The 57,671-nt window shown below is 48.3% G+C and carries 56 protein-coding genes (1 of these 56 only partly in view); 23 read left to right on the forward strand and 33 right to left on the reverse strand.

Annotation, left to right across the window (positions count from 1 at the left end; all coding sequences use genetic code 11):
• The 3 genes in view from BST85_RS09070 to BST85_RS09080 are tightly spaced (at most 51 nt apart) and all read left to right on the forward strand, a layout consistent with a single transcriptional unit that may run on beyond the window.
• Positions 1-1,333, forward strand: the 3' portion of a protein-coding gene (locus BST85_RS09070) for a urocanate hydratase (RefSeq protein WP_104812954.1). 647 nt of this gene lie to the left of the window's left edge; 1,333 of the gene's 1,980 nt are visible here — the last part of the coding sequence; the start codon falls outside the window, past its left edge; the stop codon is at positions 1,331-1,333.
• 51 nt (positions 1,334-1,384) lie between these two features.
• Positions 1,385-1,933, forward strand: a complete 549-nt coding sequence (locus BST85_RS09075) for a DUF4136 domain-containing protein (protein ID WP_104812955.1) — start codon at positions 1,385-1,387, stop codon at positions 1,931-1,933.
• A gap of 42 nt (positions 1,934-1,975) precedes the next feature.
• On the forward strand, positions 1,976-3,103 hold the full coding sequence (locus BST85_RS09080) for an outer membrane beta-barrel protein (protein WP_104812956.1): 1,128 nt from the start codon (positions 1,976-1,978) through the stop codon (positions 3,101-3,103).
• Between the two features lie 34 nt (positions 3,104-3,137).
• Here BST85_RS09080 and BST85_RS09085 read toward each other — a convergent pair whose 3' ends face one another.
• From BST85_RS09085 to BST85_RS09165, 17 genes are all read right to left on the reverse strand, one after another.
• The gene (locus BST85_RS09085) at positions 3,138-5,132 is read right to left on the reverse strand and encodes an alpha-ketoacid dehydrogenase subunit alpha/beta (protein ID WP_104813965.1); all 1,995 of its coding nucleotides are present in this window, start codon (positions 5,130-5,132) and stop codon (positions 3,138-3,140) included.
• A gap of 94 nt (positions 5,133-5,226) precedes the next feature.
• Entirely contained in the window at positions 5,227-6,291 is a 1,065-nt protein-coding gene (locus BST85_RS09090; protein WP_104812957.1) for a branched-chain amino acid aminotransferase, read from the reverse strand.
• A 5-nt stretch (positions 6,292-6,296) separates the two neighbouring features.
• Positions 6,297-7,577: a dihydrolipoamide acetyltransferase family protein gene (locus BST85_RS09095; protein WP_104812958.1), complete on the reverse strand. Its 1,281-nt coding sequence runs from the start codon at positions 7,575-7,577 to the stop codon at positions 6,297-6,299.
• Complete coding sequence (locus BST85_RS09100; RefSeq protein ID WP_104812959.1) at positions 7,570-8,172, reverse strand: acyltransferase; 603 nt, start codon at positions 8,170-8,172, stop codon at positions 7,570-7,572. The genes BST85_RS09095 and BST85_RS09100 overlap by 8 nt, the downstream gene beginning before the upstream one ends.
• A complete protein-coding gene (locus BST85_RS09105) occupies positions 8,169-8,921 on the reverse strand; it encodes an enoyl-CoA hydratase/isomerase family protein (protein ID WP_104812960.1) in 753 nt (250 codons plus the stop codon). Before BST85_RS09105 ends, BST85_RS09100 begins: the two co-directional genes overlap by 4 nt.
• 4 nt (positions 8,922-8,925) lie before the next feature.
• Positions 8,926-11,421, reverse strand: a complete 2,496-nt coding sequence (paaZ, locus tag BST85_RS09110) for a phenylacetic acid degradation bifunctional protein PaaZ (RefSeq protein ID WP_104812961.1) — start codon at positions 11,419-11,421, stop codon at positions 8,926-8,928.
• A gap of 13 nt (positions 11,422-11,434) precedes the next feature.
• Positions 11,435-12,037 carry a short chain dehydrogenase gene (locus tag BST85_RS09115; RefSeq protein WP_104812962.1) on the reverse strand — a complete coding sequence of 201 codons (603 nt, stop codon included), beginning with the start codon at positions 12,035-12,037 and terminating at the stop codon, positions 11,435-11,437.
• Positions 12,034-13,245 carry a 3-oxoadipyl-CoA thiolase gene (gene pcaF / locus BST85_RS09120; protein WP_104812963.1) on the reverse strand — a complete coding sequence of 404 codons (1,212 nt, stop codon included), beginning with the start codon at positions 13,243-13,245 and terminating at the stop codon, positions 12,034-12,036. Before pcaF ends, BST85_RS09115 begins: the two co-directional genes overlap by 4 nt.
• Before the next feature lies 1 nt (position 13,246).
• The gene (locus BST85_RS09125) at positions 13,247-13,651 is read right to left on the reverse strand and encodes a PaaI family thioesterase (protein ID WP_104813966.1); all 405 of its coding nucleotides are present in this window, start codon (positions 13,649-13,651) and stop codon (positions 13,247-13,249) included.
• A complete protein-coding gene (locus BST85_RS09130) occupies positions 13,651-14,814 on the reverse strand; it encodes a 3-hydroxyacyl-CoA dehydrogenase NAD-binding domain-containing protein (RefSeq protein WP_104812964.1) in 1,164 nt (387 codons plus the stop codon). The genes BST85_RS09125 and BST85_RS09130 overlap by 1 nt, the downstream gene beginning before the upstream one ends.
• Positions 14,811-15,593, reverse strand: coding sequence for an enoyl-CoA hydratase-related protein (locus BST85_RS09135; protein ID WP_104812965.1), 783 nt, complete (start codon positions 15,591-15,593; stop codon positions 14,811-14,813). The genes BST85_RS09130 and BST85_RS09135 overlap by 4 nt, the downstream gene beginning before the upstream one ends.
• 16 nt (positions 15,594-15,609) lie before the next feature.
• Entirely contained in the window at positions 15,610-16,110 is a 501-nt protein-coding gene (gene paaD, locus BST85_RS09140; protein WP_104812966.1) for a 1,2-phenylacetyl-CoA epoxidase subunit PaaD, read from the reverse strand.
• Between the two features lie 2 nt (positions 16,111-16,112).
• Positions 16,113-16,874 (reverse strand): 1,2-phenylacetyl-CoA epoxidase subunit PaaC, encoded by a 762-nt coding sequence (gene paaC / locus BST85_RS09145; protein WP_104812967.1) that lies wholly within the window; start codon positions 16,872-16,874, stop codon positions 16,113-16,115.
• A gap of 1 nt (position 16,875) precedes the next feature.
• Positions 16,876-17,160, reverse strand: coding sequence for a 1,2-phenylacetyl-CoA epoxidase subunit PaaB (paaB, locus tag BST85_RS09150; protein WP_104812968.1), 285 nt, complete (start codon positions 17,158-17,160; stop codon positions 16,876-16,878).
• 11 nt (positions 17,161-17,171) lie between these two features.
• Complete coding sequence (paaA, locus tag BST85_RS09155; protein ID WP_104812969.1) at positions 17,172-18,128, reverse strand: 1,2-phenylacetyl-CoA epoxidase subunit PaaA; 957 nt, start codon at positions 18,126-18,128, stop codon at positions 17,172-17,174.
• Between the two features lie 11 nt (positions 18,129-18,139).
• On the reverse strand, positions 18,140-19,210 hold the full coding sequence (locus BST85_RS09160; protein WP_104812970.1) for a 2Fe-2S iron-sulfur cluster-binding protein: 1,071 nt from the start codon (positions 19,208-19,210) through the stop codon (positions 18,140-18,142).
• A 60-nt stretch (positions 19,211-19,270) separates the two neighbouring features.
• Entirely contained in the window at positions 19,271-19,840 is a 570-nt protein-coding gene (locus tag BST85_RS09165) for a TetR/AcrR family transcriptional regulator (RefSeq protein ID WP_104812971.1), read from the reverse strand.
• Positions 19,841-19,935: 95 nt separating this feature from the next.
• On the opposite strand from BST85_RS09165, the gene BST85_RS09170 reads away from it, so the two are divergent.
• Complete coding sequence (locus tag BST85_RS09170) at positions 19,936-21,681, forward strand: aromatic amino acid hydroxylase (RefSeq protein ID WP_104812972.1); 1,746 nt, start codon at positions 19,936-19,938, stop codon at positions 21,679-21,681.
• 15 nt (positions 21,682-21,696) lie between these two features.
• On the opposite strand, the gene BST85_RS09175 is transcribed toward BST85_RS09170, so the two are convergent.
• From BST85_RS09175 to BST85_RS09210, 8 genes are all read right to left on the reverse strand, one after another.
• Positions 21,697-22,926, reverse strand: a complete 1,230-nt coding sequence (locus BST85_RS09175; protein ID WP_104812973.1) for a S41 family peptidase — start codon at positions 22,924-22,926, stop codon at positions 21,697-21,699.
• Positions 22,923-23,264, reverse strand: a complete 342-nt coding sequence (locus BST85_RS09180) for a hypothetical protein (RefSeq protein ID WP_181039996.1) — start codon at positions 23,262-23,264, stop codon at positions 22,923-22,925. Before BST85_RS09180 ends, BST85_RS09175 begins: the two co-directional genes overlap by 4 nt.
• 37 nt (positions 23,265-23,301) lie before the next feature.
• A complete protein-coding gene (locus BST85_RS09185; protein WP_104812975.1) occupies positions 23,302-24,009 on the reverse strand; it encodes an alpha/beta fold hydrolase in 708 nt (235 codons plus the stop codon).
• A 23-nt stretch (positions 24,010-24,032) separates the two neighbouring features.
• A complete protein-coding gene (locus BST85_RS09190; RefSeq protein WP_104812976.1) occupies positions 24,033-25,481 on the reverse strand; it encodes a serine hydrolase domain-containing protein in 1,449 nt (482 codons plus the stop codon).
• 79 nt (positions 25,482-25,560) lie between these two features.
• A complete protein-coding gene (locus tag BST85_RS09195; protein ID WP_104812977.1) occupies positions 25,561-26,598 on the reverse strand; it encodes a serine hydrolase domain-containing protein in 1,038 nt (345 codons plus the stop codon).
• Between the two features lie 260 nt (positions 26,599-26,858).
• Complete coding sequence (locus BST85_RS09200) at positions 26,859-29,585, reverse strand: TonB-dependent receptor (protein ID WP_104812978.1); 2,727 nt, start codon at positions 29,583-29,585, stop codon at positions 26,859-26,861.
• Between the two features lie 21 nt (positions 29,586-29,606).
• Positions 29,607-30,491, reverse strand: coding sequence for a GLPGLI family protein (locus tag BST85_RS09205; protein ID WP_104812979.1), 885 nt, complete (start codon positions 30,489-30,491; stop codon positions 29,607-29,609).
• A 99-nt stretch (positions 30,492-30,590) separates the two neighbouring features.
• Positions 30,591-31,430 carry a GLPGLI family protein gene (locus tag BST85_RS09210; protein ID WP_104812980.1) on the reverse strand — a complete coding sequence of 280 codons (840 nt, stop codon included), beginning with the start codon at positions 31,428-31,430 and terminating at the stop codon, positions 30,591-30,593.
• 147 nt (positions 31,431-31,577) lie between these two features.
• Between BST85_RS09210 and BST85_RS09215 the strand changes: the two genes are divergently transcribed.
• From BST85_RS09215 to BST85_RS09245, 7 genes are all read left to right on the forward strand, one after another.
• Positions 31,578-32,261: a DUF5041 domain-containing protein gene (locus tag BST85_RS09215; RefSeq protein WP_104812981.1), complete on the forward strand. Its 684-nt coding sequence runs from the start codon at positions 31,578-31,580 to the stop codon at positions 32,259-32,261.
• 9 nt (positions 32,262-32,270) lie between these two features.
• Entirely contained in the window at positions 32,271-33,053 is a 783-nt protein-coding gene (locus BST85_RS09220; protein ID WP_146090696.1) for a hypothetical protein, read from the forward strand.
• Positions 33,050-33,772: a sensor histidine kinase gene (locus BST85_RS09225; protein ID WP_104812983.1), complete on the forward strand. Its 723-nt coding sequence runs from the start codon at positions 33,050-33,052 to the stop codon at positions 33,770-33,772. The genes BST85_RS09220 and BST85_RS09225 overlap by 4 nt, the downstream gene beginning before the upstream one ends.
• Positions 33,765-34,448, forward strand: coding sequence for a response regulator transcription factor (locus BST85_RS09230; RefSeq protein ID WP_104812984.1), 684 nt, complete (start codon positions 33,765-33,767; stop codon positions 34,446-34,448). Before BST85_RS09225 ends, BST85_RS09230 begins: the two co-directional genes overlap by 8 nt.
• 30 nt (positions 34,449-34,478) lie before the next feature.
• On the forward strand, positions 34,479-35,252 hold the full coding sequence (locus BST85_RS09235; protein WP_104812985.1) for a hypothetical protein: 774 nt from the start codon (positions 34,479-34,481) through the stop codon (positions 35,250-35,252).
• Between the two features lie 9 nt (positions 35,253-35,261).
• Complete coding sequence (locus BST85_RS09240; RefSeq protein WP_104812986.1) at positions 35,262-35,882, forward strand: deoxynucleoside kinase; 621 nt, start codon at positions 35,262-35,264, stop codon at positions 35,880-35,882.
• 91 nt (positions 35,883-35,973) lie between these two features.
• Positions 35,974-36,504, forward strand: a complete 531-nt coding sequence (locus BST85_RS09245) for a hypothetical protein (protein ID WP_104812987.1) — start codon at positions 35,974-35,976, stop codon at positions 36,502-36,504.
• A gap of 50 nt (positions 36,505-36,554) precedes the next feature.
• Here the strand turns inward: BST85_RS09245 and BST85_RS09250 are convergent, their stop codons facing one another.
• The 4 genes from BST85_RS09250 to BST85_RS09265 all read right to left on the reverse strand — a co-directional run bounded on the left by BST85_RS09250 (position 36,555) and on the right by BST85_RS09265 (position 43,314).
• Entirely contained in the window at positions 36,555-39,041 is a 2,487-nt protein-coding gene (locus BST85_RS09250; protein ID WP_104812988.1) for a sodium-translocating pyrophosphatase, read from the reverse strand.
• A 111-nt stretch (positions 39,042-39,152) separates the two neighbouring features.
• Entirely contained in the window at positions 39,153-39,680 is a 528-nt protein-coding gene (locus tag BST85_RS09255; RefSeq protein ID WP_104812989.1) for an inorganic diphosphatase, read from the reverse strand.
• A gap of 99 nt (positions 39,681-39,779) precedes the next feature.
• A complete protein-coding gene (locus BST85_RS09260) occupies positions 39,780-42,269 on the reverse strand; it encodes a DUF5686 and carboxypeptidase-like regulatory domain-containing protein (RefSeq protein ID WP_104812990.1) in 2,490 nt (829 codons plus the stop codon).
• A gap of 67 nt (positions 42,270-42,336) precedes the next feature.
• Positions 42,337-43,314 (reverse strand): pyruvate dehydrogenase complex E1 component subunit beta, encoded by a 978-nt coding sequence (locus tag BST85_RS09265; RefSeq protein ID WP_104812991.1) that lies wholly within the window; start codon positions 43,312-43,314, stop codon positions 42,337-42,339.
• Between the two features lie 205 nt (positions 43,315-43,519).
• Between BST85_RS09265 and BST85_RS09270 the strand changes: the two genes are divergently transcribed.
• The 4 genes from BST85_RS09270 to BST85_RS09285 all read left to right on the forward strand — a co-directional run bounded on the left by BST85_RS09270 (position 43,520) and on the right by BST85_RS09285 (position 47,643).
• Positions 43,520-44,260, forward strand: coding sequence for an electron transfer flavoprotein subunit beta/FixA family protein (locus BST85_RS09270; RefSeq protein ID WP_104812992.1), 741 nt, complete (start codon positions 43,520-43,522; stop codon positions 44,258-44,260).
• Positions 44,261-44,270: 10 nt separating this feature from the next.
• Positions 44,271-45,233, forward strand: coding sequence for an electron transfer flavoprotein subunit alpha/FixB family protein (locus tag BST85_RS09275; protein WP_104812993.1), 963 nt, complete (start codon positions 44,271-44,273; stop codon positions 45,231-45,233).
• Between the two features lie 73 nt (positions 45,234-45,306).
• Positions 45,307-45,924, forward strand: coding sequence for a bifunctional nuclease family protein (locus BST85_RS09280; protein ID WP_104812994.1), 618 nt, complete (start codon positions 45,307-45,309; stop codon positions 45,922-45,924).
• 48 nt (positions 45,925-45,972) lie between these two features.
• The gene (locus BST85_RS09285) at positions 45,973-47,643 is read left to right on the forward strand and encodes a NupC/NupG family nucleoside CNT transporter (RefSeq protein WP_245917664.1); all 1,671 of its coding nucleotides are present in this window, start codon (positions 45,973-45,975) and stop codon (positions 47,641-47,643) included.
• Here the strand turns inward: BST85_RS09285 and BST85_RS09290 are convergent.
• On the reverse strand, positions 47,605-48,000 hold the full coding sequence (locus tag BST85_RS09290; RefSeq protein ID WP_104812996.1) for a thymidylate synthase: 396 nt from the start codon (positions 47,998-48,000) through the stop codon (positions 47,605-47,607). The two genes, BST85_RS09285 and BST85_RS09290, sit on opposite strands and share 39 nt — an antisense overlap.
• A 133-nt stretch (positions 48,001-48,133) precedes the next feature.
• Between BST85_RS09290 and BST85_RS09295 the strand changes: the two genes are divergently transcribed.
• The 5 genes from BST85_RS09295 to BST85_RS09315 are packed head-to-tail and all read left to right on the forward strand — an operon-like array spanning position 48,134 to position 51,920.
• Positions 48,134-48,958 carry a thymidylate synthase gene (locus tag BST85_RS09295; RefSeq protein WP_104812997.1) on the forward strand — a complete coding sequence of 275 codons (825 nt, stop codon included), beginning with the start codon at positions 48,134-48,136 and terminating at the stop codon, positions 48,956-48,958.
• Positions 48,959-48,976: 18 nt separating this feature from the next.
• On the forward strand, positions 48,977-49,411 hold the full coding sequence (locus BST85_RS09300; RefSeq protein WP_245917665.1) for an energy transducer TonB: 435 nt from the start codon (positions 48,977-48,979) through the stop codon (positions 49,409-49,411).
• A 59-nt stretch (positions 49,412-49,470) separates the two neighbouring features.
• Positions 49,471-50,634 (forward strand): ergothioneine biosynthesis protein EgtB, encoded by a 1,164-nt coding sequence (egtB, locus tag BST85_RS09305; protein WP_104812999.1) that lies wholly within the window; start codon positions 49,471-49,473, stop codon positions 50,632-50,634.
• Positions 50,635-50,647: 13 nt separating this feature from the next.
• Positions 50,648-51,616 (forward strand): L-histidine N(alpha)-methyltransferase, encoded by a 969-nt coding sequence (locus BST85_RS09310; RefSeq protein WP_104813000.1) that lies wholly within the window; start codon positions 50,648-50,650, stop codon positions 51,614-51,616.
• Between the two features lie 19 nt (positions 51,617-51,635).
• Positions 51,636-51,920, forward strand: coding sequence for a DUF427 domain-containing protein (locus BST85_RS09315; RefSeq protein WP_104813001.1), 285 nt, complete (start codon positions 51,636-51,638; stop codon positions 51,918-51,920).
• Here the strand turns inward: BST85_RS09315 and BST85_RS09320 are convergent.
• Positions 51,917-53,005: an aminotransferase class V-fold PLP-dependent enzyme gene (locus BST85_RS09320; protein WP_104813002.1), complete on the reverse strand. Its 1,089-nt coding sequence runs from the start codon at positions 53,003-53,005 to the stop codon at positions 51,917-51,919. The genes BST85_RS09315 and BST85_RS09320 overlap by 4 nt on opposite strands.
• 45 nt (positions 53,006-53,050) lie before the next feature.
• Between BST85_RS09320 and BST85_RS09325 the strand changes: the two genes are divergently transcribed.
• From BST85_RS09325 to fabD, 3 genes are read left to right on the forward strand one after another with little or no spacing between them, the layout of a single operon-like run.
• A complete protein-coding gene (locus tag BST85_RS09325; protein ID WP_245917666.1) occupies positions 53,051-53,563 on the forward strand; it encodes a dihydrofolate reductase in 513 nt (170 codons plus the stop codon).
• Between the two features lies 1 nt (position 53,564).
• Entirely contained in the window at positions 53,565-54,404 is an 840-nt protein-coding gene (locus BST85_RS09330; RefSeq protein WP_245917667.1) for a fructosamine kinase family protein, read from the forward strand.
• A gap of 35 nt (positions 54,405-54,439) precedes the next feature.
• The gene (gene fabD / locus BST85_RS09335; protein ID WP_104813004.1) at positions 54,440-55,321 is read left to right on the forward strand and encodes an ACP S-malonyltransferase; all 882 of its coding nucleotides are present in this window, start codon (positions 54,440-54,442) and stop codon (positions 55,319-55,321) included.
• Positions 55,322-55,385: 64 nt separating this feature from the next.
• Here fabD and galE read toward each other — a convergent pair whose 3' ends face one another.
• Together galE and BST85_RS09345 are read right to left on the reverse strand one after the other, a co-directional pair.
• Entirely contained in the window at positions 55,386-56,411 is a 1,026-nt protein-coding gene (gene galE / locus BST85_RS09340; protein ID WP_104813005.1) for a UDP-glucose 4-epimerase GalE, read from the reverse strand.
• Complete coding sequence (locus tag BST85_RS09345) at positions 56,408-57,568, reverse strand: DegT/DnrJ/EryC1/StrS family aminotransferase (protein ID WP_104813006.1); 1,161 nt, start codon at positions 57,566-57,568, stop codon at positions 56,408-56,410. The genes galE and BST85_RS09345 overlap by 4 nt, the downstream gene beginning before the upstream one ends.
• Positions 57,569-57,671: the final 103 nt, after the last annotated feature.

Below are 57,671 nucleotides of genomic sequence, written 5' to 3' on the forward strand. Positions count from 1 at the left end.
CATCGTTCATGGAACGACCATCACGGTATTGAATGGCTTTCGAAAAATTAAAAAACCAACTACCAGCGGACTATTCCTGACTTCTGGTCTTGGAGGAATGAGTGGAGCCCAACCAAAAGCAGGTAATATTGCCGGTTGCGTGACCGTTTGTGCGGAAGTCAATCCCAAGGCCACACGAACCAGGCACAAGCAGGGATGGGTAGACGAGGTCATCGAGGACCTGAACCAATTGACTAAGCGCGTCCGGGCTGCCTGTGAAGCGGGCGAGACTTTGTCCATAGCATACCAAGGCAATGTAGTGGATGTATGGGAACATTTTGACCGGGAGGGCATCCGTGTTGACCTGGGAAGTGATCAGACTTCCCTGCACAACCCTTGGGCTGGCGGATATTATCCCGTTGGTCTTAGTTATGAGGAGTCCAATCAACTGATGGCAGAAGACCCCGCCTCCTTCAAGCAACACGTGCAGGAGAGTTTAAGACGTCAAGCAGCGGCTATCAATAAGCATACGGCCAAGGGCACCTACTTCTTCGATTATGGGAACGCCTTTTTGCTGGAAGCCTCTCGGGCCGGAGCGGATATCATGAACGCAAATGACGATGGATTTCGTTATTCCAGTTATGTACAGGATATAATGGGGCCTATGTGTTTTGATTACGGATTTGGCCCGTTTCGATGGGTATGTACTTCTGGCAAAGAATCCGACCTGGACCGGACCGATGCGCTTGCCCTGGAAGTTCTGCAGCGATTGATGGAAGATTCTCCAGAAGAGATCCGCCAGCAGATGGCAGACAACATACAGTGGATCGAAGGTGCTAGGGAGAACAAGCTTGTTGTTGGTTCTCAGGCCAGGATACTTTACGCTGATGCACAAGGACGTATGGAAATTGCTACCGCTTTCAATAAAGCTATAGCGGAGGGTGAGATAGGGCCGGTAGTTTTAGGACGTGATCATCACGATGTATCGGGGACGGATTCACCCTACAGGGAAACTTCCAATATTTATGACGGTAGCAGCTTTACAGCTGATATGGCTATCCACAATGTGATAGGTGATAGTTTTAGAGGAGCCAGTTGGGTGAGCATTCACAATGGCGGTGGAGTAGGCTGGGGTGAGGTCATCAACGGTGGTTTCGGTATGGTTCTTGATGGTTCTAAACAAGCACAAAGACGTCTGGAGTCCATGCTACACTGGGATGTAAACAACGGCATCGCACGCAGGAGCTGGGCTCGAAACGAGGAAGCAATCTTTGCAATTAAACGGGCTATGGCTCAGGAGCCCTTGCTAAAGGTTACTCTTCCTAACTTAGTAGACGATAGTTTGATGGAATAGATAAAATTCTGGAATGCAAACCAAGTGACTATTCATTAAAAGATTGCCTCTATGAAAAAAGTACTTCTTCTACTCGCTGTGATCGCCTTGACGATGACCTCTTGTTCTTCCGTACGCGTAGTGACCGACTACGACAAAGAAGCTCCTTTTGGTCAATACCAAACCTATGCTTTTTACAAGCCGGGAATTGACCAGGCCAAGATCTCCGATCTGGACAAAAAGCGCATTCTCAGAAATATTGACGCCCAGTTGACTTCAAAGGGGATGATCAAATCAGAGAAAGCGGATCTGCTGGTCAGTATTTTTACTCAGGAAAGAGACCGGGTAGATGTTTACAACAATGCCGGCTGGGGCTGGGGATGGGGATATCCGTATGGCTGGGGCGGTTACTGGGGCGGCTATTGGGGCCCAACCGTTACCACCTCGACAGAAGGAACACTTTATATTGACCTGATCGACGCCAAGACCAATCAGTTGGTCTGGCAGGGAATAGGAACGGGCGACCTGGTTATGCGCAGCATGGAGAAAAGGGAGCAGCGTATCCAGGAAATGGTGACCAGGATCCTACAAGGATACCCTCCTGGAGCATCATCCAAATAAGCAAAATTTCATTTACTTTATTACTTAATTAAATCAATTGCCATGAAAAGAAACATGCTATTGCTACTGCTAACTGTAATTTGTGGTAGCCTTGTTCAGGCCCAGTCCTTTTATTCTGGGAGTTTAGAATTATCCAACGGCACTACAATGGAAGGGAGGCTTTACCTAGATCAGCAAAACGAAGCGGTCCGTTTCAAGGGTGGTGGAGACGAGGACTCCTTCGCCTTTAGTTCTGTTCGATCAGTTCAGATCAAAAAGAGAACCTATACTCCTCTCTCGGCAGGTAGTCAAACCTGGATGGCCGCTTCATTGGATGCCGGAAAAGCAACCTTATATCATTTAGGAGGAAGAAATTTTTTGGTCTCCAGTCCAAACGGCGCTCAAATGGTTGAGGCCGGAAATGCAGGACAAGGCGGTGGAAGTCAGAAGATACGAGGTGTCTTGTCCGTGATCTACCAGGATTGCAACAGCATCCGAGAGACCATTAATAACCTGATAGACTTCCGTGAGAGCAACCTTGTCAATTTGAACCAAGCATACAATAGCTGTGAATACGGAGACTATGCCCCCACAGACCGGGAAGTTCAGAAAGCGGAAAAGTTCAATACTGACATTTTCAGATTCTACCTGGGGGCAGGAATAGGTTTGAACAGCGTGAAGTTCTTTGATACAGGCAGTAGCGAGTCCCTGGTATCTCCGCGTTTAAACGCTGGGGTCACCGTTTCCCCTGCTTTCAACAACAATTTACGTGGAGCCTTGTTCTTTTATTTTAACGGAGCAGTCAATCTTCCTAGTGAGAACGACTTTGGTAACTCCCCTTCACCCACCACCATCAAGATAACCAGCTGGCAATTTGACCTCGGAACAGAGTATTTGTTCAATTCCAAAGGAAAAGTCAAGCCCTTGATCGGTATTGGAATAGGGTTTGCCGCAGATCGATTTAAAGGAAATGTAGCCGGAGAAGGCTTTAATATCGGTGGAGGAAATGTCTTCTTTACGCCAAGGGCAGGAGTCCAATTTGCCTTGAATAATGGGGGACATCTGGGATTGATCGCCAATTTCATCCCACGATACGACAACGACTTGACTTTCCCCAGAAATGGTCAGATCATTCCGCTTATCGTAAACAGCCAGTGGACCAACTTTACCTTGGTCTACTACTTCAAATAATTAATCAGTCCAATCAAAGTGGGCGCTTGTGGGTTCAATAATCCAGAAGCGCCTTTATTTTTTCCATGACCTTCTCTACGGAGGGGATCATGGTCTGTTCCAGGGTAGAATTAAGTGGGATAGCCGGCATATTCTCGCTTCCGATCAACATGACAGGGGCATCCAAAGATTGGAAACACTCCTCCTGTATACGACCTTGTAAAGCTCGTGAAAAGCTATTCTCCGAGGGTTCCTCGGTCACTACCAGGGCCTTGCCACATTTCCGGACACTGTCAAATATAGTCTTGTAATCAATTGGATGTAAGGTCCGTAGATCCACGATCTCTATTCGGTCTTGTAGACCCAGACGTTCTGCCGCATTAACAGCCCAATGGACACCCATGCCATATGTAATTATACTGAGGGTCTCCTGCTCTTCCTGTTTCCAGATCTCCTGCAATACCCAAGCTTTGCCAAAGGGTAACATGTAGTCTTCTGCAGGCTCCAGGGAAGTTGCCCCCTTGGTTCCCGGAACTTTACTCCAATAAAGTCCTTTATGTTCAAAAATGACCACCGGATTCGGGTCATAATATGCAGCCTTAAGCAAGCCCTTCAGATCCGCACCGTTGGATGGGTAGGCGATCTTGATCCCACGTATATTGGAAACCACACTTTCAACTGAAGAAGAGTGATAAGGTCCTCCACTTCCGTAGGCCCCAATGGGAACTCGTAAGATCATGGAGACCGGCCACTTTCCATTAGATAAATAACAGCTTCGGCTTACCTCGGTAAATAACTGATTGAGCCCCGGCCAGATGTAATCGGCAAATTGAACCTCAACAATAGGTTTGAGCCCAACGGCACTCATCCCGACGGTAGAGCCTACAATAAATGCTTCCTGTATGGGTGTATTGAACACTCGGTTGTCTCCAAATTTCTGGGCTAAGGTTGCCGCTTCTCTAAAGACACCTCCTAACCGGCCACCCACATCCTGCCCATACAGCAGGCACTCTTTGTGTTTGGCCATCAACTCTTCAATGGCAAAGAGGGCGCAATCCACCATAACGACCCTTTCTGCTCCTACTGGTTCGCGCTCACCTGACTCCTCGGTTATTGGAGTGGGTGCAAAATCGTGGGTGACCAGATCTTCAGGTTTAGGATCTTCAGCGGCAAGTGCCAGCTCATATTCCGCACGGACCTTCTCAATACATTCATCCTCTATGGCATGAATCTCATCAAAACTCAGACCGTATTCTTCCTCTAGCAATCGCTGGAATTTTGGGTATGGATCCCTTGTCCTGGCCTCTTCCAGGTCATCCCTATACCATTCCATTCGCACTCCACTTGTATGATGATTTAGCAACGGAACCCTGGCATGAACCAGGAAGGGTCGTCTTTCTTCCCGCATGGTCTTAAAGACCTGCTTAATGGTTCGATAGCTCTCCTGAAAATCGGTTCCATCTATGGATATTGCTTCCAGACCATTGAATCCTCTGGCATAATGAACTGCGTCCTGGGCTCTGGTCTCTTCCGCATTGGCAGAGATATCCCATCCGTTATCCTGTACCAGGTATAATATGGGTAGTTTCTTAAGTACAGCCATTTGCATGGCCTCGGCGATCTCCCCTTCGGTCATGGATGCATCTCCCAGAGAACAAACCACTATGGGCAAGTCTTCCTCTTGGGAAAGACCTTCGGCCTCCTTATACCAAAAACCCATAGCAACCCCGGTGGCTGGGATGGCCTGCATACCCGTTGCTGAGCTTTGGTGAGGAATCTTGGGTTTGTCATCATCTCTCAAACTGGGATGAGAATAATAGGTGCGGCCTCCGGAGAAAGGATCGTCTCGTTTAGCTAGAACTTGCAGCATTAACTGATAAGGCGTCATCCCTAATGCCAAGAGCATGGAATCGTCCCGGTAATAGGGAAAGACATAATCCTGAGGCAGGAGTTGCATGCCAACTGCCGTCTGAATAGCCTCATGACCTCTGGAGGTTGCATGTACATACTTGGAGACCACCTTGAAGTTCTCCTCGTACAAGAAGGCCATGGCCTTAGCGGTACACAAATTGGCGAATGCCGCTTTGACCAACTCTATATCTATGCGATTCTTTTCTGACACTTTACTCACCCAATACAATACTTTATTGACATTTGACCACCCAATTAAAACGATCGGGTAATTGTCCGTTCTTGATCTTGTTCAATTCCATGTTGACGCGCTCTCCCAGTGGGTGGGAGTCAGATACTGGAATGATCTCCTCTCCCCAGCCGATCTCCTTGATGTAAGCAATGCCAACAGCAGTACCTGTTCCAAAGGCTTCTTGCAGTGTACCATCTATTGCGGCCTGATGTACTTCCTCTATGGTAACAGCACGTTGTGCGACCTCGTATCCGAAATCTACCAGCAATTCGATTACTGACCTGCGTGTAACACCGTCCAAAATGGCTCCATCCAGGGCTGGGGTGACGATCTTCCCATCGATCATGAAAAAGATGTTCATAGTACCTACCTCCTGAATAAATCGATGCTCGTGGGCATCCAACCAAAGCACTTGGTCAAACCCTTTATCCTTTGCGATCTCCGTAGGGCGAATGGCGGCGGCATAATTTCCTGCTGCTTTAGCCTGACCTGTACCTCCTTCCGCTGCACGTATATACTTCTTTTCGGCCCAAAGACGAATGGGACGGCTAAAGAAAGGCCCTGAAGGGCTGGCAATGATTAGGAATTTATAGGAAGTTGCGGCGCGCATTCCAATAAAGGCTTCGTCTGCGTACATAAAAGGTCTCAGATAAAGTGCACTCCCTTCCTTCTTTGGTATCCAGTTCTGTTCCAGTTTGACCAAGGCCTTCAAACCCTCTACGAAGAGATCTTCAGGAAAATCCGGCATACCCAGTCGACGCGCACTAAAGTTCAAACGGGCCGCATTCATTTCCGGTCGAAATAAACGAGGGATACCATCAGCTCCAACCGTAGCTTTCATCCCTTCAAAGATGGCCTGACCATAGTGCAAGGCCATGGCAGCAGGATGCGTTGGAATGAGTCCCATGGGTTGAATTTGTGGATTCTGCCACTGACCGTCGGTATAGTCACAGACGAACATATGGTCCGTAAATGCTGTTCCCAACGGGATATTATCAAAATCCAATTGGTACACTCTGGATTGCTGAACCTGTTTGATGGAAATATTGGTATTGGTCTCTGTCATCTCCGTTAAAAAGTTTGGGAAGTATCATAGCCTTCCATTTCGTCTGCTATCCGTCTCAAGAAAGACCCCGCAAGGTATCCGTCCACGATCCGGTGATCGAAAGACAGGGATAGCATCATCATCTGTCTGATCTCAATGCTGTCTCCTTCTGGTCGTTCCATGACCTCGGCTCGTTTCTTGATGATACCCGTGGCCAGAATGGCCGCCTCAGGCTGGTTAATGATAGGGGTCCCCATCAGACTTCCAAAGGTCCCTACATTGCTAATGGTGAAAGTACTGCCGGAAGTATCATCTGCACTTAGCTTGCCATCCCTGGCCTTAGAGGCCAATTCGTTGGTTTTTGCGGCGAGCTGATCCAGGCTTAGTTCGTTTGCCTTTCTTACGACCGGTACGATCAGGTTACCGCTGGGCAAGGCAGTTGCCATACCTATGTTAATGTTCTCCTTCACAATGATCTTATCTCCGTCCAAAGAGGAATTGATCATTGGAAATGCCGCTATCGCCTTGCTGATGCACTGGATGAATAAGGGCGTAAAGGTCAGTTTTTGATCGTATTTCTTTTGGAATCCCTCTTTGTTGACGTTTCGCCAATTGACCATTTCGGTCAGGTCAGCTTCCACATAGGCTGTAACATGAGGCGAGGTATGCTTACTAAAGACCATATGGTCAGCGATCATCTGCCGCATCCGATCCATTTCTACTACTCTACCTGTCCCTTTGTCAAATTGAAGATCCGGCACCTGAAACCCGTTACTGGCTGCCGGTTGGGCAAATTGGAAAGGCCTACCATCATCCAGGTATTGCATCACATCACTCTTACGCAGTCTCCCGTCCTTTCCTGTCGCAGGGATGCGGGCCAATTCCTCGTAAGAAATATGATGAGTTCTGGCGATCTGATCTACCAGCGGACTAACAAATAAATTCTCGTTTACGGACACAGCCGAAGCCATCGCCCGTTTGGCCTGTTTTTTTTGAGGCCTGGATTCGGTTTTGGTCTCTTTTTTAGTTGGCTTAGATGCCGATTTCACCTCCAAAGGAACCTCACCATCGGTATCCAATCGCGCAATTACATCGCCTATACCCACTACCTCGTTGGGTTGGAATAAGATCTCGGTAATTGTACCACTTACCGTGGCCGGAACTTCAGAATCCACTTTGTCCGTGGCAACTTCCAATAAGATCTCATCTATTTCGATATAATCACCAACACTTTTGTGCCATTGTATGATGGCAGCTTCGGTTATGCTCTCGCCCAAACGGGGCATTTTAAATTCGTAATTAGCCATGATCTCGCTGATACGATTTCAGGGTTTGATAAAAATCTTTCTGTTCAGGCCTGTTCTCGGGCAGCTCGGTCAAGGGTTCTACCTCCTTCAGGCTTTGGTGGCAGTCCGCCGGAAGTTGCTGATACAATCGTGTTCCTGCCGTCTTCCAGGCGATCATCTCATCGGACACCTCCTTGATCTTCTTAGCGGGATTACCTACGATCAGGCTCCTGGCCTCAAAGCTGGATTCCGCCTTGACAAAACTCATAGCGCCTACTATGCATTCGTCCCCAATCTGGGCATCGTCCATGATGACCGAATTCATACCGATCAGGCAATTGGCTCCCAGGTTGGCTCCGTGAATCACGGCTCCATGACCCACATGAGCCCCGGATTTCAACCGGATGGATTTTCCCGGAAACATATGGACCGTACAATTCTCCTGCACATTGACTCCGTCTTCCAATACGATCTCTCCCCAATCTCCTCGGATCGCTGCACCGGGTCCGATATAGCAATCCTTACCAATGATCACGTTACCGGTAACCGCTGCCAGCGGATGAACAAAGCTGGAGGGGTGAACTACGGGTATATGTCCTTGGAAGGAGTAGATCATTTAAAGCGTTTTAAGGTTTCGCGGGTGAAGTCACTGAGCACCAACCGGCCACTGATGGTGGCTCGCTCGGCAAGTAACTCATCCCAATGCCCGGTTCCTTCCCAGAATATCTTTTTCATTTCCCTCATGGCCTCTGGATTGTATCCACACAGTTTGGTCGCCATTTCCTGAACGGCGGCATCCAGTTCTTCTGTGCTCTCGTAAACTTGGGCAAACAGCCCTTTTTGACGAGCCCACTCGGCCGGGTAAAAGAAATTGGCATCGATGGCGATCTGGGACATACCGGACAGACCTAATTTACGCTCAACGGCAGGTCCGACTACAAAGGGTCCTATCCCTACGTTGAGCTCACTTAGCTTGATAGCTGCGAATTTGGTGGCCATACAGAAGTCTGTTGCCGAAGCTAATCCTACACCTCCGCCCACGGTCTTCCCCTGGATTCGTCCAATGATGAACTTGGGGCATTTCCGCATGGCATTGATTACATTGGCAAAACCGCTAAAGAATATCTTTCCCTGGGCCTCGTCCTGGATGTTGACCAATTCCTTAAAGCTGGCGCCGGCACAAAAGGTACGGTCACCACCACTCTTTAAGATTACAACTTTTACCTCGGGATCATCTCCTGCCTCAGTAATGGCTTCGGCCAGTAAGGCGAGTATATCTCCCGGTAAGCTGTTATGTGCCGGGTGAAAGAATTCGATGGTTGCAATGCCATCAGTTTTATCCGTTTTGACGTAGGGTGCTGTCATAGGTTTAGATCAATCCAAATTGTTCAAAATGATGATTCAGGTGTTTGCGCTCCAGCAAATACCACTCAAAGCGATTCAGTTCACCAAAGACCACATTCTTTGTTCGGGCCTCGGGATTCTCTTTAAAATATTCCAGGTAGGCATCTCTTGCCTCAAACATCTTTACTTTGGCGGTATCCAGATCAGCATGCTTCACCTCTTTGATCTTAGATCGTGCTGCCAGGGGGAAATCGTATCCCTGAGGCATCTTCTCGTAATTATACAAGGTGGCGTGAACCTTTTCCAGGATCTTTTCCGGGGTAGCGATCTCGAAATCCTGGATCTCTCCCGCAGCTATTCGGTAGGTGTATTCTAAATGTTCCACCATCTCCTGGGCGGTCATATAACCCCAAGTAGCTTTGGTATCCTCTTTGAGGGTTGCTAAACACGCATTGATCTTTTCCTCTGTCATTTCCACCAAAGTAGTCTGCTTCTTTTGCACCAGGGTCAGAACGGTCACGATGGCGACCAGTTCGTCCTCGGCATCAAAGACCTCTCCATACCACTTTACGATCCCTGCAGGAAGCTCGGCCCCACGCTGATCCCGGTCGATCTTCTGCTTACATGTCAACCGTACATAGATGGTGTCGTTGTGGTACAAAGGCCTTAGAAAGCGGCAATCCTCTAATCCGTAGTTAGCCGCAACCGGCCCCTTATTAGGATGAACAAACAATCCGGCAGCCGCTCCCAGGATAAAATATCCATGAGCCGTTCTTTTTTCAAAGATGCTGCCATCCAAGGAAGTGATATCGGTATGAGCATAGAAATGATCCCAGGTCAGGTTGGCAAAGTTGATGATGTCACTGTCGGTTATCGTCCTTCGATGGGTCTCCATAGACATCCCTACCTCTACATCTTCCCAGTGGTATTTAAAAGGATGCTGTTCTGACTCTTTGTAAGCTCCTTTAGGTTGATAGATACCGGTAACTTCGGTTAGGGTGGTCGGCGTCCCTTGGACGGCGCAACGCTGCATATAGTGCTTGATGCCGCGCATTCCTCCCATTTCTTCTCCGCCTCCGGCTCTTCCTGGACCACCGTGAATCAGATTGGGCAGTGGAGAACCATGTCCAGTACTTTGTTGGGCATTTTCCCGATTCAGGACGAGAATGCGGCCATGATGAGAAGCGGCATTCACTACGTAGTCTCGGGCAATATTATCGTCAAATGTACAGATGGAAGATACCAGGGACCCTTTGCCCATCTGGGCCAGATGAACCGCCTCGTCCAGGTCCGAATATGGCATCAAGGTTGATACAGGCCCAAAGGCCTCCGTTATGTGAGCAGCTTGATTGTTCAGCGGATCGTCTTCCCGCATGAGTATTGGTTTCATAAATGCACCCTTGGAAGCATCGGCTCCTAGGGTATTCACTTCATCCAGGCTACCATAGACCATTTGGGCAGTCTCCCCTATTTTCTTGACTTGCTCCCTCACAGCGTCACGTTGGTCATTGCTTACTAAAGCTCCCATACGCACCTCTTTTAAGCGAGGATCACCGATGGTTACTTTGTCCAAGGCCTGGCCTAAAGCGATCTGTACGTCTTCCATACGATCCTCAGGCACGATGATGCGACGGATGGCCGTACATTTTTGCCCAGCCTTGACCGTCATCTCCTTACGCACCTCTTTAACAAAGAGGTCAAATTCAGGACTGCCGGGTTTAGCGTCAAGCCCAAGCACCGAAGCGTTCAGACTATCCGCCTCCATGGTAAAGGGAACTGACTCTTCTATCAAGCGCGGGTGATTTTTTAAAATTCTTCCTGTAGATGCCGAACCAGTGAAGGTAACCACATCCTGAGATTGAACCGTGTCCAGGATATCCCTGGCTGTACCGCTGATCAGCTGAATAGAGCCTTCCGGTAAGATCCCGGAAGCAACGATCTCTCTAACCACGGCCTCTGCCAGGTAGGCGGTTTGAGGAGCGGGCAATACCACTGCGGGCATCCCAGCCATCCAGTTGACGGCACATTTTTCCAGCATCCCCCAAACCGGGAAATTAAAGGCATTGATATGGACGGCAACACCTTCTCGAGGCACCATGATGTGGTGGGCCATAAAGCGACCTCCCCTGGAGAGGTCGATCGGATCTCCCTCTACATGATACCACTGGTTAGGGAATAATTTCCTCAGGCTGGCATTGGCAAAAAGATTGCCAAAACCTCCTTCTATATCGATCCAGGAATCCAACTTGGTAGCCCCCGTCCTGTAGCTGAGCTCGTAGAACTGCTCCTTTCGTTTATTGAGGTAAAGGGCCAGTTTCTTGATAGCATTGCCCCTTTCCTGGAAGGTCATTCTTCTTAAGGTTCGACCGTGCTCTCTTCCGTACTGCAGAATAGCCGGCACATCCAGGCCTTGGACGGTGACATTGGTGAAATGTTCTCCGGTTACCGAATCCAGGATAGGTGTTCCATCTCCGGAACCATCCAACCATTGTCCCTGAACGTAATGTTGTGTCTTACTCATGAGTCGATTATTTTCAGGCCATCACCCGGACTACCTGTCCGGTGATTTGACCATCTACACATTTTACATATCCATTGGCCACCTTTTCCATAGGTACGGGGTCGTGACCAGGGAAATAGGGCTTATATTTTTCAAAGGCATCCGCGACCAATCCGGCTGATACCGCATTGACCCGTATATCGGGCCTATCCAGAACTACGGCTCTCACAAAACTGTGAATTGCTCCATTGACCATGGCAGCTGAGGTGGTTAGCAGCACCGGGTCATCTGCAAGGATTCCCGTTGTCAGGGTGATGGAGCCACCGGGTTTCAAATACTCCTTTCCAATGCGAACCAAATTGACCTGTCCCATCATTTTGGAGCGTATCCCAATGTAATAATCTTCCTCGCTCAAATTGTCAAAGTGATCCCATTTGGCCTCGCCTGAGACATTGACCACGGCATCTACCTGGCCAGCCTCACGGAACATGGCTTCAATGGATTGGCTATCCGCTATATCCACACGAATATCCCCCGAATTCCTTCCGGCAACAATGACTTCATGGTCTTCCTTCAGCCTGGCTGTGACCACCTTACCGATGGTCCCTGCTCCTCCTATGACGATGACCTTTTTCACAGATGAGCGTTTTCTATGACCATGGCATAACCCTGCCCAACACCAATACACATGGTGACCAGGGCATATCGTTTGGCCGTTTGTTGTAATTCGCGGGCTGCGGATAGGGCTATCCTGGCTCCGGTCATCCCCAGTGGATGTCCGATGGCTATAGCCCCTCCATTTGGGTTGATTCTGGGGTCGTCATCGGCCAACCCCCAGGCACGGATACAGGCCAGGGATTGAGCAGCAAAAGCCTCGTTCAGCTCGATGATGTCCATATCCTCCATGGTCAGACCTGCTTTTTCCAAAGCTTTGTTGGAAGCCTCTACCGGACCTATCCCCATAATGCGAGGTTCTACACCCACCACTGCAGAACTTACTATTCTTGCTAAGGGGTTTAAATTGTATTTTTTAACGGCATCTTCAGAGGCGATCAGGTTGACTGCGGCGCCGTCGTTGAGACCAGAACTGTTCCCTGCAGTCACGCTCCCGTCCTTTCTAAAGGCCGACCTCAGTTTGGCCAGTACCTCAGGGGTACTACCGGGTTTGATAAATTCGTCTTCTTCGAAGATCAATGGATCTTGTTTTCGCCTTGGGATCTCCACGGCCACTATCTCCATTCCCAAACGTCCGTTTTGAGTTGCTGCAGCTGCCTTTTGCTGACTCTTGCTGGCAAAAGCATCCTGGTCCTCCCGGCTGATGTTGTATTTATCCACCAGGTTCTCGGCCGTATTACCCATGGCATCCGTACCATAGGCTGCCTCCATTTTTGGGTTTACAAAGCGCCAGCCAAAACTGGAATCATACATACGAGCGTCATTCCCAAAGGCCGATGAGGGCTTGGCTACTACGTAAGGTCCGCGGGTCATATGTTCTACCCCGCCGGCTATAAAAAGATTACCATCCCCGGCCTTGATGGCCCGGTTGGCATGTATCATGGCTGATAGCCCACTACTACACAAACGATTGACTGTCTCTCCGGGAACCGTCATGGGAAGACCGGCCAAAAGCAAGGCCATACGTGCTACATTGCGGTTATCTTCCCCAGCCTGATTGGCACAGCCTAGGATCACATCATCATAAGCCTCGGTGGGCACATTGGGATTGCGTTCTACCAATTCCTTAATGACCAGGGCAGCCAGGTCATCTGTTCTGACCGGACTTAATGTCCCTTTGTATTTCCCGATAGGCGTCCTGATCCCATCAACTATATAGGCTTCTTTCATATTATTCCCATTGTTTTTGCGTGCGATACACCACCCCTTTAAAAAGGGCAACGACCTCATCGCCTCTTCGGACCTCAACTATGTTGAATCCCAATTTATTCTTGGTTACGTCGATAATGGCCTCAGCAACCAAATAATCGCCCTGGTGTATGGCTTCGATATGATTGATGGAGGTCTCTATAGATACAGCATATCGTCCATGGGTGTTGCTGGCAAACCCAAAGGCGGTATCGGCCAGAGAATAGGATATCCCTCCATGTGCATATCCCATACTATTGAGCATCTCCTCCCTTACGGTCATTGCCAACCTACAATAGCCTGTTCTGACCTCCAGGATCTCTATCCCCATCCATTGACTAAAAGGGTCCAGGGACAACATTTTATGCGGTATGCGAGTTCCTTCTATCACAGATAAAATGTCTCTTGGTTCTTCTGCATGCGTCTCAGCAAGGGCGAGCAGCGGTAACGATCTTCATGATACTCGGCATATAAGTCATCCATGCGACTAACGCACCAGTCGATGGTCTTTTCGTCCGCCCAAGCCAATAGGCCCTTGGGATAGTTAACCCCGCAGGTCATAGCCAGATCGATGTCCGTTGCGGAAGCAATGTTCAGGTGAAGGGCATCGGCGGCTTCGTTGATCAACATCACCAGGATTCGATCAAAGATGCGGTGGGCCAGGGCTACGTCCTCTGCGATGACCTTTTCCGGAGCATCCTCTCCGTAATCGTAATATCCTTTCCCGCTTTTTCGTCCAAGGTAACCTGCCTCACTCAGTCTTTTCTGTGTAAAAGAAGGTTTGTACCGGGGATCGTAATAGAAGGATTTAAATACGGTCTCCGTTACTTTATAGTTGACATCATTACCGATAAAATCCATCAATTCGAATGGTCCCATCCTGAAACCACCAATGGACTTAACTGCCCAATCGATGGTCGCAAAATTCGCTATGCCCTCGTCATAGATCCTGAGCGCCTCTCCATAGAATGGCCTGGCCACCCGGTTGACGATAAAGCCAGGTGTATCTTTTGCAATGGCAACCACCTTGCCCCACTGTTTAATGGTCTCTTCTACTAGTTGCTGCGTCTTATTTGAGGTTTGCACGGCTGGAATGACCTCCACCAATTTCATCAAGGGTGCTGGATTAAAGAAATGGATACCTATGCAGCGTTTCGGGCGGTTGAGTGCCGCAGCAATTGACGCAATGGACAAAGATGATGTATTCGATGCCAGTATGGTCTTTTTTCCGACAATCGCTTCCAGCTCCCGGAATACACTTTGCTTGACTGACAGGTCTTCAACTATTGCCTCGATCACAAGATCAGAACCAGAGAGTGACACCATTTGGTCACTCATGGTGATTCGACTCCAAATCGCATCTCGCTCTTCACGTTGAATACGCCTTTTTGCCACCAGTCTGTCCAAAATATTTTGCAAGGATTGTTCTGCCCGGGTAAGAGCATCCTGATTCGTATCATATAATACGACCTGGTGTCCAGCAGTAGCCGCCACTTGGGCAATCCCGGCACCCATGGTACCAGAACCGATTATTCCCACTTTTTCGATCATCTTCCGGAAAAATTAGGTTTGCGTTTTTCAATGAAGGCGGCCACACCCTCACTGTAGTCTTCACTTTGGGCAGAGGCTATCTGTAATCGCGATTCTTCCTTCAATTGGGCACTTAGGTCATTGGTCAAACTCTGGTTGAGCAATTCTTTGGTATAGGCCAAGGCCTGGGTCGGCATCTGTGACAATTTCTGAGCCAATTGAAGGGCAGTTGCCTCAAATTCTTCGGCGGGAACTACTTTATAGATCATTCCAATTTGTTCTGCTTCCTGGGCAGAAACTTTATCTCCCAGCATCATCAGGGCCGAGGCCTTCTGCCAGCCGATCAATCTGGGTAAGAAAAAGGTCCCTCCACTATCGGGCACTAGTCCGATCTTGCTAAAAGCCTGGATAAAACTGGCGTGCTCTGAGGCGATCACCACATCGCAAGCCAATGCGATGTTGGCCCCGGCTCCTGCCGCAACACCATTGACGGCGGCAACTACTGGCTTGCTCAGACCCCGTATCTGGCGGACAATGGGATTGTAATGCTCTTCCAAGATCTTCTTGAATCCGGGATTGAGTTCTGGTGTGGTAACTTCTTTGAGGTCCTGACCCGCGCAAAATGCTTTTCCTCTTCCAGAGATCAGCACCCCCCGAATTTGGTCATCATCCTGGCATTGCTTGAGTTTATACTGCAGATCCAGCGCCATTTCCCGATTGAAGCTATTGAACACAGCCGGGCGGTTCAGCCAGATCTGGGCCAAATTACCGCTAACTGTCATTTCGATGGATGGGTTCATGGGGTTGATAGGTTATCTATTTTAAGCATTTGAAATAGTCGAAGGGTTCCTGACAGTCGTCGCATTGAAACAGTGCCTTACAGGCCGTCGAACCAAACTGGCTGATCATACGCGTACTTTTTGAGCCACAATTGGTACAGGGCACAATAGCAGCTTCTCCCAGCAGAGCAGCCTTATCTGCAGAGGCTTCCAATGGCGGGGCAATACCATAGGCCTCCATCTTTTGTTTCCCAGCTTCACTTAACCAATCCGTAGACCAAGCTGGTGATAACACCAACTTCACAACTGCCTTTAGCTGGTGTTTAGCCAGGGCGGCCTTTAGGTCGTCCGCGATAACGTCCATGGCCGGGCAACCCGAATAGGTGGGAGTGAGTTTGATATGAACCTCATCTCCCTCTTTTACAGCCTCTCGGATGACCCCTAGATCCAAAACCGTCAATACCGGTATCTCCGGATCGCTAACTTGCTCCAGAATAGGGATCAAATCCCTGTCTATTCGGGCCTGGGCTGTATTCATGACTACCAATTCATCTGCGGATAAGTGCGTTGCATATATTGCATATCGGTCAGGATATAACCCATATGCTCGGAATGAATACCCTGTTTACCACCAGATTTGAAATACAGTTCTTCCGGCATGTCCAAGGTAGCTTCTTCCAGGTGCTCTTGCACGATTTCCTGATACTGCTCGTACAACGATCCCAGATTTACACCCACTCCAGCCTCAAAGGCCTTGGTATCGGCTTCAGTCATCTCAAACAGCTCCCGAGTATAGGGTAGAAGGTCGTTCATGGCCTCCTGCATCTTGTGTTGACTCTCTTCGGTCCCATCTCCCAAACGCTTGAGCCAATCTCCGGAGAATCGCTGGTGATAACTCACCTCCTTAATTCCTTTTGCGGCAATGGCTCTCAAGGTCTCATCATTGCTCTTGACCAATTCCTTCAGCATGAGTAGGTGAAAGACGTCAAACAGGAACTGCCTTCCGATCACATAACCAAAATGGGTGTTGGGTTGCTCCACCAACAAGGCATTTAAATATTCGCGTTCCCTGCGAAGAAAGGCTACATCATCTTCCGACTTATTTTCACCGACAAGTTGAGCAGCGTACTGATAATAGGACCGCACCTGACCAAAAAGATCCAAGGCAATATTGGTTAGGGCAATGTCCGTCTCCAGATTGGGACCATGCCCGCAAAGCTCACCAAGGCGCTGCCCGAGGATCAACATATTGTCCGCGATCCCGATCACATAGGTGTATCGATCTTTATCTGTAAACTCCATGCTACATGTGTTTTACTTCGTCCGGAAGGTCGTAGAAGGTAGGATGTCTGTAAACCTTGTCCATTGCAGGCTCGAACAGCTCTCCGTTGTTCTCAGGGTTAGAGGCCGTGATGTGCTTGCTCTCCACTACCCAAATACTCACTCCTTCATTCCTGCGGGTGTAAACGTCCCGTGCATTCTCCAGTGCCATTTCAGCGTCGGCAGCACGAAGGCTTCCAAAGTGCCTGTGCTCCAATCCATTCTTGGATCGGACAAATACTTCCCATATGGGCCAATTGTTCTTCATCTGAATTCCGATTATCCGGCTTTCGCCATCGTTTTGTTCTTGTTCTTTTCGGCATGTGCCATGGCTGCATCACGAACCCAGGCACCACGTTCCCAGGCGCCAACACGGGCTTCCATGCGCTCCTTGTTGCACGGGCCGTGACCCTTGACTACTTGCCAGAATTCTTTCCAATCGATCTCGCCAAAATCGTAATGACCGGTCTCTGGGTTGAACTTCAGATCAGGATCGGGCACACTCAATCCAAGGATATCAGCCTGAGGAACGGTCTGGTCTATAAACTGCTGTCGCAATTCGTCGTTGGTCTTTCTTTTCAGTTTCCACTTCATGGATTGAGCCGTGTGGGTAGAGGCTTCGTCCCTTGGCCCAAACATCATCAGACTGGGCCACCACCACCGGTTCAGAGCATCTTGTGCCATAGCTTTCTGCTCCTCGGTTCCTCGGCTCAGTGTTAACATGATCTCGTATCCCTGACGTTGATGAAAACTTTCCTCCTTACAGATACGAACCATGGCCCGAGCATAAGGACCATAGGACGTATTACAGAGGGCAACCTGATTGATGATGGCTGCGCCGTCTACCAACCATCCAATAGCTCCGATATCGGCCCAGGTAATGGTAGGATAATTAAAGATGGAAGAGTATTTCGCCTTACCGCTGTGCAGTTGCTCATACATCTCCTCTCTTGTAATTCCAAGGGTCTCACAAGCTGAATACAAATACAGGCCGTGTCCGGCTTCGTCTTGTACCTTGGCCAGCAAAGCTGCCTTTCGCCTTAGGGAAGGCGCTCGGGTGATCCAGTTGCCTTCCGGTAACATGCCCACAATTTCAGAATGGGCGTGCTGGGATATTTGTCGGATATGGGTCTGTCGGTACTTCTCCGGCATCCAATCTTTGGGCTCTATTCTTTCGTCCCGCTCAATGCGAGCGTCAAAAATGGCCTCCAGGTTCTTTACTTCTCGTTCACTCATAGCTATTCGTTTTAAACGTCGAAATCGACCTTTACTTGATCACTCACAGGCACTGCCTGGCAGCTCAGTACAAAATTCTGATCCAGTTCGTCCTGCTCTAGTGCGTAATTTATTTTCATCTCGACCTCTCCACTGATCACCTTGCACTTGCAGGTGCTGCATACACCACCCTTACAAGCAAAGGGAAGGTCCGCACCCGCTCCTAGGGCAGCATCCAGGATATTGTCGTAGTCATCGGTCATGATATAGTGGAACTCCTTCCCGCCATCGACTATGGTCACATCCACGCCCTCCAAAGATCGGGCAGCGAGACGCTCTACTCTTGCCTTATCCTCGGCAGTCAGACCGCTGACAAATAATTCGTAATGTATCTTTTCCGGATCGAGGCCGGCTTGTTGCAATTGGTCCCTGATCAGGAAGATCATTTCCTCGGGGCCACAAAGAAAGACCTCGTCAACCGATTCCAAATCGGTAAGGCTACCGAAGATACGCCCAAGTTTCTCCGGGGTAAACCGTCCGTTGAACAGTTCGATATCGCGTCTTTCCTTGGTCAGGAAATAGAAGATCTCCAACCTTCCGAAGAATTTGTTCCTCAGCTGTTCGATCTCCTCTTTAAAGATAATCGATTTGGCTGTCCTGTTCAAGTAAAACAACTGGAATCTGGACTCGGGTTCCCGCTCCAAATGCGCTTTGATCATGGATAACACAGGGGTTATTCCACTACCTGCAACAAAGGCTACATAATGCTTGGAACCCTGACCCGTTTCGACCCCAAAATGTCCGGTTGGCGGCATAACCTCCAATATATCTCCGGTCCTCAGCTCTTCATTCACATAGGTCGAAAAAATCCCACCAGGGATCTGCTTGACAGCAACCTTCCACTGATCTTCCAGTGGACTGGAACAGAGGCTGTAGGATCGGCGAACATCCTCACCGTTAAGATCCTTACGCAAAGTCAGGTGTTGTCCCTGTCGGAAGCGAAAGATCTCCCGCAGTTCTGACGGCACATCGAAGGTGATCACCGTACAATCTGCAGTGGTCTTTACTGCATCGGCAACACGTAATTCATGAAAATCGGTCAAAACAGTTCAAATTTGACACAAAACTAACGTTTGTTAGTCTTACATCCAAGTTAAAATATGCTAAACTATCCCTTGTATCAGGACCGCAACCATATCCTTTTTCAGCACGTTAACGTCCAATTTACCTCGTTTCTGATACCACAAATAAAGGGTCCTCAGTGTAGACAGTATTGAAAAGAGAATAACCTCGGGGTGCAGATTTCGAATCTCTCCTTCTTGTATTCCTTTGTGAATGACCTGACGAAAATTCTCCTCATAGTCCTCTCGCATCCGGACAAATTCCACTCGGTCTTCTTCTCCCAAATGCATCCAATCATTGTTCAAGGCAGCAAGTGCTTCAGACCGACTTACGGTGATGTCAATATGCATCTCTATGACTGCCCGTATCTTTTCCAATGGAGTTTCCGACCGCTGTCTGATCTCCCGCATACCCTCGGTAAATTCCCGGGCAAGCTCCATGATGAGCAGCGCAAGAATTTCTTGTTTACTGTCGATGTGATTGTAGAGGCTGGCCGCCTTGATACCCATTACCTGGGCAATATCCCTGACCGAAACGGCGCTGTAACCTTTCTCCTTGAAGAGTTTGGAGGCCTCGACTACAATCTCCTCTTTTCGTGTTCCGGTTCTCATACCCCCGAAGATACGATTTTAGAACCTGAGCCACATATAATTTCGAGCCGGAATACCCCTAAAATCTGAGGTTTGTTCTTATTTTTGAGCTTCTTATGGAAAAGGGATACGAAAGCAACGAACTTATAGATCGGTTACCACCGCATCTGAAGCAATACATCAAGCCTCAGAATTACGATCACTATACACCTATCAACCAAGCGGTTTGGCGCTATGTGATGCGTAAGAATGTGGACTACCTAGGCAAGGTTGCTCACGAAAGTTATTTGGACGGTTTAAGACAGACAGGAATCTCTATAGAAGAGATCCCCTCTATGTATGGGATGAATCGTATCCTGAAGGAAATTGGTTGGGCTGCTGTAGCTGTTGATGGTTTTATCCCTCCCAATGCCTTTATGGAATTTCAGGCGTATAAGATACTGGTGATCGCCAGTGAGATCCGTCAACTGGAGAATATGGAGTACACTCCAGCTCCGGACATCATACACGAAGGAGCCGGACACGCGCCCATCATTGCCAGCCCGGACTATGCAGAATACCTGAGGCGTTTTGGAGAGATCGGTGCCAAGGCCATCCTATCCGCCCACGACCAGGACATGTACGAGGCTGTCAGGGAATTGTCCATACTTAAGGAAGCTGAGGGTATACCTCAGTCGGACATCGATGCAGCCGAAGAACGGGTCAACGCGCTACAAGCCAAAAAGGTGGAGCCGTCCGAAATGGCCCTGATCCGAAACCTGCACTGGTGGACCGTGGAATACGGTATGGTTGGTACCGTGGAAGACCCTAAGATCTACGGAGCCGGATTGCTATCCTCCATAGGGGAAAGCGAGTGGTGCATGAAAGCAGAAGTGGAGAAGATCCCTTATTCCATAGATGCGGCCTACCAGGATTTTGATATCACCAAACCTCAGCCGCAATTGTTCGTAACTCCGGATTTTGCCTATTTACAAGAGGTACTGGAGGAATTTGCCAATACCATGGCTGTGCGAAAAGGAGGATGGCGCGGTTTGAAAAAACTGATCGATTCCAAGCAGGTCGGAACCATAGAACTGAGTACCGGGCTGCAGATCACAGGTGTATTTACCCGGATGATACAGAACGAGGATAACGAGGTGGTCTTCTTCAAGACAGAAGGACCAACCGCCCTGGCTTATCGGGAAAAAGAAGTGATCGGTCATGGAATCAGCCGGCACGCGCATGGGTTTAGCTCTCCGCTGGGTAAACTTAAAAAGATCAACCTGGCCATCGAAAATATGGGGCCCCGGGACCTGCAGGCTTACAATTTTTATGATGGTAAGCCAATCTCCTTCGAGTTTGAAAGCGGTATCACCGTAGAGGGGCTTAACGTCACTGGGATGAGAAACCTTAGAGGAGAATTGATGCTGATCCAGTTTACAGACTGTACTGTTACTTACCAGGGCGAAGTATTGTTCAAACCGGAATGGGGGGAATTCGACATGGCGGTTGGAAAAGAGGTCGTATCGGCCTTTGCCGGGACGGCAGACTACCTTTCGTTTACCCAGATGACCCATAAACCAAGTGACACCCCGACCATTATGCCGGAAATGTCCCAAGCGGATAAGACTCTCAATGGACTTTATCAGGAGGTAAGAGATATCAGACAGTCCGGTACAAGTTCAAGCGACAGGATGTACGAGATTCTTATGCAACTGGAACAAGAGTTTCCAAGCGATTGGCTCTTGTCACTCGAAATTCATGAATGGGGAGTGGCTAATGATTCCAGATGGCGTGAGCAAAGTCAGAACCACCTCTTGGAGCTTCAGAAAACCCGCCCGGAAGTGGCGCATTTGATCCAAGGTGGTCTGGATCTTTTGTAGTTAAATGACATTGGATTAGTCTGTCACTTTCCGTATTAACTCTATTCCTTTTTCCAAAGTTTCATCTTTGTCCAAGGTGGACTGCTTAACATAGTGCTCTGGTACATATTCCTCACGCAGCGTTCCATTCACGTGATAGAGCTTTTCAAGGATGATCTTAAAGCGGAAATCCTGGTGTTTAAAGGTGAAATCAAAATCGGAACCAGCCAGTCGCTTCATTTCTGTACCCACAACAGGCGCCCGCTTCATGGCATCAAAGCCTACGGCCATACCTTCTCCCATACTGCCAGTCCATCGGCCAACCAAGACCACCACAGGTTTGGTGTACTGTTTCCCCCTGGGTCTAACCAGTTCGTACCAGCTGCGCACAATGGCAGGCTGATTGTCGTACATCTCAGTGTATTCATGCTTTTGATAAGGCAGCTCTCGGTCTATGAACCGACTCATGATTCCCTTGGCCACGTAAGTATTGCCGCCGGTATTGGTGTTTCTCAGATCTAGAATCAAGCCTTTTGTGTCCATAAGGCCGTCCAAAACCCGGTCAAATTCGGAGATCAATTGGTTATTTCCCAGGGAATTATTCAGACGGACAATGGCAATGCCGGCTTTTATCTCTGTAGTGACCAGACCACTGTCTTCCTTGAACCTCAGCGCATCCATGTCAAACTGGACCTGCCTTCCATCTTTCAGTTTCAAGCCCAGTACCCTTGGCTCACTGTACTTGCCCGCCACCACCTTGTTTGCGATCCACTTAAGTACCTCATCCGAATTCTTGTCATTGCAAAGTGATGGGAAGTCGTCTATCGTTTGATCAAAACTGACCCCATTGAAACTAGCTATCTCAGCTCCCAAAATATCTTGTTCCAGATTGGCAAGTTGGGTTTGCCATACATTCTTGATGATAGCCTTACCGTTTTTGAGTTCTATGAAGATGGGTGACCAGAGCCGGTAAGACTCCCTGAGATTGGTACTTAAGGAGATATGACTGTCGTAGAATTCGTTCAGCACATATTCGAAAAAGAGGATGACATCTGAACGGTTTTGTAGGGACGGAATCATCGCACTGTACTTCTCCCGAATGCAGTCCATGTCCACTTGCTTGTCGGCATAATAGACATAGCGGGTGCTATAGTAACCTAATAAGTCATTTAAATCTTCTTGGATTTGAGCCGGGTTCACTTGGTTTTGGGAAAATCCCAAGAAGCCGAATAAGGCTATCCCCAGATTGATGAATTGTCTTTTCATTTTTCGCTTCTTATCAGTCCAAATTCGTGAGTTCCGTGCATATTTTTCAAGGTTCCTATCATGGTATCGCGATTCTCAGAAAGCTTGTAGTCAATTACAATGGGATCTATCGTATCCCGCGGCTTACCCTCAGAATCCCAAAATATCTTTGGATAATCGACCATTATCTTCGAAGAAGTTGCTCCCCAATCAACTCTTCTAAAAGGGTCCTCTGTTATGACCAGGCTATCCGGATAAAACTGCCAGACGATCTGCTCATTCTCTGTTTCTACCCAACGCCCTAGGAGGTTTTCCTCTGCAGAGTTTAAGCCACAACCGATCAATATTATACTCATCATCAAACCGATAATACAAGACCGATTTATCGAGATTGGATCAACCATTTTCATCTGATTCTAGAATAAAACTACTTATCATGTTGGTTAAAATTGCTGGATCATTCTTCTCGATGGGGTGCTTATATCGGTCTAAAACTTTTAATTCTCCGTTTTTCAAAGTGGCTGCTGTATTCTCCGATTCTCCCAAGCTGACCATATTGTCTTCTGACCCTATCCCAATTAATACGGGCTGATCAATTTTTGATAAAGTCGATGGCGTCAATGGTGGATTCTCTCCGAGAGCCAGCATCATTTTTGCAGTCTTAGACAATACATCTTTCCAATTTGTTCCCTGGTGAACAGTGTCAAGATGAGCTGCAAAGTGGGGCACTTTTGCCTGGATCAGATCAGGGTCCAACATTTTCACTTCTTTGGCTGCGGTCTCGGGTCTCCAATCGAATTTGGTTCCATAGGTGACTATTCTTTTCACCCGATCGGGATCCTGTCTGGCAAGGTTTAGAGCCACATAGCCTCCCATGCTATATCCGAATATTGAGACACTACCTAAGTTGTGCTCATCCAGAAAGGACACTACATTTTCGGTAAAATGCTCCATGCGGAAATCACGATCAGAAGGCTTATCCCCATGACCTTCAAAATCCATTGAATGGACCTCGTAATGTGGATCAAGTTCTTTTTTAATTCCAGCCAATTGGGCTTTGCTTCCCAGGGCGCCGTGTAATAATAGTAAAGGCTGTAACTTCATTTATCAAAAGGCATTGATCACCGCTAATCCTTGGATTGATAATCCTGTGGAAACGCCTTAAGCACCTCTCTGGTCACATCCCATCGGTCAAATCCTTGTCTGCCGTAATCCAGACCTCTTCTAACAATGACCAGATCATGGGACGGCACCACGATCACATATTGCCCTCTGTTTCCCGCGGTCGAGTATGCGTCTTTGGGCACATCTGTCCGATCATCTGGAACTAACCACCATTGGCCACCGTAAAAATTGCCGCGTTCTACGGTGGAAGGCGCGGGGGTTCTAACAAAGTCTATCCACTCCTCGGAAATTAATCGCTCCCCATTCCAAATACCGTTTTGCTGGTAAAGCATGCCAAACCGGGCCAGGTCCCTGGCATTAGTATAGACCTGACTACTGAATATAAAATCCCCGAATCGGTCAGTACTGGGAAAGGTATTTCTCATCCCAATCTTATCAAACAGGGCTTTTCTTGGAAATTCTCTATAAGTCTGCTCATCGCCCAGTGCATTTTTCATGGCCAAGACCGCCAAGAGCGTATCGTAATTCTCATAATCCCAATAGGATCCTGGCGCCCTGATCAGCCCCCTATTTCTTGCCCCATTCACAGAACTTGCTCCTGCCCAATAGGAAAGTCCTGATCCCGTCGCATACTCCATCCTTCTATTATCTACCGTGTAAAGACCACTAGACATATTTAGAACATGCCTCAGGGTAATGGCCGATCGTGGATCATTTTCTGAGGTGTGTTCTTCAGGCAGCCATTCGATCCCCAATGGTTGGTCCAAACTCATTTTCCCCTGGTCCACCAACATACCGATCAAAGTAGTTGCAACACTCTTAGCCGTAGACCAGGTGCGTGTTTTGGTGTACATATCCACCCCTTCGGCATACTTTTCCAATATGATCTGCCCCTTGTGAACTACCAGCAAACTTAGGGTGACTTGTTCCTGAGAATCCCGCTGAAATGACCAATTGGAGGCCTCGACCAAGCGACCGGAATCTATGTAATCAGGCAGTGTCTGTTTCTTAACCAGATCGCCTTCAGGCCAGGCAATAGTAGTTGGATCTCCCGAAAGCGGAGGAAGACTTTGGACAGGAAGATCATCAATAACGTCAAAGGTTTGATCGGGTGCCAGGATGACGCATCCGATCCCTGTTCTGAAAGCGGCTCGCATGATAGGACCGTTCTCTTCAGAACCGATGGTGACCGTTTTTCTGTCCCAATCGATCTCATAATCTCCTCCAGTTGCAGTACCTACGGGCTCTTTCAAGTACTTGAGTTCCTGATCGTAGACTTGCTCCAGGGTTCGGTGGGAAGTAAACAGCCCGTTGCAGCAGAGCACCGCCTGAACACCGTGTTGGATCATTTTCCTGTTGGAACCGGCATAATCGTAGGATTCTGACTGTTGCGCGTAGGCAGCAGAGACCGCCAGTATCAATATGGTAATAAGTAGTGTATTTCTTCTCATTAATTACAGTATCATATGGAGCCTTAACATTTTACTATCAATCCGGCAGTAACATTATATGGATGTTAAGAACGGTTTGCTACAAGTCTTTATTCCTTTCCAGTATTTTGGCAAAGCGGTTGTTGATGATCTCGGACAAGTTCCAGTTGTACAGTTTTGGATCTGTGGTGCTGTAGAAAGCAACAATGACCGCATCGGTATCCTCTTCATAATTGGCGAAACTCTGGTATCCGGGCACCCAACCACCATGTTCAAATTCATAGATGGAGGCGTAGATCTCCTGTTCTCCCGGTTCGAATATTGAGCCGTCATTCAATGCTCTAAGGAAAGTGCCCACATCCTCTGCAGTGGCATGCATGCCGAAATCGTTGGTTTTCAGGTCGTCTGGATAACCCACATGATAACCGCTCATCACATCGTCAATATTGACCTCATTTAGGGAACTGTAGGTGTTGTTCAGGCTTAAGGGTGATAGGATCTCTTCCTGGATGAATTGAAAGTTACCGTAACCCAATTCGTCGTCCATGATCTTATTGATCAGCAAGTAGTTCGTATTGCAATACTCATAGTCTTCTCCTGGTTCAAAGTTGGCTGGTTTGTCCAGGATCAAGGCCAGACTCTCTTCGTAGGTCTCTGTTGGTGCCGCCCAGAAATTGGGAGTATCGGTGAAATTTGGGATGCCGCTTCGGTGTTGTATCATCATCCTTAGGGTGATCTTATCAGCGTTTTCAATTCGTCCTTCCAACTCAGGTAAATAGTCGGCTACCATTTTATCCAAAGATAGCCGCCCGTCACCGACCAGTTTAGTCACGGCCACAGCGTCAAACAGCTTACTGATACTGGCAATCTTAAAAAAGGAATCAGCCCTGGCCGGGATCTTCAATTCCCTGTCGTGCCAACCTGCAGCAGCATACTGAGTCGATTCGCCGGCTTGGTCTACATAGACGATCACTCCTTCGAACCCATGACCCACGGCTTCATCTGCTTGTTCCTGGACTGTGTCTGGTAAGGGAAGTATCCATGCCTTGACCAAGAGCCAGGGAACAAAGTAGAGGGAGATTGCGGTCCCCAGGAACAGGATGATCCTAATTATTGTTTTTGATTTCTTTTTCGGCATGAATGAGGCCTTTTTGTTATGCTAATTTAATTGTGGTTTGGACCTACCAAGTAATCCAAACTCCAAGCTACACATTTCTAACCAGATAGGTGCAAAGAAAAACCCCGGCCTTAACCGGGGTTTAGTTTCATTGATCATAAACTACGTTTTTCTGAGCTCTTCAAATAGGCCTCAAGGATCTCTTTCTTCCATTTTCCCAATCGATCCCAATACTTCTTGTTGGCTGGGTCTGGCTTCCTTTTTGTCCTTTGTTCCATAATCTATAACTCGTAGCGCGCCACAAACATGACGATACGCGGTAGCACAAAGAACTGGTTGGTGGTAAAGAATTGATCGTTGGTGGAGTCGTTATTCAGGAATTCCGTATCCAGGAGGTTGGTGGCCTGTACGGAGAACTCCCAGGGACTATCCCCTTTCTGGTAGTAGAGGGTGGCGTCCAGGAAGGAATAATCATTCTCTACCGTATTGTTGTCGTTGGTATAATCGTAGAAGTCCCACTGGGCACTCAGGGTGAAGTTCTTTAGGAAGTTCACATCCACATTGAAGAACGGCTGCTGGGTATAGAAGGTCTGGGTAAACCCACCATTGTCATACTGGTTGATATTCACCCGGTAACCCACCTCAAAATTGGGCCACTCCCTAAAGGAGGAACGCGCACTGAAGCGATAGTTCTGGCCAAAGTTATCCGAGCGTTGGATCCGTTGATTAACGATGTTATAGGATTCACTGAGTGACAGGTTTGCACTAAGGGAAAATCGCATCTTTTTGATCCGTTTACTGAAGTTTCCAAAGGCCGTAAAGGTCTCGTCCGGGAAGTTGGAACTAATGTTCTCCGGCCGCTGAACTTGGTTGATGGAAACGATCACCCCATTCTGCTTGACCCCTTCTATCCGCTTGGTATAATTAAGCGCCGCACTGATAGAGGTGTTGTTGAACAGGTTAAAGCTGAAGTAATTCAGTCTAAGCTCATGGGAGATGGAATTCTCCAGAAAGCGGTTCCCTCGGAAGAGACTGTTATAGTTATTGAACACATAGGCCTCTGCAAAGTTGTTTACGTCCGTATAACTGGCTACCATGGCATAGTTGAAGCGAATGTTCTCACTCTGCTTGATCTCGAATACCGTATTAAAATCGGGCAATAACCACCAATCGTTTTGGGAAGTATCAATTCCCAATTGGTCATTGGCCACATTATAGTTGTGTAGGGTCAGACCCGGGGTCACGATAAATTTCCCAGCCTTGAACTTATATCGGGCTCCCAGGAAGAGATCGGTAAAGCGGTAGCGCACATCATTGGCCAGGGGTTGAGTCTCCCCATCAATGGGGTCGGTCTCTTCCAGGTCCAGCCTGCCTCCATTGTCCAATAACTGGAAGATATTGGAGTCAAACTGCTGGTTGCTGTAGGTAACCCCACCGGTGAAGGTGAAGTTACTCAGGTTGTTCACCACATAGAACCAGTCCACCTTCGCATCGATCTTGTTGGTCTGGATGTTCTTTTGCTGGTTCACATCGAATCGATCTACCATCATATCCACCGGCAAGATCCCCGGGAAAGGCTGAAGGTCCGTCACCGCCTTATAGAAGGGGTTTTCGTCCTGGTACAGATGCTGTACCTGACCGGCAAATATGTTCTTCTCGTCCAGGGTGTAATAGGCGTTGATGTTCTGGTTCACTGAGAAGGGCTCGTTATCTTTTTCCTGTACAATGTCGTTGGTATTGTTTTCAAACTGGGACAAAGTGCTGTTGTCCTCGGTCTGGTTGGATCCCTTGATCAGGGCATCGTAGTCCAACTGGAAATCAGGTCCCGGCTTGTACACCGTACTCAGTTTTAGCATTCCTAACTGGTTGCGCTGATCTGTATTGCTTTCGGTGGCCTCTACTGTACCAGAGCTGATAAATTGCCGTAGGCTGTTGGTCACAAAATTGGTCTTGTTATCGGAAAGTATGGCAAAACCACTGGCATCCCAGGCATTGGAGACATTCCAGGAAAAGTTTCCGGCAATGAAATTAGACTCGATTGCATTGGCCCGGTTGTTCTGCTGCACCGCAAAGCCCAAATCACTCTGGCTGATGTTAAAGCGGGTCCCACCACCAGAATTGAAGTTTCTAAACCCTCCGGTAAAGTTGAAGTAATCCCGGAAAGTAAAGGGCACATCTCCGATATCGTTAAAATCGGTAATGATGTTGATGCTGTATTTGGGGCTATAGTAGAACAGTTTGGGTTTGACCAAATATCGGCCGTCAGAGTCGCTATCTACTCCGGCACCTGCAGTGACCTCCCCAAACCAGAAGTTCTTCTTCCCTTCCTTCAGTTTAATGTTGATCGCGATATTGTCCTGGTTGTTGGTGACCCCGCTCAGCTGGCTCACCTCGGAGTAGTTTCTCAGTACCTGAACTTTATCAACGGCATCCGATGGAATATTCTTGGTGGCCAGTTTGGAATCTCCATCAAAGAAATCCTTGCCTTCTACCATCACTTTAGATACCGTCTTCCCTTCTACCTCGATCTCTCCATCATCGTTCACTTCCACTCCCGGTAAATTCTGAAGTACATCCCCCAGTTTGCGCTCGTCTCCCCTGTTAAAGGAGTCTGCATTGTAAGTAATGGTGTCACCCTCTACGGTAACCGGCATCTCGTAAACGATCTCTACCGCATCCAGGGAAGAGGCCTGTGATTTTAGGGTGAAGTTTTTGGTGATGTTCTCTCCGTCAGCCGGAACAGTTACCTCTTCTTCCAGGGTCTCATAACCCAGGAAGCTGGCTTTGAGCACATAGGTATTCCCTTTACCCAGGTCGAGTTGATATTTCCCGTCAGAATTAGTGATCCCATAGGATTCAATATCGCCACTTTCTTTGACCGTAGCGATCACATTGGCCAACTCCAATGGAGCTCCAATGCTATCTGTGATTACCCCCTGCACCCGGATACTTTGAGCCGAAAGGGTCCCTGTAAGCAACAGTAGTGTTGCCCAAATAAAATTTTTCATGTGAATGATTGATGATTAGAATCAGCCTCCTCTGCGTCCACCTCCACGACGTCCGCCTCCGCGGCGCCAGTTCTCGCGCATTTCTTCCGTTTTCTCCTTGACGATCAGATTGTACTCCTCTCGGGAAACCTCATCACCTTTCTTGGGCGCTTCGATCTTCTCGGCCTCCTTGGGATTCATCACGATCTTGGAACAGAGGATTGTCGTCCGGTCTACGTTGAGTTCCAGGATCAAACCTGGCAAGCCTCCGTATTCTCCTGGTCCGGTTCCCACAGGGATCTGAGGGGTAAACCAGGCCGTTACAGCAACTTCCTTGGGCACTTCGATCTCGCTCATGGGATCATCCTCTGCCGAAGCCGTATCCGTGCTGTCCTTAGCCTCTTCCTTGTTCTCGTCATTGTTCCGGTTTCGCCTGCGGGCCATACTGAAGTCGTTGGGATCGACCTGCTTCATACCTATGGCTTTGATTGCCATATACTGACCGATCATCCGGGAATCCTTGGTGATCTCCCATTTCAGATTGGTAATGGTATCATTGATCAGGAACTGCTTGCCAAAGAACTCCCGTTCTTCCAGGATCTGGTTCTTGGAGATATCCTTGTACTGGGCTCCTGCTGAATAGCTATTCATCATCATCCCCCAGCCTCGACTCCCGCTACCGGCTTCTAATTTTTCCTCCTCCTTGTAGATGGACTGACTCTCGTTAAACGTTAAAATAAAGGTCTTTTCCAGAAAGCTTTTCATACGTTCGGCTATCTGCTTCTTCATGTCTTCACTCATACGTCCGTCACCCCAGCTGTCCATATCGACAGTGGTCTTAGACATATAAGTAGCCTGTCCGCTTATGCTTTGGGCAAGGCTGACAACTGAGCAAAGCAGTGCCAGCAGGAGGGTAGTTTTTTTCATGTTTGGTCCTTGTAACTGATGGTTGAACAAATTAACAAAATCGATATCAGTTAATTTGACAACATTTAGTTAAAAAGGTTTAACCCTCCATGCTCACAATTAGCCTCCTATTCGGATCTGGAATCCGCGTTGACCATTTCGTCTGCCGTCGGATTGATACTGCTCGTTCATTTCCTCCATCTTGGCATCCATGATCTCGCGGAATTCTTCCTGGGTTACAACTTTTCCGGTTTTCGGTTCAGTGAGGTCCACCCCATCCTTCGGGTTGAGCACCACTTTACTGCAGAGCATGGTGGTTGTACCGTCATTCACCTCCAAGATCAGTCCGGGCAAGCCGTGATAATCGTCCGGACCTAATTTGACCGGGATCTGAGGAGTGTACCAGGCGGTCACTGTAAAGGCCTCTTCAGTAACGGTCTCTTCACCTTCCTCGTCTTCATCTCCCGTAGAGAAACTGCGCACCTCCCGAGTATCCTCGTAGGTGGCTTTAAAACAGAGGTATTCACCAATGTTTTTGGTTTCTTTGGTCATCACCCATTGCTGTTCCTCCAATTCATCCTTGATCAGAAAGACCTTGCCAAAGATCTCGTTCTTGTAAGCCAATCTGTTCTCTTCCACATTGGAGTACCGGACGTTGTTGCTACCGGAACCAGCAATGACAATCTGCATACCGCCACTGGACATGGTGGATTTATCGTCCAGCTTTTGTACCCGCTTATAGACACCTTGATTCTTGTCAAATTCCAGGGTGTATTCCTGCTGGAATTGTTTTTTGAGCATGGCCTGGATCTGCTCCTGCATGGCATCGTTCATGGTGCTATCCAATTGCAATTCCATCTTTCGCTGTGTCTTATAGGTAGCGATACCCGTAAAATCCTGAGCGAGCATGACAGAAACCATCAGGCTGAAAAATAAAGTGATCGTTAATTGTGTTCTCATGATGTTCGTGTTTGATTGAATAATTACACCACAAAGATGAATTCTCTGAGGCACACTGTCTGTTAAGCTGTGTTAACGAGTGTTAACCGATGTGGTCGCACAACAGCTAAGTCTATACATTTGCTGTGAACTATCACGCAAATTAAGATGAAAAAATACATCCTCCTTGTCTTTTTAATGATCAGCCTGGTTTCTTATTCGCAAGAACAGCGAGCGGTCGATCAACGTCCTCAGATCGAGAAAGAAGACTCTAATGACTTTTACAACCAGGCCGAAATGACCAAGCTCGATCTGCTTCAGGCTTTGGAAATGGCCGGGATAGGCGCACACAAATTCAACATCGGGACCTTTGACAAGGAATACAAGTTGCAAATTTTTGCAGACGAATACATACAAGGTAAATTGATAAACACCGATACCCTGGTCGATTTTACTAATGACTATGGCTTCTGGATAGATGGAGAATACAATCAGGGGTTCATCGATCAGATCAAGATCTTTACCAAGACGGAAGAAAATAACAGTACATTGAATATCCGGACCTACGCCCTGGGAACCACCAAGGAAATTAATCTGGGTAAAACGGACCACAGACAGTTTTACAATTGGAGAGCTTATGAGGATACCCAGTGGAAACTAAACCAAAAAGTCCCGCTGCTGATCTTTGCCTCTTCCTGGCTGGACAAGCAGTACAATTTTCACCGCTTTTGCGGAGTGGTCAACCTGAAGGAAAACGACGAGGGAACCCAGGAACTTCTGGATTATTCGCCCAATTATGTGGTGATCAACTATAAAATTTCTGAAACCGAAAACCAAAAAACGCTTGAGTAAGATCCTGACATGAACAGTACCAAACAACAGTGGATCGTCTATTTTATCGCGGGAGTGATCGGGATCACCCTTTGCACTCAGATCTACTGGAATTATAAGAATTATCAAGAGGGTAAACGGCAGCTGATGAACGACGTCCAGACTAGCCTGGACAAGGCGGTGGATACCTACTACGTCGAGCTGGCCAAGGAGCGATCCCTAAATTGGAAGGGTGACAGTATAAAGATCCAGTCCTTGACCTTGGATTCCTTATTCGTGAATCGGGATAGTTTAGCGCTTGGCGGTAAGACCATCACACTAAAAGGTTATGATTCTGGCACCCGGAGTATCAAAGGGTATCAACAAGGTGAGTTGACCATGAAAGGGATTCAAACAGACTCCAGTCTTTCAACCTTCTTTCCCCTTGACGCTTCCAGTGTAGGATTGGAGCGCATTCATCTCAATACACTCATAGATAGCCTGGCGGATCCCATTGAGTCACTCTCCACACGTATCGTGGTTTCTTTTCGGGAAGACGAATTGTCCTTGAAGCAGGTAGACACACTATTTCAATCTGAACTGGACCGCAAGGAAATCGAGCTGCAATACGGTTTGAGAAATACCCAATTGTTGGGTGAACCGGACGAGATTAGGCCGGAGATCATCGAAATGGCTACGCTCACCACTACTACCAAATCTCCATACTTTGTCTATGGTAACACCCTGACTGCGCACTACAGCAATATCACACTGGCTGTGCTTAAAAAGAACATAGCCGGGATCTTGCTGTCCTTTCTTTTGATCGGGGGGTGATTGCTTCTCTACTTTACTTACTGGCGGTTATCCGCAGACAGAAAGCACTGGCCGAGATCAAGAATGACCTCATCTCCAACATCACCCACGAGTTCAAGACTCCCATCGCGACCATAGGTGTGGCCCTGGAAGCCATCGAATCATTTAGCGGGGAAGAGCAAAATCAGCGGACACATAAGTACGTGCAGATGAGTACCGAACAATTGGAGAGGCTTAACGGGATGGTAGAAAAGCTCCTGGATACGGCTTCCCTGGACCGGGGAGAGGTTATACTGAATACCGAACCAACCAACCTGGTTGCCATGCTGGACCGGCTCATTCATTCGGAAGCCATGGTCCAGTCTGGTAAGCAGTTGAACTTTGAGTCTGAAACCGAAGAGATCCTTTACCCGGTAGATCCATTTCACTTTGAGAACGCCATCAATAACATCCTGGATAATGCCGTAAAATATGGAGGCGATAAGATCGATCTGCATATAGGTCGGAATACAGAAGCTGTGGTCATTAGAATACAGGATTCCGGCAATGGCCTAAGCGGAGAGCATAGAAAGCGGATATTTGAGAAATTCTATCGCATCCCTGCCGGGAATACTCACGATGTAAAGGGCTACGGTATTGGTCTGTACTACTCACTGAGTATGATCGAAAAGCACGGTGGGCAGTTGCAGTTGATCTCGACAGAACCTACTACCTTTGAGATAAGACTACCGCATGAGTAATAACATCCACATCCTGTTGGCTGAAGACGAACCTGCCCTGGGCCAGATCGTCAAGGAAAGTCTAGAAACCCGGGATTTCCGGGTGACCCTCTGTCCCGATGGCGCCCTGGCCAAGGATGCCTACGAGCAAGAGTTGCCAGATATACTGGTACTGGATGTGATGATGCCAAAAAAGGACGGTTTTACCCTGGCCCGTGAGATACGACAACAGGATAGAGATACTCCCATCCTCTTTCTGACCGCCAAATCTCAAACAGCCGATGTGGTAGAGGGATTTACGCTAGGCGGCAACGATTACTTGAAGAAACCCTTCAGCATGGAGGAACTCATTGTGCGGGTAGAAAATTTGCTGGATCGCAAGAAAAGCGATGCCAAACTGGAGCAGATACAGATCGGGGGCTTTCGTTTCGACCTGAAGAAACAACTGTTGCAATACCAAGAGGAAGAAGCGGTTTCCCTCACCCACCGGGAAGCCCATTTACTGTTCCATTTGCAGAACAACCGAAACCAGGTACTAGACCGTTCCATGATCCTAAAAAAACTTTGGAACGACGATGACTTCTTCAGTGCTCGCAGTATGGATGTCTTTATCACCAAACTTCGAAAAAAACTGAAGAAGGATCCAGATCTGCAGATCGTCAATGTCCGGGGGTATGGATACAAACTGATCTGCTGAGACCAACCCCAGTTTTCGTATCTTTCTGACATGCGAATTGCCCTGCTGCTTAGTTTCTTATTTTTCACAACCCTTTCTGCACAACAGCTAAAATTAGAAGGTAGCGAAACCTTAAAGGCCGATCGATTCCTTGGCTATGACACCTACGGGAATTTATTCTATGAGTTGGAAAGTGTGATCCACAAGACCGGTCCCTTGGGAGAATTCGTCTTCCGGGATTACGGTTTGGGCCCCATACATTCGGTTGATATCATCAATCCTCTGAATGTTTTGGTCTTCTATCAGGACGCTAATACGGTAGTCTTTTTGGACAACCGTCTCAACGAGATCGAACGGATCAACCTGGGCACCCAGGCCCTGGCCATCAACGTAGATGCAGCCACCAATACGGGCAACAATCGTCTTTGGGTCTTTAATGTGGACACCCAGCAATTGGAAACCTATAATTATCGCAACCAAAGGCAGACCATAGTCTCTCAGCCTACAGCTGGTGAGGTGCTGGGCATGAGTTCAGATTTCAACTACTGCTACCTGCTGATGGAGGATGGATTGCACGCCTTTAATGTTTATGGGAGTGCCCTTTGGAGTATTCCTACCCAAGGCATGAATCAAGTAGTTCATCAGAAGAGAAATGTGATTCTTGCTTCGGAAGAACAGATCTATCTCTTAAATAGGGAACAGCCGGAATTGATCCAATTGGAAGTTCCCGAAATACGCTTAAAAGACTTGCAGCTAACACAGGAATTCCTGTATATTTATGACGGTGATACCATTTACCGATTTACACTGACCCAACCCAAGTAATTTAAATACATGCACGTCGCCGTCGCAGGAAACATTGGCTCCGGAAAAACCACGCTTACCCGTCTTTTGGCTAAGCATTATCGCTGGAAAGCACATTACGAAGATGTAGAGGACAATCCCTATCTGGACGATTTTTACAACCAGATGGAACGCTGGTCCTTCAACCTGCAGATCTATTTCCTGAATAGTCGCTTCCGGCAGATCGTGGATATCCGCAGAAGAGGGAAGAATGTGATACAGGATAGGACCATATACGAAGATGCCTACATCTTCGCTCCTAACCTACATGCCATGGGACTGATGACTAACCGGGATTTTGAGAATTACCGTTCACTGTTCGACCTGATGGAAAGCGTAACCGAAGGCCCGGACTTGTTGATCTACCTCAGAAGTTCCATTCCCAACCTGGTCAAACAGATACACGCCCGCGGCAGGGAATACGAGAATTCCATCAGCATAGACTACCTCAGCCGATTGAATGAGCGATACGAGGCCTGGGTCCACAATTACGACAAAGGCGGCCTCTTGGTCATCGATGTAGATGAACTCAATTTTGTAGATAGCCCGGAGGACCTGGGAGTGGTCATCAACAAGATAGACGCCCAACTGCACGGTCTTTTCCAGGACTAGCCCCCTTATACTTCAGACTTTTTAACTTTTTTTTTGAGCCTTGATTGGGCTAAACCCTTAGTTTTATAGGGTATCAACCCACCATAGAGCTATGAAAAAGATCTTTACACTATTGTTACTGGCGGCCGTGATCGGTTCCTGTTCCAGCGATGATGATGCCGCTCCCCCTGCAGAAAGGACCGGAGACCTGACTGGAAATTGGCAAGTGGCCAGTTACCTGATCAATGGAGATACCACCATAGAGGTATTTGACGAGGTGACGGTCCAGGAGTTCTCCGGCATCGGTGCCGATTTTAATAGTTATAACCTGATCTTCTCTGAGAGTCCAAATAATTACAATGCTTCCGGTACCTATATCTTCACCCTAACCACTACTCAGGATGGTGAGACATTTGTACAGGGGTCACAGGTAAACATCAGTCAGAACGGGACTTGGACCCGTAACAACAACCGGGTGACCATAGAGGAATCTACGGAGACCTATGATATTGTAATCAACCTATTGACGGATACCCGCTTGGAATTCACCCGTCAGATCTCCGAACAAACAGTGAATCCAAACAACAGCACTACCATTACAACTACCGCGGTAGAGGAGTTTATCTGCTTTAGGTTCAACTAAAAAAAAACACCCCAATTATGGGGTGTCTTTCTATGCTCTGGGAGAAAGAACTATTGCTGTTCTTCCTCTATGTCTTCTTCGATCTCTTCGATCACTTCGATCACATCCCCTTTTACACGAACATCAGCACCTCTAAAGGCTTCTACCTGGGCTTTCACATCTTCTGCGGTAGCTCCGGTAAAGGTTCTTGTCTCAGTGCTCTCTTCGCCATTCTCTGTAGTAGTCACAGTAACCACAGCGGTATGGGTACCATCATCTTCGACAGACATTTCAACTTGCACTTCTTTAGAGATGTCCTTCACAGCCTGCTTATCTGCTAGTACAGTTGTAGTCCCATCTTCAGAAACAAAGATCATTTGCTCTCCTTCTGCCAGGGCTGTTTCAGATCCGTGACCTCCTAATAGCGGAGCCATTACCAATCCTACCAGACAAGTCAGTTTGATCAGGATGTTCATGGAAGGTCCGGAAGTATCCTTAAATGGATCTCCAACAGTATCTCCGGTTACAGCCGCCTTGTGGGCATCACTTCCCTTATAGGTCATCTCACCATTGATCTCTACACCGGCTTCGAAAGATTTCTTAGCGTTGTCCCAGGCTCCTCCAGCATTGTTCTGGAAGATGGCCCACATCACACCGCTCACACAAACTCCTGCCATATAGCCTCCAAGAGGCTCGGCACCGAATGCCAATCCGATGATAATTGGGGTTATAATGGTGATCAGACCAGGAAGAAGCATTTCCTTCAGTGCAGCTCTGGTCGAGATATCCACACACTTGGCATACTCTGGAGTGGCCTTTCCTTCCATGATCCCGGGGATCTCACGGAACTGACGACGCACTTCCTGTACCATTTCCATGGCGGCCTTACCTACACTTTGCATGGCAAGAGCCGAGAAGATCACTGGGATCATTCCTCCTACGAACAAGGCAGCAAGAACATCCGCCTTAAAGATGTTGATCCCATCGATTCCCGTAAAGGTCACATAGGCAGCAAACAGGGCTAAGGCTGTTAGGGCAGCAGAGGCGATCGCGAATCCTTTACCAACAGCAGCAGTTGTATTTCCAACTGAATCCAGTATGTCAGTACGTTCACGTACGTGGTCTTCCAACTCGGACATTTCGGCAACACCACCGGCGTTATCCGCGATAGGTCCAAATGCGTCGATAGCCAACTGCATGGCCGTGGTGGCCATCATGGCAGAGGCAGCTAGTGCAACCCCGTAGAACCCGGCTAGTTCGTAAGAACCATAGATAGCAGCAGCGAAAAGCAGTACAGAGAAGAAGGTAGACTTCATCCCTACGGCCAGACCGGCAATGATGTTGGTAGCAGCTCCGGTCGAAGAATTCTTCACAATGTCCAGAACTGGCTTTTTACCTAAACTGGTATAGTGCGCCGTAACATAAGAGATAAGAGCTCCTACCGCCAAACCGATCATACACGCATAGAATACGTGACGAGAGGGTATGTCTTTCATACCTTCCCCAAAGAAGTTCATGGTCATGGTCTCCGGCAGCATATAGTCGATCAGGAACCAGCTTGCTACCAAGGTCAGAACGATGGCAGTCCAGTTACCCAGATCCAGTGCTTTTTGAACCTGAGGCTCTTTAGCCTCGTTGTTCTTGATCTTCACCAGGAAGGTCCCGATAATAGAGGCTAGTACACCAACCCCTGCGATTACCAGAGGAAGCAGAATTGGCCCCATATTGTTGAATGCATCAGTGTATGGCTCACTGGTAGACATATCACGGATCACATAGTTACCCAATACCATGGCTGCAAGAACAGTTGCCACATAAGAACCGAACAGGTCAGCCCCCATACCGGCAACATCTCCTACGTTGTCACCAACGTTGTCGGCAATGGTAGCTGGGTTACGCGGATCGTCCTCCGGAATTCCAGCCTCTACCTTACCAACAAGGTCAGCTCCTACATCGGCGGCCTTGGTGTAGATTCCACCTCCTACACGGGCAAAGAGTGCGATACTCTCAGCTCCCAATGAGAACCCGGCTAGGGCCTCCAGAACGATGGTCATATTTTTATAGAACCCTCCTTCATCGCCCAGGAACATCCCGGTAAACAACAGGAAGAACAGACTCAGACCCAGCACGGCCAACCCGGCTACACCCAGCCCCATTACAGTTCCTCCTCCGAAGGAAACTTTCAAGGCTTGTGGCAAACTGGTTTTGGCGGCTTCTGCAGTTCGGGCGTTGGCCTCAGTAGCGACACGCATCCCGATATTCCCTGCCAGGGCAGAGAAGATGGCTCCACAGAAGAAAGCCGGCACGATCAACCAACTGGTCGATTCTACCTGGGTAGATACAATGTATAGTAAGACCGCAGCAATCACAGCGAAGATCAGCAGCAATCGGTACTCGGCACTAAGAAATGCCAAGGCCCCTTCCTTGATACTCTTGGAAATAGATTGCATCTTTTCGCTACCAGCAGGTTGCTTCTTGACCCATCCCATCTTGATCACCATAAAGATCAAGCCCAGGATAGCCAAGGCGATCGGCACATAAATCATGTTCTGTTCCATAAATTCAAATAGGTTTTGTTAAAGTTTCGCAAAAGTAACAAAATCGACCTAAACTAAAAAGCAGCAATCCAAGGGTTGCTGCTTTCAGTCGATTTTAACTTATATATCTGTCTACCTGATACTTACATCGTTTACCGGCACATCGCTGGCGCGGAAACGGTCAATACATTTGGCCACGATATCGCGGGCTTCGGTCACGTCTCCCCAGCCGCCAACATCGACCTTCTTTTCTTCCAGGTCTTTGTATACCTGGAAAAAGTGCTCGATCTCGGCCTTGAGGTGCGGATTCAACTCGGACAGATCATTCACCTTACTGGCAATGGGATCGCTTATAGGAACACAGATCACTTTCTCGTCCGGCCCTTTCTCGTCCGTCATATGAAAGACACCAATTGGCTTTACTTCGATCACACAACCGGGGAAGGTAGGCTCGGTAACCAATACCAACACATCCAGCGGATCCCCATCCAAAGCAAGGGTCTCTGGGATAAAGCCGTAATCGGCGGGATACATCATGGAAGAGAAGATCATCCGGTCATACCGGATCTTCTTCAAGCGGAAGTCGTATTCATATTTATTTCGGCTCCCTTTTGGGATCTCGATCAATACATCGAAGGTGTTTACCTTTTCAGCGGTCATAGGTTATTATTTAGCCGGGATCACTCCCGATTTTGGTGCGGCAAAGGTACAAATTCAAAATGCTTGAACCTTGAAAATGAAGGTTAAAGAAAGGTAAAATTAAAAGGAGAATCCAAAGGTTCCGGTGACCCCAAATTGACGGGCACCGGGGTTGTCCAGATAATTTCCGCGAAAATTGAAGTCGATGCGAAACACCTTAAAGATATTACCTACTCCAACACTCCATTCCCAATAGACATCTTCCGGTGCCTGGTAGATGATAGGATTTCCCTGCCTATCCACATTCAGGGCCACATTGGCATCCGAAATAGAACCGTAAACAGCCCGGAATCCAACCACTTCACGCAGGTTTAATTTGCGTATTCCAGGAATCCGCGAAAATATGCGGCCTCCAAAATTGTGCTGCAGGTGGAAGGAGACATAGGTATCACTCACAAATTCGTAGAAATCCAGCTGATTGAATGTATTGTAAATACTCCACAAGGTTTGGTTACCCGGAATAGGGCTCAGTAGCCCCAAAGGCACATCCCCGAAGATCTTTCCGGCCTCCAAGGTGGTCCATGCCCTACCAAAGCCACCAATATTCCAGGGTTGGGTGTATAGTCCCTGTACCTTCTGATAATCGAAATCCCCACCCAGGAAATCTTTGAGACCGACTCCATAACCCAGAAAAAAGACGGGAAATTTTTCTTCGTTGATAACTTTTCGTTCTACCCCATAGCCTATGGTTCGCCTCCCTGGGGTAAAACCGAGAATGACCTCCAGAGCTGGTTGTTTGATCTCATTCTGTACCTGCCCATCCTCGTCCAGCCAACTCAGGCTGAAAGCATCTGTTGCAGATCTCAGGGTCCTGTAGGTTACTCTAAAACGGGTTGTAAAATTTTTCACAGGCTCCAACTCAAAACCAACCGTGGTCAGATTGAGATTGGTTAGCTGGTCGTTGGCACCTACAGTGATCAGGGCAGAAGAAGCCAAACTCCTTCCAAGGACATCGGTTGTTGCCGTAAGCCTTGCCCCAGTCTGTTCTACATCCCTTCGGTTACCCCCAAAGAGAATTAACCTGGATTCCCTGTCCACCAGCCACTTGCCCGATATCCCGTACTTGAATTTGTTGTCTCTAAAACCGTAGGCCACATAACCTTCCAGGCGCCAGAGGTCATTTTGTCCAAAGTAGGTTCGTCCTCCTGCCCGTACCCGGATTCCTTCAGCCTCATTATATCCGAAGGTGGAGAAGATGGGCCCGTAGTCAAAATTCTTGAATTCGTAATAACCCGATGCCAGGGTAGCGCCTACATCATAAAGCGCCTTGAATCTTGGAACGGTTTTCAGTGTATCCAGCATCTTGTAAACCCCCTTTTCATCTTTACTCAGGGGCTCTACCCGTTTCTCTTCCCAAAAACTGTCCGGTCTATTGTAGATCTCGTATTGATAGGGATCGATCTGTTCCTTGTAAAATGCCTTGTCCTTGGGTTCATCAAAGACATAATTATTGTAGAAAGTGGTCCTTTTTCCATAAACACCCCTGGCGCCCTCCTTTTTCCGGAGACTGAAATCGGACAGGAAATAGTCTTTAGTGATCAGGAAGATGGAATCGTTCAGCACATCGAATTCCTGCTCGATATAGACCTCCCGCACCCAGTTTAGGTTGGCACTTTTAGAGGCCTGCAGGTTGATCTCCTTGATGGCCCAGGTGGAATCGTTCACCCAAAAGTCACCCTTAAAGGTCAGTTCGTTTTTTCGCCTGGGATAGTACACAATATTGTAGCACCATTTGTTATCGCGATAGGCACTGTCTAGCAATACATAATTATAGACATCTATCCCGGTAGTCGATAGGGGTGAAGTAAAGGCCTTATTGAAGAATTTCAGGTAATTGTCATAAACATTGTAATCACTGTAGAGGTCCTGGGTAAAAGCAATAATACTTTGATTGTTCTCAAATCCGGAGTTCTTATTCCCTTCCAGTATTTCCTTTTCCTTGCCCAGAATATTATCCCCGTAGACCTTGGAAATTTCCTCGTTCACAAAGATCGGCAGGTAAGTGTTCCCCGTCACATTGGAAGTGTCCACCTGCTCAAAGATGAATTCCATCCCCCTGAAGATCTTACTCTGTACTAGGGCAGAATCAATGGTATTCAGGTCGAATTCCAGTTTTTCGTATTTGTCGTAGCTGTATTGTTTGAATTGCCTGACCCCATTCTCCCTTTTGTTTTCCCAGATCTTACGCAGTATATCCAGGGCCGGGTTGTCTTTTTTGGAGGTTTTACCGCTATAGACTACGACCTGGTCCAGGGCTGCGGCCTCTTCTTTCAGAGTGACCACCAATTCATAGGTGGTACGACGGTCCAGTTCGACTATGTTGAGCTCATAACCCACAAAAGACACCCAGATGGCTTCGTAACTATCGTCACTTTCCAGGTAGAACCGACCATTCTCGTCGGTAATGGTCCCCTCATTGGAATCCTTAAAGATCACATTGGCAAAGGCCACGGGTTCGTCGTATTCGTCAATGACGGTGCCACTTACCTTGGTCTGCGACCACAATAAGGAGGTAAAGAGAAATGCAATAAAGAGTAAAGTTTGCCTCATAGCCAAATTGAGTGCTCCGATATGTTCTAACGGATAAACGGAACAAAAAGTGTTCCAGATGTGGCCCTTAGGCGTACATCACCTTGTGCACGGCCTTGATGACATCCTCACTGTTGGGAAGCCACTCTTGGAGCAATACCGGCGAATAAGGCGCCGGGGTGTCGGCCGTGTTGATCTTGACGATCGGAGCATCCAGGTAATCGAATGCCTGGGCCTGGACCTGGTAGGTGATCTCGGTTGCCACATTCCCAAATGGCCAGGCTTCTTCCAGTATCACCAAACGGTTGGTCTTTTTGACCGAGTCCAGTATGGTCTTGTGATCCATGGGCCTTACGGTCCTCAGATCGATGATCTCGCATTGGATTCCTTCTTCGGCCAGTTTCTCGGCGGCCGCATAAGCCTCCTTAATGATCTTCCCGAAGGAAACGATGGTCACATCGTTACCACTGCGTTTGATATCGGCCACACCAAGTGGGATCAGGTATTCGCCCTCGGGCACCTCTCCCTTGTCACCATACATTTGTTCACTCTCCATAAAGATGACTGGATCGTCATCGCGGATGGCACTTTTCAATAAGCCTTTTGCATCGGCCGGATTGGAAGGAACAACAACTTTCAATCCAGGGCAATTGGCATACCAACTCTCAAATGCTTGGGAGTGGGTAGCTGCCAGCTGTCCGGCAGAAGCCGTCGGACCCCTGAAGACGATGGGACAATTCATCTGACCACCACTCATCTGGCGGATCTTAGCCGCGTTATTGATGATCTGGTCTATCCCTACCAGGGAAAAGTTAAAGGTCATGAACTCGACTATCGGCCTGTTGCCATTCATGGCACTACCAACGGCCACTCCGGCAAATCCTAACTCGGAGATCGGGGTATCGATCACCCGCTTTTCTCCGAACTCGTCCAGCATGCCTTTACTGGCCTTGTAGGCACCATTGTATTCCGCCACTTCTTCTCCCATCAGATAGATGGTATCGTCGCGTCGCATTTCTTCGCTCATGGCCTCGGCTACTGCCTCTCTGAATTGTAAGGTCTTCATAGGTATTTCAATCCAAAATTAATCCCTGATTACTGGGCATTTGAGCCCGACGGGAAAGGCAAAAATAACACTATTTCTAGTTCTGTGCAGACCTTGCTTTTAGATAAATGAAAAATTAAAAATTTATTATGCATGCATAGGATTTTAATGGGGATTATCGTATCTTCGTCACCCGATAAATGAAACTCCAAAAAATTACTTCCTAATGAAAATACTTGTGTGCATCAGCCACGTTCCGGACACGACTTCCCGGATCAATTTTACCGATGCCGATACGCAATTTGACACCAATGGGGTGCAATTTGTGATCAACCCGAACGACGAGTTCGGTTTGACCCGGGCTATGTGGTTCAAAGAGAAGCAAGGTGCTTCTGTGCATGTTGTCAATGTTGGTGGAGCCGAGACCGAGCCTACCTTGAGAAAAGCTTTAGCAATTGGTGCCGATGAGGCCATCCGAGTGAACATGAATCCTACAGACGGCTTTAGTGTAGCCAAGCAATTGGCTGCCGTAGTCAGTGAAGGTGGATACGACCTGGTGATTGCCGGTCGCGAGTCCATCGACTACAACGGAGGAATGGTTGCCGGGATGTTAGCCAAACTGTGTGGGGCCAATTTCGTAAATACGTGTATCAGCCTGGAGATCGATGGGCAAAATGCGACTGCCATTCGCGAAATCGATGGTGGAAAAGAGACCCTCAGCACTAGCCTGCCGCTGGTAATAGGTGGACAAAAAGGCCTGGTGGAAGAGAGTGATCTCCGTATCCCTAATATGAGAGGGATCATGCAGGCCCGTTCAAAACCACTTCACGTAAAAGAGCCGGTTGAGGCAACTGCCGAGACCCAGGTCAAGCAGTTTGAGAAGCCTGCACCCAAAGGAGCAGTGAAATTGGTGGACGACGTTCAGTCCCTGATCGACCTTCTGCACAACGAAGCCAAAGTCATCTAAAAGAAGCATCATGTCCGTACTCGTATATACAGAATCTGAACAAGGAAAATTTAAAAAGGCAGCCCTGGAAGCGGTTTCTTACGCCAAGGGAATAGCCGATATGATGGGTAGCCAGGTAACGGCCCTTTCCATCAACGGAGGAGATGCCTCCGACCTGGGTACCTACGGTGCCTCCAAACTATTACAAGTTGAAGACGGCAGTTTGGACAAATTCCAGGCTGACACCTACGCAAGCGTGATTGCCCAAGCGGCCAAAGCCGAGGGAGCTGATGTCGTAGTGATCACCTCAACCGCAAACAGTAAATTCCTTGCGCCGGCCCTGGCCATCGAATTGAAAGCCGGATACATACCAAACGCTGTTGCCCTGCCACAGAGCGCAGCGCCTTTCCAGGTAAAAAGCAGTGTCTTCACCAACAAAGCCTTTGCACTTAGTGAGATCTCAACTCCGGTAAAACTGGTGGGTCTTTCTAAAAACGCCTATGGTTTGCACGAGGCTGCTACAACTTGCAACCCTGAATCCTTTAGCCCGGAGCTAGCCGGTAGCAGTGTAGAAGTGGTTTCAGTCGACAAAAGCACCGATAAGGTGACCATAGCCGATGCCGAGGTTGTGGTTTCCGGTGGTCGTGGACTGAAAGGACCCGAGAATTGGGGGCTTATCGAAGACCTGGCCGAAACTCTCGGAGCAGCGACAGCCTGTTCCAAACCGGTCAGCGACATGGGGTGGAGACCACATAGCGAGCACGTGGGTCAGACCGGAAAACCGGTAGCCTCTACACTTTATATCGCTGTTGGAATTTCCGGTGCCATTCAGCACCTGGCGGGAATTAATTCCTCCAAGGTGAAGGTGGTCATTAACAATGATCCGGAAGCTCCCTTCTTTAAGGCAGCGGACTACGGTATCGTTGGCGACGCCTTTGAAGTGGTGCCTGCTTTGACCGAAAAATTAAAGGAATTCAAGGCGCAAAACGCGTAAAAATTTCATTACTTTGCTTTAACACAAGGGCTGCTTAAAATGGATTCCCCTTTTTAAGCAGCTTTTTTAGCTTATGAGCCTGGTCCGGTTAAATATCAAAGGGATCTCCTACAGTCAGACGCAAAATGGCGCCTATGCCCTTATCCTTAGCGAAGTGGACGGTGAGCGTAAATTGCCCATAGTCATTGGAGCGTTCGAAGCTCAGTCTATTGCGATTGCCCTGGAAAAGGAGATCAAACCACCAAGACCACTTACCCACGACCTTTTTAAGAACTTTGCGGACCGCTTCGAGATCGTGGTCAAACAGGTGATCATCCACAAGCTGGTTGATGGGGTATTCTATTCCAGTATCATTTGCGAACGGGATAAGATCGAAGAGATCATCGATGCCCGTACCAGTGATGCCATTGCCCTGGCCTTGCGTTTTAAGGCTCCCATCTTCACCTATAAGAATATCCTGGACAAGGCGGGTATTTACTTGAAGACCGCCGAGCCACAAAAGGAACTCTCCAAGGATGAAGAGCTGGTACTGGAGGAATTGATCTCTGGCGAAGAAAGTGCTGTTCAGGTCACTGAAGACTTCAGCGACCTAAGCATAGAAGAACTGAGGGATGAATTGGCTGCTGCAGTAAAGGGTGAGGACTACGAACGGGCTGCCAGGATACGAGACGAAATCTCCAAACGGGAATAGCCTGACCATATGCGTTTATCGCTTGCGCTCCTTTTCGGGTTAATCTGCATGTTCTCACAGGGACAAAACCTGGAGCACCAATGGAGTTTCCAACGTATTTCCACTCCCAACAACGACTCTTTATTTGCCATCGACCAAGCTGTTGACAAATTAGAGCTGGAAAGTGGTTTATTTTCCTATTCCCTTCTGGCCAAGAATATCGAAAACGCCAGTGGTGATTACGTTTATCAGCACCCGCTGTTGGTATTCTTCTACAACAGCCCTACGGATACCATCCGAAGATATCGGGTGAAGACCTTAACGGAGACTCAACTGGTCTTTACAGAAGGAGCTGTCAGCTATCACTTCAGCCGGGCAGGGCCAAAAGTTTCTGAACAAACCGAACTCTCATCGACCACGGCCGAACGAAAAAAGATGAGCATCAGCCTGGAAAGTATTGGCCGGGGACTGATCGGGATGGTCTTCCTTTTATTAGTGGCCTACCTATTGAGCAGCAACAGAAGAGCCATCAACTGGAAGCTGGTCCTCACAGGCTTATCCCTCCAACTTGCATTTGCTGTACTAGTATTGCAGGTCGATGTGGTTTCCGATGCCTTCGACTGGCTGAGCGATAAGATCGTCAAATTCCTCAATTTCAGTGAGGAGGGAGCGGAGTTCTTGTTTGGAGGCTTGGTAACCAATGAAGATACGTTCGGATACATCTTTGCCTTCCGGGTCTTACCCACCATCGTCTTCTTTTCGGCCTTTACTGCCCTGATGTATTATTTGGGAATCCTTCAAGTAGTGGTCAAAGCCTTTGCCTGGGTCATGAGCAAGACCATGGGACTATCTGGAGCCGAAAGTCTGGCAGCCGCAGCCAATATCTTTATCGGGCAGACCGAGGCACCACTTGTTGTTAAACCCTACCTGGAATCGATGACCCGCTCCGAGATCCTCTGTTTAATGGTCGGTGGGATGGCCACCATAGCCGGAAGTGTTTTGGCAGCTTTTATCGCCTTTTTAGGAGGAGACAGCGATGTAGAAAAAGTATTATTCGCCAAGCATCTGCTTACGGCTTCCATCATGTCTGCACCAGCCGCCATCATCATGGCCAAAATGCTTTACCCGGAAACCGAAGAGGTAAACAAGAAACTGGACATCTCCAAAGAGCAAGTCGGCTCTAATCTCTTGGATGCCTTGTCTCGCGGAACTACTGACGGTCTGAAACTGGCTGTGAATGTGGGGGCCATGCTGCTGGTGTTTACGGCCATCATGGCTGTGCTAAACTGGATCACCGAGGATGGGATCGGAAATCTGACCGGACTAAACGCCATCATAGCAGAAAATACGGATGGCCGATATTCCGGGCTCTCCATGCAATATCTATTGGGCAATCTCTTTGCCCCTATTGCCTGGTTGATCGGTGTCCCAGCAGAAGACATAACCACAGTAGGTCAGTTACTGGGCGAAAAGACCATCTTGAACGAATTCTATGCCTACGCGACCCTAAGTGAGTTGAAACAATCTGGGGTGTTGACCAATTATCGGTCTGTGGTCATTGCGACCTATGCCCTTTGTGGTTTTGCCAACTTTGCCTCCATCGGGATACAAATAGGCGGTATAGGTGTTTTAGCACCTAGTCAGCGGACCAACCTGGCCCGCTTTGGTTTTAAAGCACTGATCGGTGGAACTGCGGCGGCCCTACTGACCGCTACTATCGTGGGGATGATCATCGGATGATGTCATGATCTCCTCGGCCCAGACCTTGGCCTTTTCTAAATTTCTGAAGACTTGAAACTGACCGTCATAAAGCGGTTCCTCCCGCCTTGCTTCCAAAACCGTTTGTTCACTCTCTGAAACAATTGCTATCCCGATCAATTTACTGCTATCCACCACCGAATAAGCAGCCGGGTCCACCCGCGAAGAAAATACCCGGTTAGAGATAAAGACATAGGGATTGCCTTCAAAGTACTCATCGGTATGGTTGAGTATTTCCTTGGCAATTTCCTTGGTAATACGCTCGCAGGAAACCAGGAAAGTGACGTAGGTGTCATAAAAATCAAGGATGCCAAACGGAATGGCGATCTGCTTGCTCATGGGATAGAAATTTTTCAGAAAAATAAAAATTTTCTAGCAATGAAGCCGTTAATAACTACTGAAAAAAGGCAACAAAAAAGGCCCGATTTAAGACCCTCTTTTTGTTACATTTAACCAAGAATTTGAAGTAAGTATGAAGCAGTATCACGACCTGGTCAAACACATTTTAGAAAACGGAAACAAAAAGCAGGACCGCACCGGAACAGGCACCATCAGTGTCTTTGGCTACCAGATGCGCTTCGACCTCAGCGAGGGCTTTCCCATGGTCACCACCAAAAAACTGCATCTTAAAAGTATCATCCACGAATTGCTGTGGTTCCTGAAGGGAGATACCAATGTAGCCTACCTGCAGGAGAACGGTGTACGGATCTGGAATGAATGGGCCGATGAGAACGGAGACCTGGGCCCAGTTTACGGCCATCAATGGAGAAACTGGAACAGTGAAGAGATCGACCAGATCGAACAAGTGATTCAAACCTTGAAGACCAATCCGGACAGTCGCCGGATGCTGGTAAGCGCCTGGAACCCCAGTGTGCTTCCAGACACCTCCGTTTCTTTCAGCGAAAATGTGGCCAATGGCAAGGCTGCCTTGCCTCCCTGCCATGCCTTCTTCCAATTCTATGTAGCCGATGGGAAATTATCCTGTCAGTTGTATCAACGATCCGCCGACCTTTTTCTGGGAGTTCCTTTCAACATAGCCTCATATGCCCTCTTCACCATGATGATGGCACAGGCCTGCGGTTATGAAGCCGGGGATTTTATTCACACCTTTGGTGATGTTCATATCTACAACAACCACCTGGAACAACTTGAACTTCAGATGAGTCGGGATATACGACCACTGCCAACCATGGTGCTAAATCCGGAAATTAAAGATATATTTGATTTCAGCTTTGAGGATTTCACCCTATTGAATTACGATCCTCACCCGCACATCAAAGGGGTTGTAGCTGTATAAAACCCAAAATATCTACTTATGATCAAGCGCATTCTTCTTATCCTGTGCCTTTTTGCCGGATGCACCATGATGGCCCAGAAATCCGGGAATGTATCCGGAAATACAGTGACCATGCGAGAAGTTCCTCCGGTCTGGCCCGGTTGCCCACAGGAAGATATTCAGGCCATCAATGCCTGCTTTACCAAAAATCTGATCAAACACGTATCTGCTCGCTTCCGGTATCCTGAAGATGCCCTTAAGAATAACGAGGAGGGCGTAGTCACGGTTGAGTTTTGGATCAAAGAGGACGGAACACCAGAGATTCAAAGCGTTGAAGGTGGAACCAAATCCCTGCAGGAAGCTTCAAGAAAGAACATCTTGTCCATTCCTAAAATGGAACAGCCGGGCATGCTCAACGGCAAACCCCACAAGATCATCTACACCGTACCCTTTACCTACAAGACGGGTAAATAATTTAGCGGCAGACTTAGACGAATTTGTATCTTTAGGGAAAACGCTATTTCCCTGAAGCAATGATCCATACCCAAAACCTGGTGCAGCTGTTTAGCGAGACCCGCCAGTTGACCGAAGATATTTGTAAGCCCCTGGGGATCGAGGATTATGTGGTACAACCCACAATCGATGTCTCCCCCCCGAAATGGCACCTGGGGCATACTACCTGGTTCTTTGAAGAATTTATCCTGAAGCCGCATAAGCAAGGCTACCGTATATACCACCAGGACTTTGCCTTTGTCTTTAACAGCTATTACGAGAATGTGGGCAAGCGTGTGATCCGGTCAGATCGAGGCAATCTTTCCCGTCCGGGAGTGACCCAGGTCTTCGACTACCGCCACTACGTAACCGCAGAGATGAAGGAATTTCTACAACAAGGGGTACCGGATTCCTTGATGGAAACCTTGCTGATTGGTATCCACCACGAAAAACAACATCAGGAACTCCTGAGGACTGACATAAAATACATACTGGGCAACAACCCGCTTTTACCCGCCCTGAATACCGACTGGATAGAACACCCCATAGAACGTCACCAGACTGATTGGATCACTATCCCTGCAGGGATATACGAAATAGGTCATGCCGGAACTGACTTCTGCTACGACAACGAATTGGGAAAACACCAGGTATACCTGGGAGATTTTCAGATCTCCAACAAATTGGTCACCAATGCGGAGTTTATTGAGTTCATCGCCGCCGGTGGCTACCAGGACTTTAACCTATGGCATGCCGATGGTTGGACCTGGGCACAGGAAAACCAAATTACTGCCCCCATGTATTGGCACCAGATCGATGGCAGCTGGCACTACTACAGTACCAGCGGACTAGAAGCTATTGACCCGGAGGCTCCTCTGGCTCATATCTCTTATTACGAAGCCTTTGCCTATTCCCAATGGAAAGACTGCCGTTTGCCGACCGAATTCGAATGGGAAGTTTCTCAAAAACATTTCAATTGGGGGCTGAGATGGGAGTGGACGGAAAGTGCCTATCTCCCCTATCCCGGTTATACCAAAGCAGCTGGGGCCATTGGCGAATACAACGGGAAATTCATGGTCAATCAGAAGGTCCTCAGGGGAGGATCGGTAGCCACTTCCCCGGTACACACTCGCCACACCTATCGCAATTTCTTCCAGCCTGAACTGCGCTGGCAATTCACCGGGTTAAGGTTAGCCCGATCTTAACGACCAAGACTGTATGGATACCTCAACTACCACCGATACGGATTTTGAACAGGATGTTCGGGAAGGGCTAACGGCCTTTCCCAAGTTCCTCTATTCCAAATATATATACGACGCAAAGGGCGATGCTCTATTTCAGCAGATCATGGATCTGCCGGAATACTATCTGACCAATTGTGAACTGGAGATCTTCCAGACCCAAACTGCCGAAATTACGGCGCATTTCAAGGGAAATGGCCAGGGTTTTGACCTGATCGAACTTGGTGCCGGAGATGGCAAGAAAACTAAGATACTTCTCAAGCATATGCAAGAGATGGGCTACGATTTTGTTTACAAACCGGTAGACATCAGCTCCAATGCCATTGCCGACCTGTCGGCCAGTTTGCAAGGAGAACTTCCCTTGGTTGAAACCGACCCGGAGGTGGGTGAATATTTCGAGGTACTGGACCGACTCAAGGCCTTTGACAAACGAAAGAAGGTCATTATGATGCTGGGATCCAACATCGGCAATCTTTTGCACAAAAGGGCCATTGCCTTTCTAAGTCGGATGCAGGAAAGCATGAACCCTGAAGATCAACTCTTTATGGGATTTGACCAGACCAAGGATCCCCAAGTGGTCCTGGATGCCTATAACGACCCGACCGGCGTAACGGCAGCCTTTAACCTAAACCTACTGCATCGTATCAACCGGGAATTAGGTGGAAACTTCGCTGTAGATAAGTTTAAACACTGGGAAGTCTATGACCCCGAAACGGGCACGGCAAAAAGTTATCTGCTGGCCACTGAGGCCATGGAGGTACATATCGGCGCCCTGGATTTGAAGATTCGATTTGACCAGTGGGAAACCATCCACACCGAGATCTCCCAAAAATACACCGATACGGTGGTAGACTGGATTGCCGGGGAAGCCGGCCTTGAGCGGATAGCAACCTTTAAGGACAGCCGAAATTATTACAAGAATTATCTGTTCAAAAAAAGACACTAAAAAGAAAAATTGAAACGCTATGAAAGCAATTTGGAACGGACAAGTGATCGCAGAAAGCGACGACACCGTAGTCATCGAAAACAATCATTATTTCCCTGCAGATTCCATTAAAAAGGAATTCTTCTCAGACAGTACTACCCATACGACCTGCCCCTGGAAGGGACTGGCTTCTTATTATAACGTGGAGGTAGATGGTCAGACCAATGCAGATGCCGCCTGGTTTTACCCGGAGACCTCCCATGCTGCCAAACCTATCGAAGGCCGGGTGGCCTTTTGGAAAGGGGTTCAGGTTACTGAAAATTAAGCCAGTACTTGGATCAACTTATCCAGGTCGTTCTCGTCATTATAAAGGTGGAAACTTACCCGAATTCCTTGACCCCGCAGCGAGGAGATCACATTAGCCTGTTTTAGGCGGGAAAAATGATCTTCTCCCAGGTTCAGGTTAAAAATGGTGGATAACGCTTGCCGTTCCATCAGTTCAGCTTCTACCCAGCCTCTTTCCAGAAATTCCGCTTTGGCTTTGCCGCATAGGTCCTGCAAGTAGTCCTCTACCGCTTCCATACCCAGTTGCTGCAGCCAGCTCATAGACAATTGCATACTCCCCAGGGTAAGTGGATCTTGATGTCCCGGTTCCAACCGTCCTATCAGTGGGATCCCTTCCCGGGATCCCTGGGTCAGATCGGCGGAATTATACCCTATGGTCGGGGGTTGAATTCGCTCTTCCACATCGCGGCTAATAGCATAAAAGCCGCAGCCATATCCTCCCAGCAACCATTTGTAGGCACTCCCTCCCAGCACATCGATACCGCTGTTGTCAAAATGAAAATCTGTTGTTCCCAGGAACTGGGTCCCATCTGCCAGGATAAGCAGTTCAGGATGATAGGCTTTTAATCGGGGCAGGAAATCCGGGTCTATCCGCAGGCCAGTCACATAGTGTACCAGTCCCAAGACCAGCACATCCGGTTTGTGTTCCATAACGGCTTGTTCTAAAGCGAGTTCCGGCTCAAAGCCGCCGTCCACTTCAATCAACTCGAAGTGACGTTCGTGCAATGGCCATCGGATGGAGGGATAATCGTGCTTCAGGTAGATTACCTTGGAATTTTTATACAGGCCATCCAGCACGATGTTCCAGCCTGAAGAAAAGTTCGGTACCAAAGCAACACGCATATCTTCCGCCCCTACAAAATCTGCTACCGTTTCCCTGATCTGGGCAATATGGGGCTTGTGCAGATCACGATATAAGCTTCCTTCCTGGAGTAATCGCTGGTCATGTTCTCGCCGCCAATTGCCAACGGAGCTCGGCATTAGCCCACAAGATGCAGTATTTAGATAGGTCCTTCCCTGGGTGGCCGGAAATTGATCGCAGATATTTTGGGGCAAGCTGGGCATGGTGGTCGGATTTTGGATATTTTTGTGTTCCCTAAAGGTAAGTCAATGTCATCAAACCCACATCCCGAAATTCTACCCTGTATTACCATGATAGCCGCAGCCGGAGTGGGCAATGAACTGGGTAAGGACAACGACCTGGTCTGGCACCTGCCAGACGATTTCAAACGTTTCAAGACCTTGACCACCGGGCACCATATCATCATGGGAAGGAAGACCTTTGAGTCCTTTCCGAGACTACTTCCCAACCGCACCCATGTGGTTATTTCCCGCAACCCAGATTATAAAGCAGAGGGCGTCATTGTAGTTTCCAGCCTGGAGGCAGCCCTGGCTCAATGCGGGGACGACGAGCAGCCCTTTATCATTGGCGGAGGTGAGATCTACAAACTGGGATTAGCCGTGGCAGATCGGATCGAACTGACCCGGGTTCACGGCCGTTTTGAAGCGGATGCGTTCTTTCCGGAGATCAGCGACGACTGGAAATTGGTTTGGGAAGAACATCACCCCACGGACGACCGCCACAAATACGCCTTCACCTACCTGACCTACGAACGAGTATAGGATGGAATTGCGAGCCTTGATGAAGGAAGCCGGCTTTGATCTGCAAAGCCAACAAACACTTTCAGGAGGCGACATCAACCGAGTTTACAAACTAAATACAGACAAGGGGCCATTTGTCATTAAACTGAATAGCGCCTCCCAATATCCGGGTATGTTTCAAGCCGAAGCCCGTGGTCTAGATTTGTTATCGAAAGCCGACTCACTTCGAATACCAGAAGTGATCCTCAGTGATGAATTTGGAGATCTTAGTTATCTCCTACTCGAGTTTTTAGACAGTGGGCAACCCCAACATGGATTTTGGGAAGCTTTCGGTCATGGGCTAGCTCGTATCCACCAGGAAACACTGCATCATTTCGGACTGGACCACGGTAACTACATAGGGAGTTTACGTCAGACTAACGGACAAGAAGCATCCGCAGTCGAGTTTTACTTAAATCAGCGGTTGTTACCGCAGGTCCAACTGGCCAGAGACCGAGGCTATGCTCTCCATGCATTCGAATCCCTAGCCGTTCGTTTACCAGAGCTGATCCCGGAAGAATTACCCGCTTTGATCCATGGGGATCTTTGGAGCGGTAATTTCATGGTTGGTCCAGATGGTTCCCCGGTGCTAATCGACCCGGCCGTGGCCTACGCCCCCCGTGAGATGGACCTGGGTATGATGTATTTGTTTGGCGGCTTTAGCCCAACCCTATTCGAAGCCTATCACGAGGCTTTCCCTCTGCAACCCGGTTGGAGGGATAGATTAGAGCTCTGGCAGCTGTATTATCTGCTGGTTCACCTGAATTTATTTGGGGGCGGTTACCTGGATGGCGTGAGGCGAATCATACAACGCTATTGTTAAAATAACTGTACTTTTGCCCTCAAAATAACTTGTTTATGAAGGCATATGTCTTCCCCGGACAGGGGGCACAATTCAGCGGGATGGGACAAGACTTGTACGAAGCTTCTTCCCAGGCCAAAGCCATGTTCGAGCAGGCCAATGAAATACTTGGTTTCGACATCACCCGTATCATGTTCGAAGGATCCGCCGACGAACTCAAACAGACCAAGGTCACTCAACCGGCCATCTTCTTGCATTCGACAATCCTAGCCACTGTCCTGGGGGATGAGTTTAGCCCGGACATGGTTGCCGGCCACTCCCTTGGAGAATTTTCGGCCTTGGTGGCCAACCAGGCTTTGCAATTTGAAGATGGGTTGAAACTGGTATCACAACGCGCCCAGGCCATGCAGAAGGCTTGCGAATTACAGCCATCTACCATGGCAGCCGTACTTGGATTGGAAGACGGACAGGTAGAAGAAGTTTGCGCCCAGACCGACGGAATCGTGGTCGCAGCAAACTACAACTGCCCCGGTCAATTGGTGATCTCCGGTGAGGTTGACGCCATCAATATAGCTTGTGAGGCACTGAAAGAGGCCGGCGCTCGCAGAGCATTGGTGCTACCTGTGGGTGGTGCTTTTCACTCTCCCCTCATGGAACCCGCCAGGGAAGAACTGGCTCAGGCTATTGATCAGACTAATTTTGCTAACCCAATCTGTCCTATCTATCAGAATGTGAGCACTACGGCCGTGACAGATCCGGCAGAGATTCAGACTAATTTGGTAGCCCAACTCACTGCCCCGGTCAAATGGACACAGAGCATCAAACAGATGATGGCAGACGGAGCCACTCAATTTATCGAAGTAGGCCCCGGCAATGTACTGCAAGGCCTAGTAAAGAAGGTCGACCGGCAAATGGGAACAGCAAAGGCCGCCCTGTAGGACGACCTTTGAAAAGACTTAGAGCCCTCCAACGGAGGGCTTTTTTTATTTTATAGGCATTCAATTATCGGTCTAAATTTCTGATGCGCCGTTCCCAGCGCCAGGCGGAGTCCAGGGCCTCCTCCAGGCTGTGAATGGCATGCCACCCCAAGACCTCCCTGGCCTTAGTGGTATCTGCATAGACCGAGATCACATCGCCTGGCCTGCGGTCTACCACCTGATAATTCAGGGGCTTACCGCTCACCTTTTCAAAAGCCCTGATGACCTCCAATACCGAGGATCCCTGTCCGGTTCCGATATTAAAGACCTCGTACTTATCCGTATTATTCCCCTGAAATAGTCGCTCCAAGGCAACTACATGGGCCTTGGCCAGATCGACCACATGAATATAATCCCGGATACAGCTACCATCTGCAGTAGGATAATCGTCACCAAATACGGCCAATTGCTCCCTGATACCGGCAGCGGTCTGAGTGATAAAGGGCACCAGGTTGGCCGGTACACCTTTGGGCAGTTCTCCTATCTGGGCAGAAGCATGGGCACCAATAGGATTGAAATAGCGCAGCGAAATGCACTTCAGGCCATAAGCACCACAACTATCGTAAAGGATCTCCTCCCCGATCTGTTTGGTATTTCCATATGGAGAAACTGCAGGCTGCACCGGGCTATCTTCAGTAATGGGGTTCTGCTCAGGCTGCCCGTAAACCGTACAGGAGGAGGAAAAAATAAAGTTCTTCACTCCGTTTTCGTTGCAATTTTGCAACAGATAAACCAAGCTGTTAATGTTGTTCTCGTAGTAGAGCAAAGGGTTCTCCACACTCTCCCCCACGGCCTTTGAAGCCGCAAAATGAATCACTCCATCAATCTGCTGGTGTCGTTTGAAAAGATCCTTGACCCCAGACCGATCCCGTAGGTCCAGCATCTCAAAGGCCGGAGCAGTGCCAGTGATCCCTTGGATACCTTGTAAAACATCTTTATCGGCATTGGAAAGATCGTCCACGACGATCACTTGGTGACCTGCCTCGATCAATTCTACAACAGTATGCGACCCGATATAACCCAAGCCACCAGTTACTAGGACAGTACTCATGAGCCTTGAACGAAATGGATCACCGTGTTGGTGATAAAGTTGATCTGCTCGTCGTCCAGTTCGGTATGCATGGGTAGGGAGATCACTTCCTTGACCAATTGATTGGTCACCGGGAAGTCGGCCTCGTTATAGCGCTCATCCACGTAGGCCTTTTGCTTGTGCAAGGGAATGGGATAATAAACCCCACACGGGATTCCCTGTTCGTTCAGATGCTTTGCCAGGGCGTCCCGGTCTGTATTGACCACTCGCAGCGTGTACTGATGAAAGACATGGCAATCGCAAGTGTCACAGATGAAAGGACAATCATCACAGCTTCCCGTTGGCGTGATAATGTTTTCTATTCCCTTGAATGCTGCAGTATATTTTCGGGCCGCGGTCTGCCTGGCCGCATTGTAACCATCCAAGTTGGGCAACTTAGCACGCAGTACGGTAGCCTGAATGCTGTCCAAACGGGAATTGACTCCCACCACATCGTGGTGATAGCGCTTATACATGCCGTGATTTACTATCCCGCGTATGGTGTGGGCCAGTTCGTCATCGTTAGTAAAGATAGCACCGCCATCACCGTAACAACCCAAATTCTTGGAAGGGAAGAAAGAAGTGGAAGCCACATGACCAATGGTTCCGGTCTTGGACTTGCTACCATCTTTGTGCGTATAACTAGCACCTATCCCCTGGGCATTGTCTTCGATCACATAGAGATCGTGCTGCTTGGCCAGATCCATGAGCGCATCCATCTCGGCCGCCAGGCCAAATAGATGTACCGGCACAATGGCCTTGGTCTTGGGTGTGATGGCTTTTTCGACTGCATCCAAGTCGATATTAAAACTAACCGGATCCACATCTACCAAAACGGGCGTCAGCCCTAAAAGGGCAATGACTTCTACGGTGGCTGCAAAGGTAAAATCTGCCGTGATGACCTCATCACCGGGTTTCAAACCTAGCCCCATCATGGCAATCTGCAGGGCATCTGTCCCGTTGGCGCACGGAATGACGTGTTTGACGCCCAGGTATTTTTCTAATTCGGCTTGGAAAGCGTGTACTTCCGGGCCGTTGATAAAGGCCGCTGAAGCAACAACATCTCGTATGGAACGGTCTACCCGTTCTTTGATTCCTTGGTACTGACCTTGGAGGTCGACCATTTGTATTTTTCTCATAGGTGGTAAAAAATGGCGGTTACCAAAACTACGAAAATTGGGCAGGGTGAACAATGCAATTCGGTCACAATTGGTATTTTAGCTCGTGTAAACACATTCATGC

This window comes from Aureitalea marina, assembly GCF_002943755.1.
Classification (GTDB): Bacteria; Bacteroidota; Bacteroidia; order Flavobacteriales; family Flavobacteriaceae; genus Aureitalea; species Aureitalea marina.

Coding starts and splice junctions, on each gene's coding strand:
- BST85_RS09105 (WP_104812960.1), bottom strand. CDS start 8,921: ATGACAGCACCCTACGTCAAAACGGATAAAACTGATGGCATTGCAACC.
- fabD (WP_104813004.1), top strand. CDS start 54,440: ATGAAGGCATATGTCTTCCCCGGACAGGGGGCACAATTCAGCGGGATG.
- BST85_RS09240 (WP_104812986.1), top strand. CDS start 35,262: ATGCACGTCGCCGTCGCAGGAAACATTGGCTCCGGAAAAACCACGCTT.
- BST85_RS09250 (WP_104812988.1), bottom strand. CDS start 39,041: ATGGAACAGAACATGATTTATGTGCCGATCGCCTTGGCTATCCTGGGC.
- BST85_RS09210 (WP_104812980.1), bottom strand. CDS start 31,430: ATGAGAACACAATTAACGATCACTTTATTTTTCAGCCTGATGGTTTCT.
- BST85_RS09130 (WP_104812964.1), bottom strand. CDS start 14,814: ATGATCGAAAAAGTGGGAATAATCGGTTCTGGTACCATGGGTGCCGGG.
- paaZ (WP_104812961.1), bottom strand. CDS start 11,421: ATGAGTAAGACACAACATTACGTTCAGGGACAATGGTTGGATGGTTCC.
- BST85_RS09165 (WP_104812971.1), bottom strand. CDS start 19,840: ATGAGAACCGGAACACGAAAAGAGGAGATTGTAGTCGAGGCCTCCAAA.
- BST85_RS09100 (WP_104812959.1), bottom strand. CDS start 8,172: ATGATCTACTCCTTCCAAGGACATATACCCGTAGTTCACCCCTCCAGC.
- BST85_RS09215 (WP_104812981.1), top strand. CDS start 31,578: ATGAAAAAATACATCCTCCTTGTCTTTTTAATGATCAGCCTGGTTTCT.
- BST85_RS09085 (WP_104813965.1), bottom strand. CDS start 5,132: ATGGCCTTCTTGTACGAGGAGAACTTCAAGGTGGTCTCCAAGTATGTA.
- BST85_RS09275 (WP_104812993.1), top strand. CDS start 44,271: ATGTCCGTACTCGTATATACAGAATCTGAACAAGGAAAATTTAAAAAG.
- BST85_RS09245 (WP_104812987.1), top strand. CDS start 35,974: ATGAAAAAGATCTTTACACTATTGTTACTGGCGGCCGTGATCGGTTCC.
- BST85_RS09080 (WP_104812956.1), top strand. CDS start 1,976: ATGAAAAGAAACATGCTATTGCTACTGCTAACTGTAATTTGTGGTAGC.
- BST85_RS09230 (WP_104812984.1), top strand. CDS start 33,765: ATGAGTAATAACATCCACATCCTGTTGGCTGAAGACGAACCTGCCCTG.
- BST85_RS09075 (WP_104812955.1), top strand. CDS start 1,385: ATGAAAAAAGTACTTCTTCTACTCGCTGTGATCGCCTTGACGATGACC.
- paaC (WP_104812967.1), bottom strand. CDS start 16,874: ATGGAGTTTACAGATAAAGATCGATACACCTATGTGATCGGGATCGCG.
- BST85_RS09285 (WP_245917664.1), top strand. CDS start 45,973: ATGTTCTCACAGGGACAAAACCTGGAGCACCAATGGAGTTTCCAACGT.
- BST85_RS09315 (WP_104813001.1), top strand. CDS start 51,636: ATGAAAGCAATTTGGAACGGACAAGTGATCGCAGAAAGCGACGACACC.
- BST85_RS09255 (WP_104812989.1), bottom strand. CDS start 39,680: ATGACCGCTGAAAAGGTAAACACCTTCGATGTATTGATCGAGATCCCA.
- BST85_RS09180 (WP_181039996.1), bottom strand. CDS start 23,264: ATGATGAGTATAATATTGATCGGTTGTGGCTTAAACTCTGCAGAGGAA.
- pcaF (WP_104812963.1), bottom strand. CDS start 13,245: ATGAAAGAAGCCTATATAGTTGATGGGATCAGGACGCCTATCGGGAAA.
- BST85_RS09175 (WP_104812973.1), bottom strand. CDS start 22,926: ATGAAAAGACAATTCATCAATCTGGGGATAGCCTTATTCGGCTTCTTG.
- BST85_RS09190 (WP_104812976.1), bottom strand. CDS start 25,481: ATGAGAAGAAATACACTACTTATTACCATATTGATACTGGCGGTCTCT.
- BST85_RS09220 (WP_146090696.1), top strand. CDS start 32,271: ATGAACAGTACCAAACAACAGTGGATCGTCTATTTTATCGCGGGAGTG.
- BST85_RS09270 (WP_104812992.1), top strand. CDS start 43,520: ATGAAAATACTTGTGTGCATCAGCCACGTTCCGGACACGACTTCCCGG.
- BST85_RS09090 (WP_104812957.1), bottom strand. CDS start 6,291: ATGACAGAGACCAATACCAATATTTCCATCAAACAGGTTCAGCAATCC.
- BST85_RS09260 (WP_104812990.1), bottom strand. CDS start 42,269: ATGAGGCAAACTTTACTCTTTATTGCATTTCTCTTTACCTCCTTATTG.
- BST85_RS09195 (WP_104812977.1), bottom strand. CDS start 26,598: ATGCCGAAAAAGAAATCAAAAACAATAATTAGGATCATCCTGTTCCTG.
- BST85_RS09135 (WP_104812965.1), bottom strand. CDS start 15,593: ATGAACCCATCCATCGAAATGACAGTTAGCGGTAATTTGGCCCAGATC.
- BST85_RS09280 (WP_104812994.1), top strand. CDS start 45,307: ATGAGCCTGGTCCGGTTAAATATCAAAGGGATCTCCTACAGTCAGACG.
- BST85_RS09320 (WP_104813002.1), bottom strand. CDS start 53,005: ATGCCCAGCTTGCCCCAAAATATCTGCGATCAATTTCCGGCCACCCAG.
- BST85_RS09330 (WP_245917667.1), top strand. CDS start 53,565: ATGGAATTGCGAGCCTTGATGAAGGAAGCCGGCTTTGATCTGCAAAGC.
- BST85_RS09325 (WP_245917666.1), top strand. CDS start 53,051: ATGTCATCAAACCCACATCCCGAAATTCTACCCTGTATTACCATGATA.
- BST85_RS09300 (WP_245917665.1), top strand. CDS start 48,977: ATGATCAAGCGCATTCTTCTTATCCTGTGCCTTTTTGCCGGATGCACC.
- paaA (WP_104812969.1), bottom strand. CDS start 18,128: ATGAGTGAACGAGAAGTAAAGAACCTGGAGGCCATTTTTGACGCTCGC.
- egtB (WP_104812999.1), top strand. CDS start 49,471: ATGATCCATACCCAAAACCTGGTGCAGCTGTTTAGCGAGACCCGCCAG.
- BST85_RS09290 (WP_104812996.1), bottom strand. CDS start 48,000: ATGAGCAAGCAGATCGCCATTCCGTTTGGCATCCTTGATTTTTATGAC.
- BST85_RS09310 (WP_104813000.1), top strand. CDS start 50,648: ATGGATACCTCAACTACCACCGATACGGATTTTGAACAGGATGTTCGG.
- BST85_RS09265 (WP_104812991.1), bottom strand. CDS start 43,314: ATGAAGACCTTACAATTCAGAGAGGCAGTAGCCGAGGCCATGAGCGAA.
- BST85_RS09295 (WP_104812997.1), top strand. CDS start 48,134: ATGAAGCAGTATCACGACCTGGTCAAACACATTTTAGAAAACGGAAAC.
- BST85_RS09345 (WP_104813006.1), bottom strand. CDS start 57,568: ATGAGAAAAATACAAATGGTCGACCTCCAAGGTCAGTACCAAGGAATC.
- BST85_RS09185 (WP_104812975.1), bottom strand. CDS start 24,009: ATGAAGTTACAGCCTTTACTATTATTACACGGCGCCCTGGGAAGCAAA.
- paaB (WP_104812968.1), bottom strand. CDS start 17,160: ATGAAGAACAATTGGCCCATATGGGAAGTATTTGTCCGATCCAAGAAT.
- BST85_RS09095 (WP_104812958.1), bottom strand. CDS start 7,577: ATGGCTAATTACGAATTTAAAATGCCCCGTTTGGGCGAGAGCATAACC.
- paaD (WP_104812966.1), bottom strand. CDS start 16,110: ATGAATACAGCCCAGGCCCGAATAGACAGGGATTTGATCCCTATTCTG.
- BST85_RS09205 (WP_104812979.1), bottom strand. CDS start 30,491: ATGAAAAAAACTACCCTCCTGCTGGCACTGCTTTGCTCAGTTGTCAGC.
- BST85_RS09200 (WP_104812978.1), bottom strand. CDS start 29,585: ATGAAAAATTTTATTTGGGCAACACTACTGTTGCTTACAGGGACCCTT.
- BST85_RS09235 (WP_104812985.1), top strand. CDS start 34,479: ATGCGAATTGCCCTGCTGCTTAGTTTCTTATTTTTCACAACCCTTTCT.
- galE (WP_104813005.1), bottom strand. CDS start 56,411: ATGAGTACTGTCCTAGTAACTGGTGGCTTGGGTTATATCGGGTCGCAT.
- BST85_RS09170 (WP_104812972.1), top strand. CDS start 19,936: ATGGAAAAGGGATACGAAAGCAACGAACTTATAGATCGGTTACCACCG.